50 protein-coding genes, 1 tRNA gene and 7 pseudogenes (2 of these 58 cut by a window edge) are annotated in these 57,671 nt (G+C 38.9%); 29 read left to right on the top strand and 29 right to left on the bottom strand.

All coding sequences use genetic code 11. The features are described 5' to 3' along the window. The 6 genes and pseudogenes from E4O00_RS01280 to E4O00_RS01250 form a co-directional block, all read right to left on the bottom strand. On the bottom strand, window positions 1-859 hold the start of the coding sequence (locus E4O00_RS01280) for a hypothetical protein (protein WP_253678201.1). It extends 923 nt beyond the left edge of the window; only the first 859 of its 1,782 coding nucleotides appear in the window; it begins with the start codon at window positions 857-859; the stop codon falls past the left edge of the window. Next, complete coding sequence (locus tag E4O00_RS01275; RefSeq protein WP_253678200.1) at window positions 852-1,772, bottom strand: hypothetical protein; 921 nt, start codon at window positions 1,770-1,772, stop codon at window positions 852-854. The genes E4O00_RS01280 and E4O00_RS01275 overlap by 8 nt, the downstream gene beginning before the upstream one ends. A 93-nt stretch (window positions 1,773-1,865) precedes the next feature. After that, complete coding sequence (locus E4O00_RS01270; RefSeq protein WP_253678199.1) at window positions 1,866-2,258, bottom strand: PUR family DNA/RNA-binding protein; 393 nt, start codon at window positions 2,256-2,258, stop codon at window positions 1,866-1,868. A 36-nt stretch (window positions 2,259-2,294) separates the two neighbouring features. Further along, the gene (locus E4O00_RS01265; protein WP_371922737.1) at window positions 2,295-4,100 is read right to left on the bottom strand and encodes a phosphoglucomutase; all 1,806 of its coding nucleotides are present in this window, start codon (window positions 4,098-4,100) and stop codon (window positions 2,295-2,297) included. Window positions 4,101-4,182: 82 nt separating this feature from the next. After that, a pseudogene (locus tag E4O00_RS01260) lies at window positions 4,183-4,867 on the bottom strand (MgtC/SapB family protein). A 39-nt stretch (window positions 4,868-4,906) separates the two neighbouring features. Continuing rightward, a tRNA-Leu gene (locus E4O00_RS01250) sits at window positions 4,907-4,988 on the bottom strand. A 57-nt stretch (window positions 4,989-5,045) separates the two neighbouring features. On the opposite strand from E4O00_RS01250, the pseudogene E4O00_RS01245 reads away from it, so the two are divergent. After that, window positions 5,046-5,351: pseudogene (locus tag E4O00_RS01245) on the top strand (Rpn family recombination-promoting nuclease/putative transposase); the annotation flags it as partial. A gap of 147 nt (window positions 5,352-5,498) precedes the next feature. Continuing rightward, the gene (tyrS, locus tag E4O00_RS01240; protein WP_253678196.1) at window positions 5,499-6,719 is read left to right on the top strand and encodes a tyrosine--tRNA ligase; all 1,221 of its coding nucleotides are present in this window, start codon (window positions 5,499-5,501) and stop codon (window positions 6,717-6,719) included. Between the two features lie 31 nt (window positions 6,720-6,750). Here the strand turns inward: tyrS and E4O00_RS01235 are convergent, their stop codons facing one another. The 10 genes from E4O00_RS01235 to E4O00_RS01190 all read right to left on the bottom strand — a co-directional run bounded on the left by E4O00_RS01235 (window position 6,751) and on the right by E4O00_RS01190 (window position 13,784). Beyond that, the gene (locus E4O00_RS01235) at window positions 6,751-7,491 is read right to left on the bottom strand and encodes a 16S rRNA pseudouridine(516) synthase (protein ID WP_253678195.1); all 741 of its coding nucleotides are present in this window, start codon (window positions 7,489-7,491) and stop codon (window positions 6,751-6,753) included. Between the two features lie 18 nt (window positions 7,492-7,509). Continuing rightward, entirely contained in the window at window positions 7,510-8,370 is an 861-nt protein-coding gene (locus E4O00_RS01230) for an alpha-hydroxy-acid oxidizing protein (RefSeq protein ID WP_253678194.1), read from the bottom strand. Between the two features lie 9 nt (window positions 8,371-8,379). Continuing rightward, window positions 8,380-8,952: a hypothetical protein gene (locus E4O00_RS01225; RefSeq protein ID WP_253678193.1), complete on the bottom strand. Its 573-nt coding sequence runs from the start codon at window positions 8,950-8,952 to the stop codon at window positions 8,380-8,382. After that, window positions 8,952-10,157, bottom strand: coding sequence for an LIC_12708 family protein (locus E4O00_RS01220; RefSeq protein ID WP_253678192.1), 1,206 nt, complete (start codon window positions 10,155-10,157; stop codon window positions 8,952-8,954). The genes E4O00_RS01225 and E4O00_RS01220 overlap by 1 nt, the downstream gene beginning before the upstream one ends. Before the next feature lie 15 nt (window positions 10,158-10,172). Next, window positions 10,173-11,360 (bottom strand): class II aldolase/adducin family protein, encoded by a 1,188-nt coding sequence (locus E4O00_RS01215; protein ID WP_253678191.1) that lies wholly within the window; start codon window positions 11,358-11,360, stop codon window positions 10,173-10,175. A gap of 5 nt (window positions 11,361-11,365) precedes the next feature. Continuing rightward, window positions 11,366-11,935: a response regulator gene (locus E4O00_RS01210; protein WP_253678190.1), complete on the bottom strand. Its 570-nt coding sequence runs from the start codon at window positions 11,933-11,935 to the stop codon at window positions 11,366-11,368. 54 nt (window positions 11,936-11,989) lie between these two features. Then, window positions 11,990-12,685: a regulatory protein RecX gene (locus tag E4O00_RS01205; protein ID WP_253678189.1), complete on the bottom strand. Its 696-nt coding sequence runs from the start codon at window positions 12,683-12,685 to the stop codon at window positions 11,990-11,992. Then, the gene (rpsI, locus tag E4O00_RS01200) at window positions 12,624-13,013 is read right to left on the bottom strand and encodes a 30S ribosomal protein S9 (RefSeq protein WP_253678188.1); all 390 of its coding nucleotides are present in this window, start codon (window positions 13,011-13,013) and stop codon (window positions 12,624-12,626) included. Before rpsI ends, E4O00_RS01205 begins: the two co-directional genes overlap by 62 nt. A gap of 10 nt (window positions 13,014-13,023) precedes the next feature. Then, window positions 13,024-13,452 carry a 50S ribosomal protein L13 gene (gene rplM, locus E4O00_RS01195; RefSeq protein ID WP_002672109.1) on the bottom strand — a complete coding sequence of 143 codons (429 nt, stop codon included), beginning with the start codon at window positions 13,450-13,452 and terminating at the stop codon, window positions 13,024-13,026. Window positions 13,453-13,550: 98 nt separating this feature from the next. Beyond that, window positions 13,551-13,784, bottom strand: coding sequence for a hypothetical protein (locus E4O00_RS01190; protein WP_002670146.1), 234 nt, complete (start codon window positions 13,782-13,784; stop codon window positions 13,551-13,553). Between the two features lie 450 nt (window positions 13,785-14,234). Between E4O00_RS01190 and E4O00_RS01185 the strand changes: the two are divergent. From E4O00_RS01185 to E4O00_RS01170, 4 genes and pseudogenes are all read left to right on the top strand, one after another. After that, window positions 14,235-15,752, top strand: a pseudogene (locus E4O00_RS01185) (methyl-accepting chemotaxis protein); the annotation flags it as partial. A 99-nt stretch (window positions 15,753-15,851) separates the two neighbouring features. Next, window positions 15,852-17,645, top strand: a complete 1,794-nt coding sequence (locus tag E4O00_RS01180) for a methyl-accepting chemotaxis protein (RefSeq protein WP_253678186.1) — start codon at window positions 15,852-15,854, stop codon at window positions 17,643-17,645. Next, the gene (locus E4O00_RS01175; RefSeq protein WP_253678183.1) at window positions 17,614-17,997 is read left to right on the top strand and encodes a methyl-accepting chemotaxis domain-containing protein; all 384 of its coding nucleotides are present in this window, start codon (window positions 17,614-17,616) and stop codon (window positions 17,995-17,997) included. The genes E4O00_RS01180 and E4O00_RS01175 overlap by 32 nt, the downstream gene beginning before the upstream one ends. 164 nt (window positions 17,998-18,161) lie before the next feature. Then, on the top strand, window positions 18,162-20,327 hold the full coding sequence (locus E4O00_RS01170; RefSeq protein WP_253678182.1) for a methyl-accepting chemotaxis protein: 2,166 nt from the start codon (window positions 18,162-18,164) through the stop codon (window positions 20,325-20,327). An 80-nt stretch (window positions 20,328-20,407) separates the two neighbouring features. Here the strand turns inward: E4O00_RS01170 and E4O00_RS01165 are convergent, their stop codons facing one another. The 7 genes and pseudogenes from E4O00_RS01165 to cfpA all read right to left on the bottom strand — a co-directional run bounded on the left by E4O00_RS01165 (window position 20,408) and on the right by cfpA (window position 30,776). Further along, window positions 20,408-21,121, bottom strand: coding sequence for a queuosine precursor transporter (locus tag E4O00_RS01165; RefSeq protein WP_253678180.1), 714 nt, complete (start codon window positions 21,119-21,121; stop codon window positions 20,408-20,410). 49 nt (window positions 21,122-21,170) lie between these two features. Next, complete coding sequence (locus E4O00_RS01160; protein WP_253678178.1) at window positions 21,171-21,857, bottom strand: YkgJ family cysteine cluster protein; 687 nt, start codon at window positions 21,855-21,857, stop codon at window positions 21,171-21,173. Between the two features lie 6 nt (window positions 21,858-21,863). Next, entirely contained in the window at window positions 21,864-24,035 is a 2,172-nt protein-coding gene (locus tag E4O00_RS01155) for a DUF4954 family protein (RefSeq protein ID WP_253678176.1), read from the bottom strand. Window positions 24,036-24,055: 20 nt separating this feature from the next. Beyond that, the gene (locus E4O00_RS01150; RefSeq protein ID WP_253678174.1) at window positions 24,056-24,733 is read right to left on the bottom strand and encodes a TIGR00266 family protein; all 678 of its coding nucleotides are present in this window, start codon (window positions 24,731-24,733) and stop codon (window positions 24,056-24,058) included. A gap of 57 nt (window positions 24,734-24,790) precedes the next feature. Beyond that, window positions 24,791-27,605: pseudogene (locus tag E4O00_RS01145) on the bottom strand (putative PEP-binding protein). Window positions 27,606-27,615: 10 nt separating this feature from the next. Continuing rightward, the gene (locus E4O00_RS01140; protein ID WP_253678172.1) at window positions 27,616-28,644 is read right to left on the bottom strand and encodes a hypothetical protein; all 1,029 of its coding nucleotides are present in this window, start codon (window positions 28,642-28,644) and stop codon (window positions 27,616-27,618) included. A gap of 86 nt (window positions 28,645-28,730) precedes the next feature. Continuing rightward, window positions 28,731-30,776, bottom strand: a complete 2,046-nt coding sequence (gene cfpA / locus E4O00_RS01135; RefSeq protein ID WP_253678170.1) for a cytoplasmic filament protein CfpA — start codon at window positions 30,774-30,776, stop codon at window positions 28,731-28,733. A 167-nt stretch (window positions 30,777-30,943) separates the two neighbouring features. On the opposite strand from cfpA, the gene E4O00_RS01130 reads away from it, so the two are divergent. From E4O00_RS01130 to E4O00_RS01070, 13 genes and pseudogenes are all read left to right on the top strand, one after another. Further along, entirely contained in the window at window positions 30,944-31,600 is a 657-nt protein-coding gene (locus tag E4O00_RS01130) for a vWA domain-containing protein (protein WP_253678169.1), read from the top strand. A 38-nt stretch (window positions 31,601-31,638) separates the two neighbouring features. After that, entirely contained in the window at window positions 31,639-33,117 is a 1,479-nt protein-coding gene (locus tag E4O00_RS01125; protein WP_253678167.1) for a pallilysin-related adhesin, read from the top strand. A 75-nt stretch (window positions 33,118-33,192) separates the two neighbouring features. Continuing rightward, a complete protein-coding gene (locus E4O00_RS01120; protein WP_253678166.1) occupies window positions 33,193-33,879 on the top strand; it encodes a rhodanese-like domain-containing protein in 687 nt (228 codons plus the stop codon). Between the two features lie 62 nt (window positions 33,880-33,941). Continuing rightward, a complete protein-coding gene (rsxC, locus tag E4O00_RS01115) occupies window positions 33,942-35,375 on the top strand; it encodes an electron transport complex subunit RsxC (protein ID WP_253678164.1) in 1,434 nt (477 codons plus the stop codon). Next, entirely contained in the window at window positions 35,375-36,391 is a 1,017-nt protein-coding gene (locus E4O00_RS01110) for an RnfABCDGE type electron transport complex subunit D (RefSeq protein WP_253678162.1), read from the top strand. The genes rsxC and E4O00_RS01110 overlap by 1 nt, the downstream gene beginning before the upstream one ends. Beyond that, the gene (locus tag E4O00_RS01105) at window positions 36,388-36,957 is read left to right on the top strand and encodes an RnfABCDGE type electron transport complex subunit G (RefSeq protein WP_253678160.1); all 570 of its coding nucleotides are present in this window, start codon (window positions 36,388-36,390) and stop codon (window positions 36,955-36,957) included. The genes E4O00_RS01110 and E4O00_RS01105 overlap by 4 nt, the downstream gene beginning before the upstream one ends. Then, window positions 36,958-37,617, top strand: coding sequence for an electron transport complex subunit RsxE (gene rsxE / locus E4O00_RS01100; RefSeq protein WP_253678159.1), 660 nt, complete (start codon window positions 36,958-36,960; stop codon window positions 37,615-37,617). A 4-nt stretch (window positions 37,618-37,621) separates the two neighbouring features. Beyond that, window positions 37,622-38,195 (top strand): annotated as a pseudogene (locus tag E4O00_RS01095) (electron transport complex protein RnfA). A gap of 195 nt (window positions 38,196-38,390) precedes the next feature. Next, window positions 38,391-40,415: a lipoprotein 17-related variable surface protein gene (locus E4O00_RS01090; RefSeq protein ID WP_253678157.1), complete on the top strand. Its 2,025-nt coding sequence runs from the start codon at window positions 38,391-38,393 to the stop codon at window positions 40,413-40,415. Window positions 40,416-40,495: 80 nt separating this feature from the next. Continuing rightward, window positions 40,496-41,788, top strand: coding sequence for a M18 family aminopeptidase (locus E4O00_RS01085; protein ID WP_253678155.1), 1,293 nt, complete (start codon window positions 40,496-40,498; stop codon window positions 41,786-41,788). 30 nt (window positions 41,789-41,818) lie between these two features. Continuing rightward, on the top strand, window positions 41,819-43,705 hold the full coding sequence (gene mnmG, locus E4O00_RS01080) for a tRNA uridine-5-carboxymethylaminomethyl(34) synthesis enzyme MnmG (protein ID WP_253678148.1): 1,887 nt from the start codon (window positions 41,819-41,821) through the stop codon (window positions 43,703-43,705). Between the two features lie 265 nt (window positions 43,706-43,970). Beyond that, window positions 43,971-44,900: an Hsp33 family molecular chaperone HslO gene (locus tag E4O00_RS01075; protein WP_253678147.1), complete on the top strand. Its 930-nt coding sequence runs from the start codon at window positions 43,971-43,973 to the stop codon at window positions 44,898-44,900. Next, window positions 44,890-45,513: a precorrin-8X methylmutase gene (locus tag E4O00_RS01070; protein ID WP_253678146.1), complete on the top strand. Its 624-nt coding sequence runs from the start codon at window positions 44,890-44,892 to the stop codon at window positions 45,511-45,513. Before E4O00_RS01075 ends, E4O00_RS01070 begins: the two co-directional genes overlap by 11 nt. A gap of 42 nt (window positions 45,514-45,555) precedes the next feature. On the opposite strand, the gene E4O00_RS01065 is transcribed toward E4O00_RS01070, so the two are convergent. Beyond that, window positions 45,556-46,395 (bottom strand): Rpn family recombination-promoting nuclease/putative transposase, encoded by an 840-nt coding sequence (locus tag E4O00_RS01065; protein ID WP_253678145.1) that lies wholly within the window; start codon window positions 46,393-46,395, stop codon window positions 45,556-45,558. 245 nt (window positions 46,396-46,640) lie between these two features. Here E4O00_RS01065 and E4O00_RS01060 point away from each other — a divergent pair, with 245 nt between their 5' ends. From E4O00_RS01060 to E4O00_RS01050, 3 genes are all read left to right on the top strand, one after another. Then, the gene (locus E4O00_RS01060) at window positions 46,641-47,477 is read left to right on the top strand and encodes a hypothetical protein (protein WP_253678144.1); all 837 of its coding nucleotides are present in this window, start codon (window positions 46,641-46,643) and stop codon (window positions 47,475-47,477) included. Between the two features lie 152 nt (window positions 47,478-47,629). Next, window positions 47,630-47,869: a hypothetical protein gene (locus tag E4O00_RS01055; protein WP_253678143.1), complete on the top strand. Its 240-nt coding sequence runs from the start codon at window positions 47,630-47,632 to the stop codon at window positions 47,867-47,869. Beyond that, the gene (locus tag E4O00_RS01050) at window positions 47,856-48,197 is read left to right on the top strand and encodes a type II toxin-antitoxin system PemK/MazF family toxin (RefSeq protein ID WP_253678142.1); all 342 of its coding nucleotides are present in this window, start codon (window positions 47,856-47,858) and stop codon (window positions 48,195-48,197) included. Before E4O00_RS01055 ends, E4O00_RS01050 begins: the two co-directional genes overlap by 14 nt. 50 nt (window positions 48,198-48,247) lie before the next feature. Here E4O00_RS01050 and E4O00_RS01045 read toward each other — a convergent pair whose 3' ends face one another. The 3 genes and pseudogenes from E4O00_RS01045 to E4O00_RS01035 form a co-directional block, all read right to left on the bottom strand. After that, on the bottom strand, window positions 48,248-49,867 hold the full coding sequence (locus tag E4O00_RS01045; protein ID WP_253678141.1) for an ATP-binding protein: 1,620 nt from the start codon (window positions 49,865-49,867) through the stop codon (window positions 48,248-48,250). Window positions 49,868-49,947: 80 nt separating this feature from the next. After that, a complete protein-coding gene (locus E4O00_RS01040; protein WP_253678140.1) occupies window positions 49,948-51,606 on the bottom strand; it encodes an ABC transporter ATP-binding protein in 1,659 nt (552 codons plus the stop codon). Further along, window positions 51,603-53,391 (bottom strand): annotated as a pseudogene (locus E4O00_RS01035) (ABC transporter ATP-binding protein/permease). Before E4O00_RS01035 ends, E4O00_RS01040 begins: the two are co-directional and overlap by 4 nt. A gap of 144 nt (window positions 53,392-53,535) precedes the next feature. Here E4O00_RS01035 and E4O00_RS01030 point away from each other — a divergent pair. The 7 genes and pseudogenes from E4O00_RS01030 (at window position 53,536) to E4O00_RS01000 (ending at window position 56,432) form a co-directional block, all read left to right on the top strand. Beyond that, window positions 53,536-53,847: a nucleotidyltransferase family protein gene (locus E4O00_RS01030; protein WP_253678139.1), complete on the top strand. Its 312-nt coding sequence runs from the start codon at window positions 53,536-53,538 to the stop codon at window positions 53,845-53,847. Next, window positions 53,840-54,007 carry a HEPN domain-containing protein gene (locus tag E4O00_RS01025; RefSeq protein WP_253678138.1) on the top strand — a complete coding sequence of 56 codons (168 nt, stop codon included), beginning with the start codon at window positions 53,840-53,842 and terminating at the stop codon, window positions 54,005-54,007. Before E4O00_RS01030 ends, E4O00_RS01025 begins: the two co-directional genes overlap by 8 nt. After that, window positions 53,988-54,230 (top strand): HEPN domain-containing protein, encoded by a 243-nt coding sequence (locus E4O00_RS01020; RefSeq protein WP_253678137.1) that lies wholly within the window; start codon window positions 53,988-53,990, stop codon window positions 54,228-54,230. Before E4O00_RS01025 ends, E4O00_RS01020 begins: the two co-directional genes overlap by 20 nt. A 67-nt stretch (window positions 54,231-54,297) precedes the next feature. Continuing rightward, window positions 54,298-54,982: pseudogene (locus tag E4O00_RS01015) on the top strand (metal ABC transporter ATP-binding protein). Window positions 54,983-55,011: 29 nt separating this feature from the next. Next, window positions 55,012-55,836 carry a metal ABC transporter permease gene (locus tag E4O00_RS01010; protein ID WP_253678136.1) on the top strand — a complete coding sequence of 275 codons (825 nt, stop codon included), beginning with the start codon at window positions 55,012-55,014 and terminating at the stop codon, window positions 55,834-55,836. Between the two features lie 72 nt (window positions 55,837-55,908). Continuing rightward, window positions 55,909-56,166 carry a type II toxin-antitoxin system RelB/DinJ family antitoxin gene (locus tag E4O00_RS01005; RefSeq protein WP_253678135.1) on the top strand — a complete coding sequence of 86 codons (258 nt, stop codon included), beginning with the start codon at window positions 55,909-55,911 and terminating at the stop codon, window positions 56,164-56,166. Window positions 56,167-56,168: 2 nt separating this feature from the next. Then, window positions 56,169-56,432: a Txe/YoeB family addiction module toxin gene (locus E4O00_RS01000; RefSeq protein WP_253678134.1), complete on the top strand. Its 264-nt coding sequence runs from the start codon at window positions 56,169-56,171 to the stop codon at window positions 56,430-56,432. Window positions 56,433-56,436: 4 nt separating this feature from the next. Here E4O00_RS01000 and E4O00_RS00995 read toward each other — a convergent pair whose 3' ends face one another. Together E4O00_RS00995 and E4O00_RS00990 are read right to left on the bottom strand one after the other, a co-directional pair. Continuing rightward, complete coding sequence (locus E4O00_RS00995) at window positions 56,437-57,321, bottom strand: hypothetical protein (RefSeq protein ID WP_253678133.1); 885 nt, start codon at window positions 57,319-57,321, stop codon at window positions 56,437-56,439. Between the two features lie 63 nt (window positions 57,322-57,384). Continuing rightward, window positions 57,385-57,671, bottom strand: partial view of a hypothetical protein gene (locus E4O00_RS00990; RefSeq protein WP_253678132.1) — the final stretch only. 2,992 nt of this gene lie beyond the right edge of the window; only the last 287 of its 3,279 coding nucleotides appear in the window; the start codon falls outside the window, past its right edge; the stop codon is at window positions 57,385-57,387.

The raw sequence follows: 57,671 nt of genomic DNA, 5'->3' as shown, positions 1-57,671 counted from the left end.
TATAATCCCCTCTTTGTAAGGCTTCATAGGCTGCTTTTTTACTTTTATATACGGCAATGGACGGAGCATCCTTATATGCTGCCATTCCTTTTTCAACCTCGGCCCAGGCCCTAACTGCAAGGTTTTCTGCATCAGCCCGTAAAGGAGTTTCTTCATGGAAGGTTTGAAGAGCCAACTTTGCATAATAATGGGCAGTATAAAAATCAAAGGATATAGCTGCCCTTTCTGCTCTTTGCAAGGCAGCCTCGGCAGTCATACGGCTTACATTATCTTCTTCCGGAATATTTATTCCCAAAACGGAATCCGCCTTATCAAGAGAAAGTTTTTCTTTGGCAATCTTAATATTTTCATCCCGCTGCATTGCCTGTTCAGATTGAGGCCATATGCTTAAAGCCCTCTCGATATGCTCGCCTGCTTGAAGATAATCATTTCTGGCATATGCCTCTTCAGCCAGCTTATTATATTCTTTATAAGTAAGAGTTTGAGAAACGGAGCGGGATTGGTATTCTATCAATATGGGCTTAACAACTTCAGCTAAAACAACATATAATGATAAAACGGCAAGAGAAAAAATAAAAAAATGCTGAAGGAAGCGGATCATATTAGGCGACCGCCTCTCCATTTGTACCGGTCCGAATTTTCCGAAAATAATAGGATAAGCAAAAATCAATGCAGATGTATAAATAAAAGGAAAATAAAAAATAAACAGCAATATTGATTCGCGAATCTTCCATGAAAATAAAAATACAGGAAGCACAATTTCTTTTATGGGCCAAAAAAATATGTAAGCAAAGGAAGCCAAAATACCGATTAAAAAATGAACAAAAAGATAAGAAAAAAATCTTGAAATTTTATGCATCTATATCCCCCTCGTTAAAGTCTCCTAAGGAATCGGGAATAAATGTTTCAAATTCTTCCTGTATTTCATCCGCTTTTTTAGGCTTAATAGGCTTTGGACCCTTAACCCTAGGTTTCTTAACTTTAGGACTCTTTATCTTTTCTTTTTTTATTTTTTTCGGAAGTTTTTTTGCACGCCTTACAAGGAGCAATACGGTTGTATAAAAATAGAACAAGAATCCTGCAAGGCAAAACAAAGCAGGCAGTATCCAAAATCTCGGAATTTCAATAGGAATTATATCCTCTACACTTACAATAAAATCCTCGGTTCTGATATATGTGTAAGCATATAGAATTAAAATCAGCAAAAAAGGCAGAAGAGTAAAATTAACAATTTTCCATTCCGTGAATGTTGTAAAAATCCAAAGAGAAAATATAAGAAAAAAAATCGAGCCGGAAAAAATAAGATAAGATGTATAAGAAATTTTATACTGCTCATATATATCGTAAATAAATGGGCGTAATATGTTACCTAAGGCAAGCACAAAGGCAGGCTGCTCTATAAAGGCTTCTAAGTGCCTATCATCAATTACAATCTTTTCTTTAGAGTGAAAGGCCAGGTTTATTTTTTCCCCTTGAGAATAAACAAACGGAATAATTACGGCAAAAAATAAAGCAAACGATATAATCAGAGTCAAAAAAGACAGACCGTATTTTTCCGGGTGCCGCATCATAAAAACATATACTGCAAATATCGAAATAATACAGGCTATCGGGAGTATGAGATAAAGGCAATGCAAAAAGGCAGGAACAAATAAGCCTGTTACATCACCGAACATCAAAGACTGCCAGATTCCAACCGATACAGAAAAAGCCAAAACCGCTAAAACAAAATTTGAGATAAACACTAAAGGTACAAGCAGCCAATTTTTCATATAAGATTTATTTTACCATAAAATCGGCGATATAACAAGGTGGAGATCACTCAAATAAAAAGTTACAGAAAAACTTTCCGTAGGCTAGCAGCCTCATCGGCTTTTCTTTTTGATTACTTTTTTTACCCTTGAGTTTTCTCCGTCTTTTTTCTCGGTACTTCGGCTTCGCGGAACACGGGGTTTTACAGGCTTATCGCTTTTTTCGGCGGGCTTTTTTGCATCAATAGTCTTTTTTACCTTAGACTTTGCTTTTTCTTTTCTGTTTTTTTCGATAAATTCTATGCACTTATCCAACCCCTGTAAAAAAGAACGCATTTCATCTTCAAAAACTACAACGGCATGGCGGTCAAAACCTAGGCCCTCAGAAGCCTTGCTTTCAACAACCTGTAAAAAAACATCGCCCTTTGTATTTTCTTTAACATTAAAAAAATAGGTACGGTTTTCTGCCGACACCTGAGTAGTAAAAAGTTCACCTCTAATTCCCATAACAAATCTCCAATAAAATAAAAAATTCTTTTTAAGCTATGCACCCAAATCGGCACGCCTTACCATTTCGCCCTGCCATTCAACCAGATATTTTTCGTCTTCGGGGGAAGGACCCTTTATATCCGCCATTATTCTGAATATGGGCTCCGTCCCCGAACCGCGCATCCAGATAAATCCTATAGGCTCATCTTTCGAGTTGTAAAACTGAATTTTAAGACCGCCCCTGCCCGATGCGGAAAAATCTTTTAAGTCTTGAGTCTGCTTTGTTCCGTTATTAGAAAAACTGCGGTAGCTTACAATTCCGAATTTTTCTTTAAGCTCTTCTTTCTTTTTATTCCATTCTTCTTCAAATATTTTCTGATACCGGCCCTTTAGAACGGCATGATCCTCGGTATGTATTTTTAAAATAGCCCTTTCTTCCCCGGTAGGAGTTGTCGTATATTGAGGCAAGGTTTTTAAAATATCGGCCAAGGTAAAGTCGGGCTTGTACTTATCCATTTGTTTTGATTTTTCACACCAAATATGAAAAAGCCCTTTTTTCATAAGTTCAGTTTTTATTAAAAGAAGTTTTAAAATTGCGAAAATGGTATTTATAGGATCCCGTACCTTTGCAGGGTGAGTTATGTTTCCTCCGTTTGAGCCTTCTCCCAAGATTCGGACATTATATTTTTTTTCACGCAATTCTGCAGCCAAGTTTACAACATTTGCCTCACCTACCTCTGCTCTAAAAACCTCGGCACCGAAACAAGCGGCAGCTTCTTCGACACGCAATGAGGTCGGCCCATTGACCGCAACAGCCTGCTTTTTATTTCCTCTTTTAGAATAGAAAGAATCTGCCAATTCTGCAATTACCGAAAGAGTAAAAACTTCTTGAGCTTCAAGCGGGATTGCCTTGTTAAGCTCTTCATTCCAATATATAATATTTCCTCTGTCGCCGTCGCAATCAGGCATATAACCCAAAAAGCTGTTTTTATATAGAGGGCTTGAATCAGGATCGGAATGGAGGTAGTCCATTTTTTTTGCACAAAAGCCTAGGTTAGCACCTTCAGGCAAGATGCCGTGCAAAATATTTCCCGGTTCTTCGTTCACTCCTATTAATTCGAATTCGCTGTCTTTAAAAAAATGTCTATCAATGGAGGCGGCTCTTGCACTTCCGTTAAAGTCGGCAACTATCGAAAGCGGATGGCCTTCTTTTTTTGCGGCAATAACGGCTTTTCGCAGCTTATCAAAAAATTTATCTTGTACCTTGGGATCAGACGAATTTGTAATTACAGCCTTCGAATAATTATAATAAGCATCCAAGGCTTCTTTTTTTACATAGACAGTCTGCATCCTTATATCTTGTAATTTTTTCAAATTATAATCATGAAGAAATTTTAAAGCTGCATCTTCAGCATTATCGGCATTAAGCCTTTCTTTAAACATTTTAATTAAGGTCTTAGCTTGTTCCCCGTCAAGGACTCCGCCTGAGTCCACCCCGAATTTAAGACCGTTATGCCCGATTGGGTTGTGGCTTGCAGAAATATAAGCAAAGGCAGCACCGATAGTTTTTGAATAAGCCATTATTTCGGGAGCTGCCGTGCAGCCCACAACTTTTAAATTATAAGAAGTCAAAATAAGAGTTTTAATAAACACATCTTCGATGGCTGCACCTGTAGGACGGCTATCCCTGCCTATTACTATAGTTTTTATTTTAGGAAAATTTAATCTTAAAAATTCTGCAAAGGCCATGGCCGCGTGGCATAGTATTATTGAGTCTGCATATTTTATTCCGGTTGTTCTATCTTCTTCTTTGCCTGACTCGGCAAAAACCTTCCTCCAACCTGAAGCAGATAATATCATTTTTGATAGTTCATTATTTATACTTATACTGTCTTTTGTATCTCTCAATTAACAATACCTCTTGTTTTACCTTAAGAATTTTTTAAGTTATTTTTTCTCTTAATACTATTGTATCAACCTCTTCGATTGCTTGAAAGTCTTTGGTCATCTTAGAAAGATCCATTTTTTTAGGAACATTTATAAAAAGAACAACCTTAGAATGTTCTTTGGATGACTTTGATGATCGGACATTTGTAGATACAATGGATGCGGAATATTCAGATAAAACATTGATTATCGCCGTCATTGGAGGAATGTTTCCGTGAAAATACACTTCTAAAAATTTATTTTGCCTTACAGGAAAAATTTTAAGTTCAAGCCTGTTTACAAGGGATAGGGTAAGCAAGGAAATAACAGTCATAACGATTCCGGCAGTATATAAGCCGCTTCCTATGGCCAAGCCTATTCCGGCAATTACCCATATCGAGGCAGCAGTTGTTAGCCCCTTTACATTGGCACCTATCTTTAGGATGGCCCCTGCACCCAAAAAAGCCCATGCCTGAAACAACTTGAGCCGCGACTCTTGCCGTGTCTCCCTTACCGCTGACTTGCGGCAGCCAGATGGATATGATCATCATACCGCAGGCACCTACGCAGATCAAAATATGAGTACGCAAACCGGCAACCTGCCTCTTGCCCGAACGCTCCATACCTATACAACAACCGGCTAAAAAGCTTAAAAGCAAACGGATAATAATGATTTTGTCTGTTAAAGCTCCGGTATCCATAAAAAATCCTTATGACGGTCATTGTAGGTTTTGAAGTTTTGCCCTGAGGGGGACTTGAACCCCCATGCCGTGAAGCACTAGTACCTGAAACTAGCGTGTCTACCAATTCCACCATCGGGGCAAACAACAGTTTATTATAGCATAAAAAGGAGGGAGTGTCAATTATGCGGAAAATTGTGTCATACTATCAGACACAATAGGTAAAATTATCTATATTTCTGTTCAGCATAATATTAAAACCTATGAACAGGCAAAGTCAGTAAGGTTTGATGTTTTGGTGCAGGCAGAAAACGGTAAATTTTATGATGTGGAAATGCAGGTAAGCAATGAAAGGAATATACCAAAAAGAATGAGGTTTTATCAAGCTGCTATTGATATTTCTTTTTTAGATAAGGGGAATTCTTATAACGCTTTAAACGACAGCTTTATAATTTTTATCTGCACCTTTGATGCCATAGGTAAAAATATACCTGTTTATATCTTTAATTAAGAAGATAACAGGTCTTTCAGAATCGGAAATCGAAAAACTGTAGTTTTGATCAAACGACAAATTGTAAGCGGCATTTGTACTTCAACACTCACATTTCGCATATCTGTTGACCCAAGCTGAAAATTATTGTATAGTCAAAACATGAACAAAGCATTAAAAAGATTACAAGAGAGGGGCTTTTTTCAGCAATGTACCGACTTGCAAGCCCTATCAGACAGGATGGATAAGGGGCCGATCAGCTTTTACATAGGGGCAGATCCCACCGGGCCCAGCTTACATATAGGACACATGGTTCCGATGTTTGCCTTAAAGCATTTATGCCGTGAAGGTCATAAGGGTATTGTTTTGGTTGGGGGAGGCACAGCCCGCATAGGCGATCCTTCAGGCAAGACCGAAATGCGTAAAATGCTTTCATACGATGAACTCGATAAAAACGCAATTTTGATTCAACGCCAGCTTGAAAAATTTTTAGCCGAAGACTCGGCTCAAGTCCGGTTTGCTAATAATAGGGATTGGATCGCAGACTTAAACTACATCGATTTTTTACGCGATATAGGCTCTCATTTTTCGGTAAACAGAATGCTCAGCTTTGAAGCATACAAAAAAAGAATGGAAACAGGGCTTTCCTTTTTGGAATTTAACTATCAGCTCTTACAAAGCTACGACTTTTTAATGCTTAATCAAAACTACAATGTGGAATTACAAATAGGAGGGGATGATCAATGGGGCAATATGGTTGCAGGAAGCGACCTTATCCGCAGAAAATCATCAAAAGAAGTCTTTGCCCTAACCTTCCCCCTCATTACAAGAGCCGACGGCCAAAAAATGGGAAAGAGTGAAAAAGGAGCCCTCTTCTTGGATCCGGATATGGTTTCTCCCTACGATTTCTTCCAATACTGGAGGAATGTAGCCGATGCCGATGTCGAAAGATTTATGCTTCTTTTTACATTCTTATCTATAGAAGAAATAAAGACTATCTGTGCAGGAGACATAAACAAGGCTAAGGAAAGACTGGCACTTGAAGTTACAGCCGTCATTCACGGGAAAGAAGAAGCGGAAAAAGCCTTAGAAGGCGCAAGGGCTGCTTTTTCGGGCGGCGGAAATAAGGAAGCCATGCCCACGGCAAATTTCACTCTTGCAAAATTAAACGAAGGAATCGGAGTGCTTGACCTCTTTGCCGAAGCAGGACTTGCCTCAACCAAGAGCGAGGCCCGCCGACTTGTCGAGCAGGGAGGCGCCTTTATAAACGAAGAAAAAATCTCTGACATCAAGGCCGTAATCGGAAAAGACAAACTCGACAAAGACAACGAGATGATTCTGCGTGCCGGTAAAAAACGCTTTATGAGGATAATCTTCAGCTAAAGCAAAAGTAAGAGGCTTAAAATAAGGCTCATCAAAAATAATCTCTCAGCGAATCTATTTCTTCGGTAGAAAGCTCACGGTATTCCCCGCCTTTTAGGCTTTCGTCCAAAATGATTGAGCCGACTGCAATGCGGCGTAGGTAACAAAGTTCGTTGCCTACGCTCAAGCACATTTTTTTTACCTGATGAAATTTCCCCTCGGTTATATGCACTAAAAAACCGCTCCTACCGGAACCTGTTTTGTTTTCACATTGTTCGAATTTTGCGGGAAGGCACTTATAGCCGTTTTTTAGAACAATTCCTTTTTCAAATTCTTCGCAGTAATTTTTAAATTCCTCGGCGGAAGGTTCGCTGCTCAATTCGAGATAATAAGTTTTTACCGTTCCCGACTTGGGCGAAGTAATCTTATGGGTTATTTCCCCGTCATCGGTGATAATCAAAAGGCCTTCGGTATCTATATCAAGCCGCCCAATGGGGAAAAGCTTCATCTTGTCAAAGGGAGCTTTTATATAATCCATTACGGTCTTATGCACGGGATCGCTTGTCGAGGTTACGCAGCCTTGCGGTTTATTAAGCATAAGATAAACATTTGTTCTAAGCACAAGAGGTTCGCCGTCTATGGTAATTTTATTTAGATCGGTGTCTAAAATAAAAGAAGGAGAAACAATACGAACCCCGTCTACACAGCAGTTTTTTTTGCGTATCATTTTTTTTACATCGTTTCTGGAGCCGAGGCCGCTCAAGGCCAATATTCTGTCTAAACGGGTTTTCACTACTTTTCTCAAAGCTCCTTATTTTAAAATCGAATCGATAAAATTTTTTATGCCGTTTTCCTTATCCCTAAGAAGGGCGGTAATGCAGGGGCGGCCTATTAAAACCTCTTCAATCCCTAAAGATGAGGCCGCTATAAAATCTTCTTTCTTGCGTAAGCCGCCGTCCGCCCAAACCTCGCCTGTATATTTTTTTATTTCCTTTAAATGCTTACCGGCAAAGGCTGCAACGCTTCCCCTATCCGTTTCAATACGCCCTCCGTGATTTGAAATTATAGCAATGTCGGGCTTTAGCTCTTTTATGACTTCAATATCATACGAGGTAAACACACCCTTAACGGCAAAGGGGAGCTTGGCATATTTTTTTAAGGCAGCCAAGTCCCTTGCAGTCTTTTTTTCAAGATGAACAAGGTTTCTCATAGTTACTATGTTATAAGCATCCGTATCTACCCCGATAATTTCAGCAACATCCTTTGCGGCTTCAATCCTTTCAAAAAGCTTCATCTGGGGATAGGGTTTTAAAAAGACAGCAGCTTTTTTTTTCTCATATCTTAAGGCCTCAATTCCCGAAAAAAGTTTTAAGTCGGGATAACCGTCCCCTATACTCAAAGCCAAACCGGCCTTAACCGAGGCCCTTATAATGTCAAAGTAAAATTGCCTTTCATCCTCGTACCCGATATTTTCTACAGCTCCCGTAATCGGAGCCAGGCGGAGCCGTGGAAGCGGATAGGCTTCAGAGGTATAATAGTTTTTCCAATCGGCACAGTTTAAAATAAAATTAGAGCTTTCAAAGACTCCGCCCATTCCCGGAAGCTCCCCTATGCAGGCTTTGCCGTCACAGATCTTGCATAATCGGCACTTATATTTTTTGTTTATACTCATTTTATTTTCTCATTTTACTTTTGCAGATAGTACCAAAAGTTTTTCTTTGATATAAATTTCGGCTTGTACTTTTTTTGCATTGCCTGATTCGTGTTGAGCAGAAAACCTCAGCTCGCCTCCGGTATAAATTCCTGTTTGCAAAGAAGACGATAATTTACTTCCTTCATCATCCAAAAAGATAAAATTTATTCTTACCAAGGATCCCTCTTTTTCAGAATCATCTTTTAAGTTTTCTAAAAATTTAGGATTTTCCTTCAAAAGCAAATTTGCCAAAACCCTGTCTTGATAAATAATAGATTTTAACTCCGTTTTTATTCCGTAAACCTTGCCCTTGTTTTTATCGGAAAGGGTAACAAAGAAAAAGATGTTGACTCCCACCAAAACCAAAATTGCAAAAAAAATAGAACGCAGCCCGGGATTTTCGGTAACGCTTTTTATAAAACTTCTTCTCCTGATAAAATCCGGATCATGTAATTGCCTTACCTTTTCGGAAGCATTTTTAATTCTATCTTCTCTATTGTATCGTGTAAAAACTTCGCGTGAAGAATAATCCCTTGTTTCAAATATTTCATTATCACTCATTATTTATCGCCGATAATCTTATCGGCCCTCCACCATACAATTAAGGCCTTATCATCTCTCGCAAGAAGAGCCGAAATAATTCCTTTGGAAGAAACATGGAAGGTATTATAAAACATTTCCCCGCTTGAAACAATCAAATCTTTTTTATATTTTTTTTGGGATTTTAAATTCATAATTTCAAGAGCATAACCTTTACTTGTAGGAGTTAATAAGTAGCACCAATTATTTTCGGTAATGCCTATCAGATCATAAACTTTTTTAAAAGTAATATTTTCGTTTCCTGCCGCCTCGGTTCCCTCATAAGCATCTATATCCGTTTTTTTATCATACTTACCTGTTTTAATATTTAAAAAATACAAACAGCTTTTATCGTAAGTTACTCCAAGGTTTGCCTTAGTTGCAGCATCCCTTTCTTCAAGATAGTAATCAATCTTTATATATAAATAAAGATCATCAAAATCCGGAATTATCTTATCTATTGAAGAAAATATTTTATCGGAACCTTCATAGGGATTAGGTATCGCATTAAAAAAGATAGGTATCTTATATAAGAGATCGCCTTTTTTGTTGTACCAATAAATTTTTAAACTCGTCTGCGTGCGGCAAACAACTATTATATCGTTAAAAGAATTTGTATGAATCCCTTCGATAGAAGGAAACGGAGTTCCTCCGAAACCTTCCTGCCCCAAATAATCGATAAAGTTTCCGTTTTCGTCAAAGTACAGAATTATATCCCTTAAGGCCAAATTCTCCTCATGATCATACTCGATTCTTTCATCCAAAACCGAATCGACTACAAATAAGCCTTTTGATGAATTTACTGTCAAAAGAGCCGGATGATTAAAAGGATATTTTATAGCAGCCCTTGTTGCCGCCTTAACATCCTGCGGATCCTTTTTCATAAAAGAAGGCTCCATATTTGTATCCGGATTATAAAAAAAGGTAAGCAAATCCCCGAATGAAGAAAGTTTTAAAATTTTTTGTCCGCCGGAATTTACTATATAGAACATACCTTCCTTCATCAATATCTGAGTATCGGGGCGGGAATATGTGCTGTTCAAATTAAAAAGATTAAGCTCATTTTCAAAAAGCCCGTAATCCAGACTAAACTTTTCTTCTCTTTCAAGCTCTAAAGGAGTTTCGCGTCTGCATCCGAAGATAAGAACTATAAAAACAGTAAGCAATATTTTTTTTAGATTTTTCATCTTAAATTTTAACCTCTAAATTTGTGAACTCATTTTAGAATATTCTCCGACATAACCGCTCCTCATTCTTTTAGCACTTCTGCGGCTGATCGGAAAATAATTTTTAAATTTCCATGACAGGACAAAGGCCAAAAGATTTTTTTCTAAAATTTCGCTTAAGGCCATAAGATCATCTTTATCGGAAACGCAGCAAAGGGCTCCGCTTTCATTTATCAAAACGGAAGATCTGTTTTTTAAGCCCTCAACAATTTCAGCACTCATCTCTTCCGCACGGCTTTCAAAAAATGGAAAAAGGAAAATATTTTCTCCAGCAATCTGAGCAAAATCATCCAAAAAGGCCGGAATACAATTATCGATGTTCATTTTTCTTGAAACAAAAAAAGCTGCCGGCAAATAACTTTGTTCTATAAAATTAATTTCGGGATAGGTATCGTATATACGCCTATGTAAATCGGCTTGAAAATCAAAAAGGCCCTCGGTTATATTTCCGGATTTTATATCCATCTTGCAAATGGTAATATTTGTATTTTTATCGTAAACCGTACAGGTTTCGCCTTCACGGCAGCTTGCATAAAAATTAATCAAGGGCTGCAAGGTCTTTTTTTCATGTCGGCGGTAAGCAAGGGCCAAAGCCGGAACTTCGGCAAAAATCAAATTACGGCAAAGATTTTCCAAGGCTTCCGCCTGAACAAAAGCCTCATCGGCATCCTTGCCAAAACAAACAGCACCATGCTGGGCCATAATAATTACTCCGGCCGGCCTTGTTAAGCACTTTACGGCATTGCGTGCAATCCTCTTTGTCCCTGAAGCAGCATACCTTGCAACGGGCACAGAATCACCCAAAATAGCGCTTAAGTCCTTATCTTCGACAGGTACGGAAGAAAAGCATCCCGAAACGGCAGAAGCAAATTTTTGATGTGTGTGAATTATAAATTTGATATTTCGATCGGCCTTGTAAAGGCCTGCATGAACATAGCGTTCCGAAGAAGGTTTGACAGGCCCGGAGCTTTCAGGCCTGCTTATTTTAAGAACAACTATATGTTCCGGCTTTAAATATTCATAACCATACCCTGAAGGAGTGATAGCAAAAGTATCTTCATTTATACGGACACTAACATTTCCCCATGTCCGCACCGTCAAGCCGGAAGTTAAAAGCCTTTTTCCCGTCTCTATTATAACACTTTTTGCTTCATCAAGGGTCATAAGCTCTAGCTTACAACCTCATTTATTTCACTCAATAAGGCATTAAAATCTATCGGTTTTCTAAAGAAAGCATCAGCACCCAAATCTTTCATCTGCTTTTCTAAACTTTCATCATCCAATCCGGTAATAACTATTATATAAGGCTGACCAAAAAAAGGATCTGTCTTTATTTTTTTGCATATTTCCTTACCGTTGACTCCAGGAAGATCTATGTCCAAAATTACAAATCCGGGCTTATGCTTTACGAGTTTGGTACCGGCATCAAAACCGTCGAAAGATTTATACACGATTAAATTAGGCAGGTTTTTAACAAAAAATGAAGCGATAGCCTCATTTAAAACAATATCATCATCTATAACTATGATGGAATTCCAATGAGCATCATCCAATGAATCTTGCAGCTCAGGCGGAACTTTCATGCCTCTTTCTTTTATAAAAAGGAGCAAGTCTTCATAATATACCCTATATTGCCCCCCCGGCGTATTAAAAGCTTTTAAATAACCGTTTCTAATCCAGTTAATGGCAGTCTGATTTACAACTCCGCATATATTAGCAACCTCAAGGGCGGAGTACATTTTAACTCGTCTTCTACTTTCGCTTTTACCCATAGTGTAAGAATGAAACAAAACTCAAAAAGAATCGGTGTTGTTTTCAATTCCCTCCAAACATATATTAACAGTGCCAGAGGAAAAACCCAGTCTATACATTTTTCGCAGCAACTTAGGCTTATCCAATCCATTTACCAAGTGTTTTTCCAAGGCCATTCGGCAAATATTTTCTTCCGAATGTTCCAAAAAAAACTCATTAAGCACATCTTCCACAATTTTAAAGCTTACACCTCTTAGGGCAAGCTCGGAGGCCAATCTGTTTCGGCCTTCTTTTTTACTTATGACTCTGGTGTTAAGCCATGCTCCGGCGAAACGCCTGTCATCAAGAAGCCCCTTATCTTCAAGATAATCCAAAGCCGGACTAATCTCTGAAGCAAGGAAACCTTTTTTTTTGAGCTTCATGTCCAATTGAAACCTTGAATGCTCAGCTCGATATAAATAGGCTGCAGCGGTACACTCAGCCTCATAAATTTTTACCGCACTCAGCAGAGACTCAAGCGATTCATCGCTTATAGGGCCGCCGCATCCGTCTACAAGGCCGTCAAAATCATCATCTTCAAAATAAATACGCCTTGTTATAAAAGACACTCCTTCAGAATTGATGATTTTCACCAAATCTGAAGAAGTGCTGCATATATCCGCAATAGAAAAAGGATTAACGCTTGCTGAACTGGAATCTTCGTCTTGCACCGCGCTGACCGAATTTTTTTCGTTCAACCATTCGTGAGTCACGAGTGAGCAGTCCGTTAGCCTTTAAGGATGCATGATTTGATGCATCTACCTGAGCTAAGGCTCTTGCAATTCCGTGAGAGCACGCACCGGCTTGGCCTGTAAGACCTCCGCCTCGTACAGTGATTATAATATCATACTTAGATTCACCTGCAGTAACCATTAAGGGTTCTTTTGCTTTTTGGACTTGTTCCGGAGTAGCAAAATATTCGTTAATGTCTTTATCATTGACCATTAACTTACCTTTACCATCCCGAATGTATACTCGCGCCACTGAAGTTTTTCGTCGGCCTGTTCCCATTCCAATATTTTTCACTTTACGCTCCTTATACTTCAACCGCTATAGGGTTCTGTGCTTGGTGAGGATGTTCAGGGCCTGCATAGACCTTAACATTCGTTAAAAGCTTTCTTCCAAGGGGACCCTTAGGAAGCATACCTTTAATTGCAATCATCAAGGGTTCGGCCGGTTTTTTTGCAATTAAACCGTTAAAGTTGATTGACTTTAAACCGCCTACATAACCGGAGTGAGTATAGTACATCTTATCCTTAGCCTTATTTCCTGTTACGGCTACTTTTTCGGCATTAATAATAACGACATAATCACCGATTTCCTGATGAGGTGCAAAACCAACCTTGTGCTTTCCTCTCAGCATAGCTGCAGTCTTAGCAGCAACGCGTCCAAGCGGCTTCCCGGCGGCATCAATAACATACCAAGAGCGAGGCGCTTCATGTTCTTTTAAAAAAATAGTTTTCATTTAATGTATACCTTCTACAAACAATATATGCAGATAATGTGGGTTCTGACATTATAACTAAATATAGAATAAGTGTCAATAACTTAAAAAGATGACAATTACTCGGCTTTATTTTCGGCAGCCTTCATAGCTGCTTCTTCTTTTCTTGCGTCCTGTTTATCTTTGATATCGGCAATGCCTATAAATACGGAAATAAGACCGACAAAGGCTGCAAAAATAGGTAAGCCGCCTCTTAAAAATAAGAGAATATCCTGTCCCCACGCCAAGCCCATGGGAAGGGCTGCAATAACCGTAAAAGCGATTAAAACAATACCAATAATAAGTGCTAGCATCTAAAGCCTCCTAGTGTGAATTTATTATTACATATTTACGCACTTTCGTCAACTAGCAAAAAAATGGGAATAAATAAACTTGACATATTGGTTGTACGGAGTTAAAATATATATTAAGCATCGAAAAAGGAGAAAAAAATGTCAAATTCTACAAAATCAATAGGTTCCAAAAAGAGAAGCCTCATTCTCAAAATAGGAGGAATTTTCTTTATATCACTGCTTTTTGCTATAGGAATTTTAACGGGAATAAGTGTGTATGCAGTCAAATCCACATCTCAAAGTGCTGTTTACAGCAGTGTAATTCATCAGCTTGACGGAGATTTAGCAATAATAGAAACGTATCTTGAAACCGTTTACGGTAATTTGAGTATCAGGGATTCTGTTTTGACGGGAACAAAAAAGGCAGTCGATCCCGAAACAATAGACATGCTTTCAAAAAAACTTGGAGTAGAAATCACGGTTTTTGCCCGCCAAAACAATGAGTTTCAGCGTATCATTACTACAATTTTTGATGAAAACGGAAAAAGGGCTCTGGGCACAAATCTCAGCCGTTCGAAAACCTATGATGCAATATCTCAAAACAAAGACTACAGCGGGCATGCACTAATTTTAAAAAAAGATTTTATAACAAAATACAAGCCTATAGTCCGAGATGGGGAAGTACAGTTTGTACTTTTTGCCGGAACAGAAATGACCGAAATAAATGAAGAAATCAGCTCAAAAGTTTATTATGCAGTTATATATACTTTGATAGGTTCAGGAAGCATTTTGGTTGTAGTAATTCTGATAACAGTAAGCCTCCTTCAAGGCTTAATAGTAAAACCTATTTTAAAGGTAGTTTCGGTATTTCAACAGGTAGGAGAGGGAGACCTAACCGTATCTCTTCCTTTAATAGGTAATGATGAAATAACGGCTATGTCTTCTCACTTTAACCAGACAATAGGAAAGATGAGCTCGGCTCTACGCTCAGTGCATAATAGTGCCGAAACGATGGTTCAAACAGGAAGCGAACTTGCAGGCAACATGACCGAAACGGCAAGTGCCATCCATCAAATAAGTGCAAACATTGACGGCGTTAAGCAGCAAACCATAAATCAATCCGCCAGCGTTAACGAAAGCGTTTCAACCGTGGAGCAAATTATCAATACAATCAAACAATTAAACGAAAGCATTGAGCATCAAGCGGCAAGCGTAAGCGAATCTTCAGCATCTATCGAAGAAATGGCAGCAAATATTTCTTCGATAACAAAAACACTCGCCAAAACGGATGAAATAATCAAGAATCTTGCAGAGGCTACCGCCAACGGAAAAGAAACCGTTATAAAATCCAATTCTCTTTCTCAAAAAATAATAGAAGAATCCGGAAGCCTTTTTGAAGCATCCAGCGTTATACAGCATATTGCAAGCCAAACAAACCTCTTGGCAATGAATGCGGCAATAGAAGCCGCCCACGCAGGCGAGTCAGGAAAGGGCTTTGCCGTTGTTGCAGATGAAATAAGAAAATTAGCGGAAGAATCAAGCTCTCAGGGTAAGGCAATAACCTCAACCCTAAAAGATTTATCCAACGAAATAGATATGCTTTCCGCCTCATCAAAAACCGTAGAAGAGAAATTCAATGTCATCTTTGACCTTGCAGAAAATGTAAAAGAAATGAGTAACAATATAATGAGTGCGATGCTTGAACAGGAAAACGGAAGCAAGGAAATTCTAACTGCAATCCGGGATATTAATTCCGTAACGGAAAAGGTTAAGGGCGGCTCAGCCGAAATGATTTTGGGCGGAGAAGGCATCGCCAAAGAAATGAAAAAACTTGAAGATATGACAAGGATGATAAATGACAGTATAAATGAGATGGCCTCAGGAGCGACCCAAATAAGTAAGGCCGTAGAGGAAGTAAACTGCATAACTCAAAAAAATAAGCAAAATATACAAATATTGGCAGGAGAAGTCAGTAAATTCAAAATATAAATTATAAAAAACAATAAATACCGATATAACAGCTTGAATAAATCCTAATATAAGCATAGAATATCTAATTCAATAACACAAGGAAATTAGGAGAATCTCATGAAAACTAATAACCAAAAAAAAGGTTTATCGATCCGGACAAAATTTATTATAGCTTTTACCTCTGCAATTATTGCAATCATCCTTTCAATTTGTACAATAATAGGGATCCAGGTATATAGGTCAAGCGTAAACCAATTCAATCAGATTATAGTACAACAAGTTTCCATTGCTGAACAAATGTTTAAACTGTTCACAAAAAATAATAAGAACATAGTTACAACCTTGAGTGAAAATGCCGAGATAAAGAATGTAGGAGACTCATTGAGGAAATATCATCTTAGCAAAACACAAAAACCCGATCCCGAAAGCTATGATAATGTTTCTCAAAAAAAACTGAATCTGATCTTAAAAAATGCCGCAAATAATTTTCCGGAATTTGATGCGGTTTATCTGGGTACAAAATGGGGAGGAGATGCCTCATCCGGAGCAGACGAAGCACCCGGCTATGATCCCAGAACCAGATCATGGTATATCAAGGCTAAAGAAAATGCCGAAAATGTAATCATCACACCTGTCTATATTTCTACCAATGGGAAGGCTGTAATCGCCTTTGCAAAAGCCGTTCACTCTCCTAAAAATGATTTTGTCGGAGTACTCGGAATCGATATAAGCCTTGATGAACTGACAGGTTTTATAAATAATATAAAAATAGGGAATACAGGTTACGCAATGCTGATTCAAGATGACGGTATAATAATTGCTGATCCGGCTCATCCCGAAATAAATAATAAGAATATAGATCAATCTGGGATTGAGGCTTTTTCTGAACTAAAAAACATAAATAAAGGCTCACATAAATTAAAAATAGACGGAAAAAATTGGCAGGTCAAGGTTTTTCCGATACAAGAACTTAACTGGAAACTGGTAACACTTGTTGAAAACTATGAAATAGTTTCCATGTTCGATAACATTATCCAAAATATGATACTTATAGGTGTAGGGCTAATTATTCTTTGCTTAATCGGTGTTTTTATTTTTTCAAACAGACTTTTAGCTTTTTTTAAGAAGGTAAGTGAAGTACTTGAAAAAATTTCTAAGGGTGAACTCACAGATAGACTCACATATAAAAAGAAAGATGAGCTAGGGCAACTGGTAAACTATTTTAACTCCTCACTGGATAACATCAGTCACATGATCAGCTCTCTCAGAAAAGAAGTTGATTCAATGAATCAAATAGGAGCTGTCCTTTCTACAAACATGACAGAAACGGCAAGTGCAGTAAACGAAATCAGCAGCAATGTAGAAAATGTCCGTGAACAAATTCATACTCAGTCTGAAAGCCGGGCAAAAACAGCAGAGACTATCGAACAAATCATCAAAACAATAAAAGTTTTAAACGAAAGCATTGAAGTTCAAAACGCCAGCATAGGCCGCTCATCTTCATCAATCGAAGAGATGGTCGCAAACATACATTCAATCAGCCAAATTCTTGATAAAAACAACGACTTAATCAAAGATCTTCATGAAAAGACCTTAAAAGGAAAAGAAGGTGCAAGAACAGCCAACTCGGTTGTTACAAAAATTGCAGAAAAATCCGACTCCCTTGTCGAAGCCAGCTTAGTTATTCAAAACATAGCAAGCCAGACAAATCTTTTGGCTATGAATGCAGCCATAGAAGCAGCCCATGCAGGAGAAAGCGGAAAAGGATTTGCTGTTGTTGCCGACGAAATAAGAAAATTAGCTGAAGAATCTAATGCCCAAGGTAAACAAATTGGTACGGTTCTAAAAGAATCTATAGAAATAATAAACAATCTTATAATTGCAGGCAGCGGGGCCGAGAAAAAATTTTGATGAGGTATATGAGCTTACAACAAACATTTCCAACCAAGAAGATGTTATCAATCAGGCAATGAAGGAACAGTCTGTAGGAAGCACCGAAATTCTTGAAGCTATCCGCGACATAACTGATGTTACCGAAAAAGTTAAAAACGGATCAATAGAAATGCTCGCAGGAAGTGAAAATGTTGCAAACGAAATGTCCACACTTGAAAAATTAGGTAAAACTATCACTAATAGTATAAACGAAATGGCAGCAGGTTCAACACAGATAAACGATGCAGTCCAAGAAGTCAACCTGATTACACAAAAAAATAAAAACAGCATTCAAAATCTTGTAGACGAAGTAAAGAAATTTAAAATTTAACAAAGGGGCAAACAGCTAAGATTTGCCCTTATATATTTAATATTCTCCTCAAACCTAAATCAAATAAAATATTATACAATCTCGGCAAATTTAACTTGCATTATTCACAATATGGGTGTAAAATATTTATAAGAAATAATCTACAGTGTGTTTTAGGAGGAAAAATGAACGATAGAGAATTAGTTGTTGCACAATCTACTACAAAAAAAGAACTAGCTATGCGAAACGGTGTATCGGAAGACAAAATATTTTCAATGGGAAAAAAGCTCCTTATTCTTTTTGCTTTAATCGTTGTTATTTCCGTATCCACCCAAGGGATTATAGGTGCCCTTATGGCAAGAAAGGCAATTCTTCAAAAAATAGAACTCCATTTAACCGATAAAGCTGCCGACACGGCAGGTATCATAGATGCGATGGTATATTCTTTTTTGAATTTTGTCTCAAGTGCATCCCGTGCATCGGAATTAAGAAATACAGATACTCCATACTCCGAGAAAATAGCTTATTTAAAAAAGGAAGCCGCTTTTAACCCTAGAATATCCGAATTTGCAATAACGGATATAGACGGAACTTGCCATACCCTCGACGGAAAAATATTTAATGTGAGTGACCGCGAATGGTTTAAAAAGGCTTTGGCTGGAAAGCCGTTTGTATCTGAACCTTATATTTCAAGATCCGACGGAAGTCTTGTAAATACTCTTTCAGTACCTGTCTACGATTACAATAATAAGATAATAGGAGTACTTGCAGCCGATACCCCCGGTACAGAGCTTTCTGACGATATAGATCATATTACGGTCGGAAGAAACGGTTATTGTTTTATCTTGGGAAGAAGCGGCAATGCCATTGCCCACCGTAACAGGGACTTGGTTTTACATCAGGATAATTTTCAAGAAAACGCAAAAACAAATCCGTCATTAATATCGATTGCAAATTTTGCAAAACAAGCTATGCAGTCAAACAAAACATCGATCGGTTATTACACTTTTAACGGAGAAGAAAATATCGGTTCGTATGCCACTATGCAGTCAACAGGTTGGATAGTCGTAATAAGGGCACCTGTTAACGAGTTTTTGGATACGGTAAAAAGTCTTCAATATCTGATGGTTGTAACAGGTGTAACCCTCTTGGGTGCAGCTTTAATATCAACATTTATTGTAACACGCAGAATGATCTTACCTCTGCAAAAAGTTGTGTTGGCCTTAAAAGACATCGCTCAAGGTGAAGGAGATTTAACGGTCAGACTGCCTGTAACAAGAAATGATGAAGTTACCCTTCTTTCAAAATATTTTAATCAGACAATCGAAAAGATAGGCAATTCCATTAAATCGGTTGAATCAAATACAAATAATATGCAGTTTATAGGGGATGAGCTTGCAAGCAATATGACGCAAACGGCAAGTGCTGTTGAAGAGATTAACTCAAATATAGACAACATTAAGGAGCAGACTCTAACTCAGGCAGCAAGCGTTACCGAAACAGCTGCAACCGTAGAACAAATTATCAGAACAATAAAGCAGCTGAACAGCAGTATCGAAACTCAAGCTGCAAGCGTTGCCGAGTCATCTTCATCTATAGAGCAAATGGTTGCAAACATTGCTTCAATCACACAAACCTTAGGTAAGAGTAACGATATTATCAGGGAATTAGCGAGTGCCACAGCAGAAGGTAAGGACAATGTTTCTAATGCAACCACAGTAACACAAAAAATATCCGAAGAATCGGGAAGTTTAATGGAAGCCTCAAATGTTATACAGCACATTGCAAGCCAAACAAACCTGCTGGCTATGAATGCCGCAATTGAGGCTGCCCATGCAGGCGAGGCCGGAAAAGGCTTTGCCGTAGTAGCCGATGAAATAAGGAAGCTCGCAGAAGAATCCAGTGCTCAAGGAAAAACCATTACCTCGACACTCAAAAATCTTTCGGGAGAAATAGACATATTGGCTGAATCAGCCAGAGCTGTTGAAGGGAAATTTAACTCAATCTTTGCACTTGCAGAAAATGTAAAAGATATGAGTAACAGCATTATGGAAGCCATGAGCGAGCAAGAAAACGGCAGCAAAGAAGTGCTAATTGCTATCCGAAACATTAACACTGTAACACAGGAGGTTAAGCAAGGCTCGTCAGAGATGCTTAAAGGCGGAGAAGGAATCGCTCAAGAGATGGGAAAACTTGATGAGCTTACCCGCACAATTACAAACAGAATGAATGAAATGGCATCGGGTGCCCTACAAATAAATAATGCAGTTCAGGAAGTGCAAGGGATTACCCAAAAGAACAAAAAAAGTATTGAAGGCCTGGCTGATGAAGTTATGAAATTTAAAGTTTAGTATAAATTAAAAATCATCAAGTAAGAAAGTTATGAGTTTGACCCATCCTTAAATTTTTAAGGATGGGTATTTTTTTAAGCCTATTTTCCCGGCAGGGGATTATAACTTACATTGTAGTCATAAACATCAAGCTGCTCATATTTTTTTACAAAGGCTATTATTTTATAAGTAAAAGGCGTAAAAATAACTTCAATAAAAGTTTTAAAAATATAATTTGAAAGAACCATTACAATAAGAACATCTATACTATAAAGGCCTAAAAAAGCAACAGCAACAAAAACGATACTGTCCAAAAATTGACCTACCAATGTAGAACTGATTGTTCTAAGCCACAAATGCCTGCCCTTTGTTATAACCTTTAACTTAGATAAAACAACCGAGTTTGAATATTCTCCGATAAAATAACCGCACAGGCTGCCTGCAGAAATTCTGGGCATCTGTAAAAGAATGTTCTCAAAATCTTTTTGGAATATCCATTCCGATTCGGCAGGAAGAACACTTATAAGCCAAACATTCAGGCTCATAATAAGAAGCATCAAGAAGCCGGTCCAAATAACTTTTCGTGAAGCCCTATAACCGTAGACCTCAGCTAAAACATCTCCAAAAATATACGAAAAAGGAAAAAGAAGGGTACCTCCGTCAAAAACGAAGGGGCCAAGCTGTACCATCTTTGCCGCAAGAATATTCGACAAAACCAAAACGCCTACAAAGAGTCCGGAAATTACCGGCAAGAAATTCGTTTTCTTAATGGGGTCATTTTCATTTACCCCTTGAGTTAGTTGTGTATTTTCCATGGCCGCGATACTAACACAAAGATAAAAAAAAGTGAATAAGCCCAATTTACTACGATGCAAGAGGAGGCGTTTCAGGATCCGTATCGGGTTCAAATTCAGGATTATGAGAATATTTTTCAAGCATAAGAATTTTAGAAATTGCAGCCGGTAAGGCTTCCCGCATCGGAAGAGGATGGGAAGAACCCTCAGTCATAAAGCATAAAATTCTTGAAGTAAAATCGCTCATTACCGGGGGCAAAGTACCGAATGTATCAATCAAATCATTTTGAGAATATTGCTTAATCTTAGATGCAGAAAGATTCTTATCCATTGAAACAAGATATTTACATGGCCGCCAGCGGACAGAAAAATCTTTGCCTCTATCTCCGGAATAACCGAAAAGACGGCATATCAAACAACGCCCTCCATACACGGTGCAATGATAAGGATTATCAATATCAAAAAGAAGACACCCGTTTTCTTTATCCATAACATTTTCATTAAATTTCCCTTCAAGTATTTGTAAGGCTCTTTCTCTTTGATGAAAAACAAGCCATGACGCAAGATAAAGAGCTTCGACTTCATAAATTTCCGGTTCAAAATGAATACAGCAGGCTCCGCAGCCGTCAATGCATTTGATTGGACACCTAGCCATCCACTCCGCTTCGGCTTCTTCAATTTCCTTATATACCCTATCCAAAAGCAAAATCATTTCGGCAGCCTTTGTGTGTTTAAAACTTTCCGTTTCTTTTTCCATAATAATTTAAGCCTTACATTTTTCAAAAAGGCTCAGATAATACTCCGTGTCTTTTTTTGATTCAATAATTAGGGCATTATCTTCAACAGTTCCCAAAACAGCCTTTCTTTCTTCAGCATTTCGGTATGTTATATCCCTAAAATGATTATTATAATCCTTATTCTTTGTGTAGAATATTTGTTCTTCAATATATTTTCTTATTGCAGCAGCTTTATCTAAGAGAGTATTCCAAAGGATTCTATCTAAACTATTTACCTTCATAATTTTACATAGAACAGCATAAGCATTTTCCGCCTTATCACGGCAATAAGCATCATGGGCTTCATCATAGGATTTGTGGATATCCTGCCATGTATTAAGGTTACCGGCCTTTATATCTTCTTTAATCGAGTCGAGTTTTTTTTCGGGGATTAGCTGCCCCCCAATGTTCACCCAATTAAAATCAAATTCTTCCTGAATCTTAAAGTCCTCAATATTTGTTTTAGCTTTTTCTAAATCTTTATCAAAATATTCGGCAAAGGTTGTAACTCCGTACCATATAAGCATATCCCGATAGGCCTCATAAGATTCGATAGCCTTGATGATTTTTACAGTGCGTTTGGATCTTTCAATATTCTCGCCTTTTACAAAAAGTTTTTTTGCTTCTTCTTTTTTTTCTTTAAGAATTTCATCTATACTTAAAGGAGGTTTTCCGGCTGCAATCCAAGCGGCAGTTATCCATTTTTCAAGAAGAGAGCGGGCATTTAAAATTTCGGCAACAGTGTCGGGGGCAAGATAGTTAGTTTCAATGTGCTGAGTTTTTGTTATCCTTTTATCCCTTTTTAAAAATTTTTTATTATTGCGTTCGATGGCGTACATATTGTACATCCAATAATATGCCGGCATAATTTCAAGTCTGTCTTCATGTGCATCATTTAAAACTAAACTAAACGGAAAAGGAATATCAAGTTCGGCTGGATAATTAGCCTTTGCCAAAATAACAAAGGAAGCAAATCGGCTGTTATGTTTTAGGGTTGTAGACAACCCCGGCCAAAATCCTCGGCCTGCGATAATCTCGCCGTCATTTCCTCTTGTGTTATGATTGGAACCGACAGTCGCTCCTGCAGCCATATTGGACTGTCCCTGAATCATAGCGGCAACCAAAAAAGAATTATTGTGATGCTGTTCGTGATAAGGGAAGATAAGAGCATTTAGAACCTCGCAGCATGAAATTGTAGAGTTATCTCCGACAATCGAATGTATCAGTCTTGTTCCGTATTTAAGTTCACAGTTATTGCCGATTACAAAGCGGACAGCCTTTACCCCATAAAATACTCTTGAACCAAGACCTATTATACCGTTTACAAGCTCTACGCCCTCCCCTATCTGAGAGGGTTCTTCGGCCGTCGATTTTACGGTCAAGTTTTTAAGTTTATTTGCTCCTTTAACGTATACTGAAGAACCGAAATTAACATCTTTTATAATGCGGCAGCTTTTTATTGCAGAATCGGAACCGACCTCACCGTAATAACCTCTGCTAGAGTCTTTAGAATTTTGGGTTATTTCTTCAAACCTTTTTATGAGCTTTGTTTCATCCCTGTACCTTGCCCATAAAAATGCATCAGCCGTAATCATATCATAAAACGGATAAACCTCTCTTCCGCCGGCCTCATTGAGAGTGTCTATAGTTACACGGACCTTTTCGTTTTCACCGTCTTTTACAAGACCTTCGCCGAATTTTGAGTGATTGGTTGTACACATCTCATCAATCCGGCTCAAAATAACTCTGTCGCCTATTATATAATGGGAAAGGTAGGCACAATAGTGAATTGCACAGTTTTCGCCTATATCGCAGGCAATAATCTTGCTGTTTGTTATGCCTACCGGGACCGTAAAATCGTGGTATTTTAAATAGAAATTTTGGATTGACCCGATTCGGACTAAACCGGCAAATAAACTGTTCGTTATCAAATCGGTATCAAAAGGATCTTCTACAAGAACCTTTGTCCAGTCGGTGCTGGAATTTCCGTTTTTGATCAGGCGTTCTATTTCATCCGAATTTAATCTGCGGTAATTATGTTCGCTTTTATTTGTCTGTTTAAACCTGAGATAATATTCGTCTTTACCGGCCGGTAAATAATTATCATAAATAAAGTCATAGCCGAAATCTTCCGATTTTACGATCTGCATTTTCGCCATAAAATTCTCCAATTAAGTTTTTAGGACTTTGTTCCTGCAAAGAAAGGACTTAAAATTTGTGCAACGGCATAGATCGGCATGGTCTGAATAATGATTTTTCCCGGGCCTGTAACCTTAGTATTAAACAAGCCTTCTCCGCCGAAAAGCATATTTTTAACTCCCTTTATCATCTGAATCTCCATAGAACAGGTATCTTCCATAGCTGCAAGATAGCCTGTATCCAGAATCATAGACTGTCCGGGAGCTAATGTATACTCCACTGCGGATCCGTCAATCTCGATAAATGCAGTTCCATTTCCTGAAAGCCTTTGCATAATAAAACCTTCTCCGCCGAAAAATCCTGCTCCTAATTTTTTTTGAAAATGAATTGAAAGCTCGACTCCTTCTGTCGAAGCCAAAAAGGCTGATTTTTGAACGATTAAAGAAGAGTTTGAGTTTATCTCAAAAGCTCTAATTGTACCGGGAAACCTTGATGCAAAAGAAATTTCGCCTTCAGAATCTGCCGTATACTTATTTAAAAATAAGCTCTCACCGGAAAACATTCTTCCCAAGACCTTTCCTAAACCGCCTGCAGATGTTGCCATAGAAATGCCTGAACTCATCCAAGCCATTCCGCCGGACTGACTTACCATTGTTTCACCGGCTCTAAGTTTACATATTACAGCCGGAAAAGATTCTCCTACTATTTTATATTCCATATATAACTCCTAAAGATAAAATGAATTTAAAACGGCTCCAAAAGGAGCCGTATAAAATTATTTAGATTTTTTTGTGCCTGAAGCTTTTTTTGAAGCAGCCTTTTTTTTAGCCTCTACGGGCTTTTTTTCGGCCGTTGCTTTTTTAGCAGGGGCCGCCTTTTTTCCGGCAGATTTAGTTTTTGCCGAAGAAACCTTCCGTATGGTAATAGCCTTAGGCTCAAGTTTTATTCCGGCCTTTTCAGCATTTTCAAGCTCAACCTGTGCAATAGAAAGCAGGGCAATCGGTACGGAATAAGATGAACATGAAACGTAGTTTAATCCCGCTTCCATACAGAAGCGTACGTTTTCGGGACGGGCTCCGTGTTCTCCGCAAAGACCTAGGTGCAAATCAGGGCGGGTAAGTTTTCCGCGCTGAATAGCTATTTCGATTAAGTCCCTTACACGGCTGTCAAGCACTGCAAACGGGTTTCCGTCGATAAGGTCATACATGGTGTAGTCGGGCATAAAGCTGTTAAAGTCATCCCTCGAAAGACCCAAGGTAGTCTGAGTCAGGTCATTTGTTCCGAAAGAGAAGAACTCTGCATATTTTGCAATCTCGTCGGCACTGAGGGCTGAAGCAGGAAGCTCAATCATTGTTCCGACCTTATATTCAAGGTCTCCGCCCTTTACGGCTGCCTTTACCTCATCGGCAATAGAAGCTATACCGGCATAGGCATGACCTTCTATCTTTTTGCCGTAAATGATTTGCTTAAGCTCTCTAAAGTTCATGATAAGAGGAATCATAATTTCGGGGCGTACATCAACATTTTCTTTTTTAAGCTTGTATGCAGCTTCAAAAATAGCCCTTATCTGCATAGCATAAATTTCGGGATAGGTAATTGCAATTCGGCAGCCTCTGTGTCCAAGCATGGGGTTGATTTCGGAAAGTTTTTCAATTTTCGCAGCCAATTCTTTTTTGCTTACCTTTTTCTTTTGAGCTGTCAAGTACTTTACAAAGGCATCAAGCTCAACATCATTATGAGGCAGGAATTCGTGCAAGGGAGCATCCAACAAGCGGATAGTAACCTCTTTACCGTCCATAGCCTTAAAGATACCGTAGAAATCTTCCGTTTGTACTTTTTGAAGTTTATCAAGCACCTTTTTTCTTTCAGCTTCGCTTGGAGCTAAAATCATTTCTCGGAAAGCATTTATTCTCTTCTCATTAAAGAACATATGTTCGGTTCGGCAAAGACCTATACCTTCAGCACCGAAGTCCAAGGCAAGCTGTGCATCACGGGGACTGTCGGCATTGGCTCTTACATGGAAGCTGGATAAGAAGCCCTTTGCAAGGCTTATAAAATCCAAAAGGCCTGAGGTTTCGGGATCCGGCTCAATGAGCTTAGCCTCACCGAAATAAACAGTAGAGTCGCCGTAATAAGGAACATTTAGAGTAATATAGTCGCCTTCGTTGATTGTAACACCCTCAATCACGGCTTTTTTTCCGCTTATCTTCATATCGGGGCGTACCAAAGATATTTTACCGTACTGCCGGGCAACAACTGAAGCGTGTGCAGAATAGCCGCCTTCATTCGATATAACGCCTGTAGAAACTTCAATACCCTTTACATCCCCTGCGTAGGTTGCAGGCATACAGAGAATACATCTTGTATCCATGCCCTGAAGCTTGGCAGCCCTCTGAGCTTCGATAAGGGAGTCGGCCGTAAAGTAGACCCTTCCTACGGCAGCACCGGGAGCTCCCGCAATACCGCCCTTTGAAGACTTCATCCCCTTTGTACTCATAATATCGATTACGGGGTGCAAAATCTCGTTTAACTGACCGGGCTTAACGGCACGGACAACATATTCGGCATCTACAATCTTTCTGTTGTATAAGTCAAGCAAGATTTGAACCATTGAGATTGTGCTCTTAGCCTCAACGGATTTTTTGCTCGATAAGCCAGAGTCTTCCGGCTTCGATAGTAAAGCGGATATTTCGTATATCCTTTGTATAATCTTCAAGCTGCCATGCAATCTGCTGGAGGTGCTTTAGGTATTCGGGCTTTATGGAGTTAATATCCTTGCCTTCAGCATTTACCTCATTGAATTTTTCGGCAAAGAACTGACCCTGCAATTTTTTCTCGCCGTTTACAATATTGCGGCTGAAAAAAGAACCGGAATATGAATCCTTGCCGTAGTTGCCGTAAACCATGGGCTGAATCAAAAGAGCAACATCATGATCGGTATCTTCTTCAAGGGTTAAAAGACGGCCGATAAGGCGGATAGATTCTTCAAGCTGAACCTTATAATCATCAAAGAAATGATCCGGTAAAAACTTAGCGTACCTGTCCATGATGGCACAAGGTTTAACACTCATCTTACCTGAGCTCATAGAAGCCTTAATTTCCTGTAAGGCTTTTTCCAAATCTGCAACTTTCTTTTCGTTTTTTTCCAATTCTTCTATTTTAAGGACAACGGTTAAAATACCGTTAAGCAAAAACAGAACTTCGTTTGCAGCAAAATCCTCACCTACATTTTCTTGGAAGCCTATTACCGTATCCTTGGTAAGACCGAAGTTATGAAGGGTGGGATAGCTTGTAATAAGCATATTGGGCGAAATAACCAATTTTAAAAGCATTGGCGATTCATCATCTCCGTATGTTTTCTTTACTTCTGCACCGAATTTGCTTAAATAGGGAGCTATTTCGGAGTATATATTTGCATCCCCTATATCCTGTACAACCGAAGCATCGATTATGATACCAGGCAAAATGGGGAGCTTTAGCTCTGCAAACTCATTTGCCTGTCTTCCTCTAATACCCAATAAGTTTTTGTCAACTTTTTTGCCTACTGTTTCTTTACTGTTAAAAAAATGTATATTATTAGCTATTTTCACTTTTTACTCCTTAAAATAGATTTAAAACCGTATCAGGCGAGCCGCGCAAAAAAGCTTCAAACATGGGACTGGCACCCTGCCTAAAATATTTTGATAACTTTGAAAGGTCATTAAGCTCCTGTGCAGAAACGGCAAATTGGATGGAGCTTCCGTGTTTAACCTTTCCCCATTTAAATAAGGTATTTATATCTACAATACGCTCTCCGTCATAATATATCATAACTTCGGCATCTTGATATTTTGCAGTATAACTTCGTATAATCCTCTTCCATGCTTCAACATTTCCGTTATGGAATAGCTCGTTTGAAACAGGAACTGAAAGAAGCTGAGACATTTTTTTTGGACCTGTCGAAATGGCAGAAGGGCGTTCCAAATGAGACGGAACGGAACTAGCCTGTACTTTTGCAGCAGGAGCGGATGGAGCCTGAACTTTTTTACCGGGCCTTTTTGCAGCAGCTTTTTTCACTTTTACGGGAGCAGCCTTTTTAGGCTCAACATATATAAACGGGCCTGATTTTACTGATGCAGGCACCGAGCAGGCTTTCTTTTCAAATAGTTTATGGATGGCAGAAATAACGGAATCGGCCAGAGCTGCATCAACAGCACCCCTATCCTGTTTTCCGACAAAAATGAGCAAAAGCTCATTCTTTCTAAACCCTTGAATAACTTGGGCTGCAGCAGGGTTTTTAGGGTTTATAACGATAAAACCCAAATCGGGATGATCATATCCCAAAACAATATCGACACCTGTCCACTTAGCTGCCTCAGCAACAAAGGCTGATGCGTCATCCAATATAAACTTCAAATTTTCAGATACAACTTTATAATTCCATTTATCAAGAAGAGAAACAGAAAGGATGGATCTAACCTGTTCGGGCTTGATCGTCTGTTCTCTTATCATCATATTTATCCTGTCCGCAATGTTTTCCTTGGGATCGCAATCCTCTAAAATTTCTATAACAGACTGAATATGTTTAACCGAAACATTAAAATCAGTCTTTTTGGCAAGCGGAACAAAAAAATTAGTCATGTTAACCATAATTACTCCTTTTTTAAGCGAAAGCCCCCGAAACGGGGTTGTTCCAGGGGCTTAATTTTTAATCAGTTAAGCTCTAAAATTACAAATTAAATTTCTTTAATTCCAGACTTAGCCTTTCGTCGGCCTCGTCCTGCATCAACAGAGCCTGTTTTTGCTGACTTAACAGCACCCTTTTTGGGTCCTCGGCGTTTTGCAGGAGCACTTACGGCCTCGGCTGCGGGAGCTTCAAGGGCAGGAGTGCTGTTCAGCATATCGATAAACTGAGAGCGGCCTGCAACCTCACCTGCCTTAGGATCATCCTCGGCACCGGCAAAGCTCTGTGCGATATCGGCTCGAACTGTGGATCGTCTGCGGCTGAACGAAGCAAATGCTGCGTCGGCAAAGCCCTTTGATACACCGTGCAAGAATTCGTTAAGCACGTTGGCCATTCCGTCCAAGGTTGCCTTCTTTCTCTTGATAGATGTGATGTCGATATCAAGCAAGAGTCCCGGCTGTAGGTGGAAGGGGTTGATTAAATAATCGAATTTGTTGAATTCGGCTTCTAAGAACGAAAGTCTGTCTTCAATAACGCGTCTTTCGATAGGATACTGATAATCATATAGATCCTTCATTCTCTTGCGCATGATGATAAGCTTCTTGCGGAGCTTTTCTTTTTCGTAGACATAGGTTCTGTTCATTTTTTCAACTTCAGTTTCGGGAGCCTTAACAAAGGAGATTTCATCCCAAACCTTAGCTGTGTCTTCATATACGGGTTCACCTGACTGATCCTTGTACTTTCGTTTAATGAATTTCTTGTATCTGTTTGCCAAATCATCAAAGTCTGTGAGCTTTGTCATAAACTTGGATTTGTCGTAAGTGGCTCTTACTACATCCCACAAGTGCTGAATTTCTGTTTCGAAAGAGCTCATCATTACTTCATAAGCCTGTCTTTCTGCAATTAATTGAGCATTGTCATAGTACTTGAGTCTGATCTGATATCTTTCATCAGGAAGATTAGCGATATCTGTGTCATCATATTCACGCAAAATAAGTTCACGGGCATTCTTCAAGTTTTCAATGTACTGATATCCCATCTTTGAAGTATCAAGGATTGAGGTAATCGAGTTGATGGCTGTGTTGAATCCGCGGTTTCTGATGTTTTCAAGGTCGATAATCTTTTTGATATTTTCCCTGATATTAAGCTGATCAAATGTTTCGGGATCGATTTCAGCTCTCAAGTTGTTAATTCTTTCCATAAGCTGCTTGGATACTACATCATATCTCTTGCTCTTGGGATTTTCAACATCATCATCCGTAATACCGGGAACCTTTTCGATCTTTGTAAATACGATTTCGCCGTCCGATAGCTCATCCAAGCCCTGGTCGATTCTCTGATCTTTAACTTTTTCGATTTCCTTATCGATAGCATCCATATAATGATTCGACAAGAGATCCTTGATAAGATATTCAACAGTTGCCTGATACTGGAAGATCGGGCTGATTAACTCGGAATCAAGAATGTTTACTGAAAGTTTTACATCAGTTACAGTCTTAGGCTTGTAAAGGCTGTCCTTAAATGCACATTTTACGATTGAGTAGGCATTTTCACCTCGAACGAAGGCACCTACGTCCGTTTTTTGTCTTAACAATGAGTTTGTCAAGGTTTCCAAATCGTTAACACCGCGCTGTACATGTCCCTGTAAGTGTCCGTACATATTTACAATCGATTTTTCGATTTCGCCTGTGTTAAACTTATCGGCTCCGCCGACTGCATCAAGAAGGGTAGCGATTTCTTTCGGAGTATAGCGGTCTAAAACCTTCATTTCTTCCCGATCGATAAATCCGCGAACCTTTTTGAGCATTTCATCTTCAGCCGTTACCATGTATCGGTTGAACATGTTCTGGTAGTTCTGGTTAAAGTAGTTATACAATTTTTCCTTAACACCGCCCATAACGTCTAATCTTTCAAGAACCTCTTTGGGAAGTTTTGTGGTCAAATGGTGTAACACTTTATTTGTTTCTTCTTCAATCAGCTGATTTACTTCTTTCTGCTGATCACGATAGTCTTGAGCCAATGAGTTTCTTGAACCGACAGCACTGGGCTTTTCGGGATGGAACACATTAGGGCTCTGCGGTAGATCTAAATTTGCCATTCTTATCTCTCCTTAGTCTTAGCAATTTTGTTACATTACAATATACATCACTATTATATAATTATAAACATATTTTGCAGAATGTAAAGAGTTTTTATTTAAAGTTGATGATTTTTTTATGAATATGTTATATAATACTGTATATAAGTGATTAAAAAGGAGTATTTATGAAAATTAAAAAGCTTATTTTTATATTTTTACTTTTAACGGGAGTTTTATTTAACTTAAATGCAGGTGAAAGAACGATGCCTGTCGATATGATTATTATGATTGATAAGTCCTTATCTATGCAGGATCCCGGAAAATTTGACAGTCTTAAGCAGTGGGTTCTTGATGAACTTATAGGAGAAATTATTATCAATGGAGATTGGATAAGCCTCTATCAGTTTTATGAAAGTCCGGAACATTTGGTTTCGATTGATGTAAAAGGCAAGGAAGATACAGACAAGATTATACAAACGGTAAGTAAAATTCGTCCTAACGGAAGATTTACTGATGTAGGAAAAGCTCTTGATAAAATACAGGAAGCAATAACCGAAAGAGGCGAAAACGGAAGGTATAAGGTTCTTTTTATGCTCACCGATCTTGAACAAGATGCTCCTTTAACTTCAAAATACCGCGGTAAACAAAAAAAGTTTTCAAGCCCCTATTTAGTGGAATCAAGAATTATCAAGCACGACAACTGGTATGAAATTACTGTTGATATGGGACTTCAAGAAAGAGTAGTTAAAAACAGCAAGGCTCTTTTTTCCGATTTATTAAACAATGACGGCAAAGAAAGACTCCGTTCAGATGAAAACACAGTCTTAATAAAAAAAAGATAATCCGTAACCATAATCAAGAATAAGGATTTTAACAAAGTATGTTCAAAAAAATAGTGTATATTATTGCAGCTCTTATTATTTTGATTGTATTAAGCTCTTTAATTTATTTAAAGTTTATACATTCAAATAAAAAAGAGGAAGAAAAGATTGTAACGCAAACGATAATTCCCATAGTTTCTTCACAAATAGATAATCAAGATAAAAAAAACGAAAATGATTCTCCAAATACAGATACAAAAATATTTTTGGAACTATTAAATGACGAAGCCTTTGTTGATGCTATTTCGGATGATTTAAATGAAGACGGTGTAGAAGACCAAATTATTGCCGTAAAAAAACTATTAGATCCTTTTTTATATCTGCTTATTTCAATTCAAAACCCGATAACTCAAAAATGGGATAGGGTTGAAGAAATACGGACAACAATCACACAGCCTAAGTCTCTTACATTCTACATTATGAATTTGACTGAAGATCCTAAATCCCTTATTTATTCCGGAATGACATCGGACAATAGGCAGGTCTTATCAATCCAAACCATTACAAAAAATAATAACGGAAGTGTTCAGCTTGCTCAAATAGCCGATTTACATGCGGATATGCAGATTCAGATTAAGGAAATTGAAACTCAAGAAGAAACCGTATCAAGCCTATCTTCATATAGGGTATACACTTACAACTCCGATCCTTCGGCACCGAATACTTTAAACCAAATTGAAACAGAATATACATGGAACGCTAAAACAAAAAAATATGAAGAAGGCCTACAAAAAACAATACCGGGCGAAAAAATAGAGGTTCAGCTTTTACGAAAACTTCAAAGCGGAAACATGGAATCCTTTATCGACTTTTTATCGGGATTGTGGTTCCAAGAGGAGGGAAATAAAGAAACCGGCAGAAGTGTTTATTTTGACAAAAACGACAGTCATATTATTTTTAACTTGGATAATGTTGAAGAAATATATGAAATAAAAACTACTCTTCCGCGAAGATACGGTTTATTTTTTACAACAAACAATAAATCAATTCCGAATATTATAAGACGAGTCGAAATAGAAATAAAAGGACTTGATGAAATACAGGTACGGGTAATAGAAGATGTTTTAAGAATTAAATTCGGAACAGCATCCCTTTGGAACGGAAACTACAAAAAAAACACCAATTTACTTTTAAATAATACAGCCCAAAGAGAAAATAATGCGGAAAAAACAAAAAAAAATTTATCTAAATCTTCAAATCAATGGAAATCGATAAACAATACCTTTTTAGAACTTTCAGGTAATTTATATATGTTTACCCGCTCTGAAGATATTGAAAAAGGTTATTTTAATCTTCTTGAAATCAATGACAAGATAATAATACAAATGAAGCCCGAAAAAGGTACAAATAAATTTTATATGCTTGAATTAAGTGAAAAGAAAAATGTACAGCGGATGGTTTGGACAAAAATTAAGTTAAGCATAAATGATGCAACACCTACGGGAGATGAACCAATAATATTTGAAAGAGAAATGTAAGAACAAACCTTTTGACACTAAGTTTAAAAGTCATTATAATAAACTCGGATTATTTAAGTTTTGGGAGATTAAATTATGAAGATAAAATTTTTTCTTTTTATTGTTTTAATTATAAATATATCGCTAATTTCATGCGGTATAGAAGTAGAAGTTGAGGATGTTAAGGGCTCAAGACTTGAATATTTAAATTCCGATTCCAACAAAGATTCTATTTTGGTAATAGATGTAAGAACATATGATCAATATAAAAAAGGACATATTGTACATTCCATAAACATTCCGGTAAACGAAATCAAATACCGTTTAAAAGAAATAGAAGATTGGAAAAATAAGCCTATCTACATATATTCCGAAACCAATGATGAAAGCTTTAAAGCAGCCCAAATCTTGGTCGAGAATAGGTTTACCCAAATTTACAATGCTGACGGAATCAACCAGTACAATTACAACACCATTAATTATACCTCTGTAAGGGGCGTAGTGTTTGAAAAAATGCTAAAAGATCCTAATGTTTTAATACTGGACTGTAGAAATAAGTCATCATATGATGTAGGACATATAGAAGGAGCCTTATTGTTCCCCATGGCCGAAATAGAAAGTAATCTAAATAAAATACCCGATAAGAATAAAAAGCTGCTTTTATATTGTAATTTAGGTACAGCATCATCAAGAACAGCCCAAGAGTTGTCAGAATTGGGTTACACCGAAATTTATAACTCGATTGACGGAGTTTCAGAATATCCTTTTAAGCTTGTAAAATAAACAAAAACTAAAATTAATGTTATCCTCTTGAAAGTTTCATTACTTATGTATAAAATGGCAGTATGGGTATAAAATCATTTAAAGGCGGAGTACATCCGCCCGAGCGAAAGGCGGTCTTACCGAGCGAAAGCGTTATCGAGGTATTACCGTCAAATAAGTCAGTTTGGATTCCTGTTACGCAGGGAGGAATGCCTAATACTCCTCTTGTAAAGGTTGGAGATCAAGTAGCACGCGGACAAAAGATAGCAGAAACAGATAAATTTATGTCTGCACCCGTTCATTCTTCCGTTTCAGGAAAGGTAAAAAAAATTGAACCGCATCTGGTAACCGGCAATACGGAAAATCTTTGTTTTTTAATCGAGATAGATGAAGAAAACAGGGAAGAATTTATGCCGCCCCTGGATCCTTTTACATGTACAAAGGAAGAAGCTCTTCAAAGGGTTAGAGATGCAGGAATTACCGGTATGGGAGGAGCCTCATTTCCTACTCATGTAAAGCTAAGCCCTCCGCCTAATGCAAAAATCGACTATGTAATTGCAAACGGAGCCGAATGCGAGCCCTACCTTTGCACGGATGCCGCCGCAATCTATACCGATTCGGACGGAATTGTAGACGGCCTAGCCATAACGATGCGTATAGTGGGTGCAAAACAAGGAATTATAGCCCTTGAAGACAATAAAAAAGACCTTGTTCCCATATTGGAAAAGGCTATCGCTAAAATAAAATCAAATCCGATTGCGGCAGGAGCTTACGACATAAGCGTTCAGCTTTGTAAGACAAAATATCCTCAGGGAGGAGAAAAAACTCTTACGGATGCCGTTGTTAATAGAGAAATCCCCTCAGGAGGTCTTCCTTTCCAAATAGGCTGCGTTATTCAAAACGTAGGAACCTTAAAAGCAATTTCAGAAGCCTTCCGTTTGGGTAAACCCCTTATCGACAGGGCCTTAACAATAGGCGGCGGAGCTTGCGAAAAGCCCTTAAACCTAATAGCACCCATAGGAACCTGCGTCGGAGACCTAATCCCCGATGTAGTTTCCCTTAAGCCGGGAGTCGTAAAAATAGTTTCAGGCGGCCCGATGATGGGCTTTGCCATGAAAAACGCCGATTTCCCCATTCAAAAGAATACCTCTGGTGTACTATTTTTAACAAGGGAAGAGGTTTCCTTGGAAGAAGAAAGCCCCTGTATAGGCTGCGGTAAGTGCATTGACGTATGCAGCTGCCGCCTTTCGCCGGTTTTAATCATAAGGGCCTTAAATGCAGGAAACACGGAAGAAGCTATACGCTGCGGCCTACTAGACTGCGTTGAATGCGGAACCTGTGCTTACACCTGCCCTGCCCGCATCAAACTTGTTCAAAGATTTAAGGTCGGCAAGCAGATAGCCAGAGAAGAAAAGCAAAAAAAAGAAGCTAAGGCAGCCGCAAAGGCCGCTGCAGAAGCAGAAAAACAGGCTGCAGAAAAGCAAGCCGCCCAAACAACAGAAGAAGGAGGCAAATAATGGCAGAATCGGATAAAAACGAAATATTTATGTCTCCGGCTCCGCATGTTGTAACACCGGTTAAGACACAAACATTAATGCTGGATGTAATCATCGCCCTCTTACCCCTTACAGCCTACGGTATCTACCTTTTTTCGATACCTGCGTTAATTAGAATTATAGTTGCAGTTCTTTGCTGCGTAGGTTTTGAAACTTTTTTTAGACTTATGTGCAATCTTGATGTGAGAGTAAAGGATCTTTCGGCCGTAATAACAGGCCTTTTACTGGTTCTTGTAATTCCGCCCAATCTTCCTATATGGATGCTTATTTTAGGCTGCTTTTTTGCAGTAGTTGTAGGTAAGGAATTTTTCGGAGGCCTTGGAGCTAATGTATTTAATCCGGCTTTGGTAGGAAGAGCCTTTATGTTTGCAAGCTTTTCGGGAGCGATGACCAGCTGGATCCAGCCGGGGAATTCTTTCTTTGATGCAATGAGTACTGCAACGCCTTTAAAGCTAATAAATGCAAAAGAAGGTATTGCAATGAGTGCTTCCGAAATAGCAAAAACCTTAAATTTAAGCTCAAGCACAGACCTTTATACCCGGCTTATTTTGGGAAACCATGCAGGCTGTATAGGCGAAACGAGTATTTTGTTAATCCTTTTAGGCTTTGCATACCTCCTCTTTAAAAAGGTTATTGACTGGAGAACCCCGGTAACTATGATGGCAACAGCCGTTGCAATTACTGCGATAGGCGGAATCGACCCGATTTTAACTCTTACATCGGGAGGTTTAGCCTTCGGAGCAGTCTTTATGGCAACCGATTATGTAACAAGCCCTGTAACACCCAAGGGTAAGCTCCTTTTCGGTGCAGGCTGCGGTCTTATAACAGGCCTTATCCGATTATTCTCAGGTATGCCTGAAGGCGTTATGTACAGTATTCTTATAATGAATGCCGTAGTGCCGTTTTTAAACAAACTTATACCCGTAAAATACGGCTATGTAAAACCGCCTAAAAAGAACAAGGAGGCTGCAAAATGAAACAGATGATAAAATTGGCTGTAACTCTTGCAGTTTATGCAGTTGTAGCGTGTTTGGCCCTTGCGGCAGTTTACAGCTTTACGGCTCCGCGGATTGCAGAAGTAAAGGCAGAAAAAACAAACAGGGCTCTAAAGGCCGTTTTTCCTGAAGCTGAAGACTTTAAGGAGATAAGTGAAGAGATTCCTGAAGGCTTAAATAAGACCAAATTTTTAAATGCATATACAGCAATAAAAGACGGCAAAACAATAGGTCTTACCGTAACCGCTAAGGGTCCCACATATGCGAGTGCAACCATATTGATAGCCGTAGACCTAAACAAAAAAATACGCAAGATAGAATTCCTTGAGCTTACCGACACTCCCAGCTTAGGAAGTAAGGCTGCGGAAGAACCATTCGCAGGACAGTTTAATGGGAAAGCCCTGGATTCGCCTTTTGAAGTTAAGAACGATATAAATGCAATCGGAGGAGCTACAATAACATCAAAGGGTGTTGCTGCCATCGTAAAAGATGCCTCCGTTACGGCAACAGAATATATGACCAAAAATAACTTGGGGGAGGGGAAATAAATGAATAATTTAAATATTTTCACAAACGGAATTATAAAAAGCAACCCTCTTTTGGTGTTGATGATAGGTCTTTGTTCAGCCCTTGCCGTTACTACCAATGTTTTAAACGGCCTCGGAATGGGACTTGCAATGACATTTGTTATCGTTATGAGCGAGTTAATTATAAGTATTTTTAGAAAATTAATTCCTCAGGACATAAGAATTCCGGTTTTCATTATCGTAATCGCCTCTTTTACAACAATTGTAGACCTTTTGATGCAGGCCTACACTCCTGCTCTTTCGGATGCAATGGGCCTTTTTATTAAGCTCATCGTTGTAAACTGCATTATCATGGGCCGAGTCGAGTCCTTTGCTTCAAAAGAAAGCCCCGGAAAATCAGTTTTGGATGCTCTGGGAATGGGTGTCGGCTATACGATAGTTTTGGTGCTTATTTCGGCTGTGAGAGAAATTTTAGGTTCGGGAGCCTTGGCAGGAAATGTCTTTATCCCCGAAGCCTATCATATCCGCTTTTTTGCAAATGCACCCGGAGGCTTTTTTGTATTCGGTATTATGATTTCGATAAACCTCTTTGCAAAAATGCTTTTAGAAAGACCTAAGAAAAAGATTCAAAGCTCGCCCGCTCCTAAAGCCGAGCCGGAAAACCAAAAAGAGGAGGAGTAAAAAAATGCCCGAAGCACTTAGTATTTTTCTTTCTGCAATCCTTGTAAAAAACGTAGTTTTAATGCGCTTTTTAGCCCTTTGTCCCTTTATAGGAATGTCATCCGACGTAAAAAAAATCTGTAGGCATGGGCTGGGCTGTACTCTTCGTTACCCTTTTGGCTACAGCAGTAACCTATCCCATATACAATTATGTCTTGATAGGAAACCTCGAATTCCTTCAAACCCTTATATTTATCTTGGTAATTGCAAGTTTGGTTCAGCTGGTAGAATTCTACCTAAAAAAAGCAGCACCGGCTCTTTACAGCTCGATGGGGGTATACTTGGCCCTTATTACTACAAACTGTGCAATCCTTGCAGTTACAATCGACGCAATAGATGAAGGCTACACCTTTGTACAGGCCCTCATTCATGCTGCAGGTTCGGCCTTCGGCTTTATGATTTCGCTCTTGCTTTTAGCAGGATTAAGACAGAGAATAGACAATGCCCCTGTTCCGAAATTCTTAAAAGGAACCCCCATTCTCTTTATCGCCGCAGCCCTTCTATCCATGGCCTTTGAAGGCTTTGCAGGACTGATCTAAACCGTCAAAGCTTAAATTTTAAACTCGAGTGCCGAGGTGCAAAGTAGAATTTGCACCTCGGCATTTTTAATTACTTGATCATCCTCATTCAATTTCCCCATAAAAAGTAACCTTTTCTCCGCATAAATTGTTATATTTGTTATCTTGTAGTGTATTTTTTTGCCGAATATCTTAATTGTATTTAGGAGCTGCCGTATGAAAAAAGTAATAAAAGTAATAACTTTGATAATTTTAACAGCCTTTTTGATTTTAACTAATTGTGATCATAAAACGGTTTCCAAAAAAGAAGATATAAATGAGGAGCTAAAAAAAGTTATACTTGAAGTACGGGAAAAAGAAAAGATAACGGCGGGAGAACTAAGACAAGATGACATAAGGGCTTACGGCTTTAATGCAAATATTTATGCCGTACATTATGAAAAAATCGAAGCCGACAGCAATAAACAAGAAGCTCTTATTACGGTATCATTAAAAAAAGCAGGAACGGAATCGGTATCGAAGGTTTTTACCATAGGCGGATTTAAGATTGCAGAACAGCACATGAGTAATCTTGAACTTATCAATATTGAAGCAGATAAGGTTGTTTTACAAATTCCAAATATTGAAAACATCACATTCGATGAACTTACAACAGACAAGGTTATTGCATCAGGACATAAAAAAGATTATACAATCGAATACAGTGCAAAAAAATATGACCCTCAAACAAAAGAAGCCGAAATAAGTTTTTATCTGGAAAAGGATAATCTGCGGTCTAAAATTACCACATTTAAATTAAGCGGCTTTAAAGAAGCCGTTTTACCGGAAGGCTCTGCAGATATAAAAGAAGGAGATCTTTTTGCAGCCCTTTCTTTAACCGAAACTAAGATTACCGCCTCAGCTGCCGCAAAAAAAATTAAAGCAGCTTCAAATAAAACTATAGGCGATTTTATTTTTGAAGAAAATACAATCCTTAACTATGACGATAAAAAGGGAATCTTTACTATTTATATAAAGGGAACATACCAAGAAAAACCTTTCAGCAAAAAAATGAGAATAAGCGGCTTTTATCATCCCTATATAAATCAGCCGGAATCCGTTTATAAAAAAAATCCCGATTTTACAATCGCCATTGAAGAGAATCTTTTGATCGAAGACTATATTAAAAAAGCAAATGCAGATATTGAAAATTTTTTTAAAGAAGGTTTATCTTTTATGCTTCATAAAGGAAACAGACTGGTAAACGAGATAATAGTTTTAGGCGAACATGATTCGTACAGCATGACAGCCGAACTCGAAAAGATAGATAGCACTACTTTAAAAATTATACCTATTTTTAATATAAAATATAAATTTAAAAACGATGTATCGGAAACTGAAAAAGAAGAAATAGAAACTTTCAGTCTGGCCAGATTTTTAAATCCCATAAAATATTTTACAGAAAAAGAAGTTTACGATCACATATTAAGCCGATTAAACAATCCTGAAGCCTTTATAAAAATAAACCCTCGGCGTTTTGCTTCCGAATTTTATGCAAAGGCCATGGTGATGAATATTACCCCCGGAGACTTATTTAATGAATCGGCAATAGAAAAATACCGTAAAGTGTATACCGAAAATTCGCCTAAAGCTTATTTAAATTTTCCGGATCTTCATATTGCTCTTTACAATATCCGCAACGGCGGCATTGAACCTGATGATTATGCCGGCAGCTTAACGCTAAGCTATTATGTAGCCTCAAGCGATTTAATAAGTGATCCGGATCAGACGAATTTTGCCTTAAACAGAAAAACATTAAAAGTCACAGGTTTTAGAAAGGCCGATGAAGAAACAATAAAAGACTTATTTTCATTTGTTGTTATAAGAGGTCAGGATAAAAAAGGAGCTCCCGGAACTCTTGAATCTTGGAGAAGAAAAAACATTCCCGAAAATACCTATCTTCTTAGACAAGGTAATGGAATTCAACAGGGCGACTGGTATATGCTCTCAAGTGAAACATTAAACCGTGGAAACTCAAGCGGTTTCTATATGGCATTAAACGGTGTTGAAGATTTAACGGAACACTTAGCAAACATAGAAAAATTCTTTTTATCGGTTGGCCGAAGCGGAGAATTGGTTCTCATTACAAACATTTCTTTAAAAAAACCGGCTAAAAGTGACTACCTTGATATTACCATGCATTTTATGGGGAACGGGGATCCTATTACCTTAACCACAAATCCCTATATTCCTAGGAATTAGGTTAAAATTTAAGTACGATATTGCCTTGAATTATATATTTTGATATAATCCTCAATATATTAGAAATAAGGAGCTATAATATGAAAAAAGCAGAAGCATTGATGAAATTCATCGACAAGAGCCCCTCGGTTTACCATGCAATAAAAAATGCAGGTGAATTTTTAGAAGCAAAGGGATTTGTTCATTTAAACAGAGAAGATACCTTTGAGCTAAAGCCTCAAGGAAGATATTTTGTAACAACTAACGGAAGTGCCCTAATAGCATGGCAAATGCCCAAGTCAGGAAATGCAGAAAACGGTTTTAGGATTGTAGGAAGCCACAGCGATTCTCCCACATTCCGAATAAAGCCGAACCCTGAAATTAAGGTAAACAATCACTACTTAAAACTCAACACCGAAGGCTACGGAGGAGTTATAGTTTCAACATGGTTTGACAGGCCCCTTTCCGCAGCTGGAAGGGTTGTAATAAAAACGGACGATCTTTTAAAGCCCGAAGTTAAGCTTATCAATTTCGATAAAAACCTTTTGACAATTCCGAGCCTCGCCATTCATATGAATAGGGAGGTAAACGACGGCTATAAATTCAATAAGCAAAAGGATACCCTCCCCCTCATCACATTGCTAAACGAAAAGCTTGAAGAAAAGGGCTTTTTGATGAACCTTATCGCCGAAGAAGCCGGCGTAACTGTAGATAAAATTTTGGACTTTGACCTCTACCTTTACGACAGGCAGCCCGGCTGCTTTGTAGGAGCAAACAACGAGTTCTTCTCGGTAGGAAGAATCGACAACCTCGGAATGGCCTGTGCATCCATCGATGCCCTAGGCGATGCCCTTCCTTCAAATTTTGTTCAGGTTGCAGCCATCTTCGATAACGAAGAGGTAGGCTCAAGGACAGCTCAGGGAGCAGGCAGCCCCTTCCTCCACGACACATTGCAAAGAATAATAGTTGCAACCTCAAAGGGAAATGCTTTTGAAGAATTGCAAAAGGCCTTGGCTAAGTCATTTTTAATCTCTGCGGATCAGGCCCATGCCCTTCATCCCAACTACACCGAGAAAAACGATATTACAAACTTCCCCCTGATGAATAAGGGCCCGGCCGTTAAAGTAGCAGCTTCTATGAGCTACACAACAGACGGAATATCGGGCGGAATCTTTAAAGATATCTGTGCAAGGGCAGGAGTTCCCTGTCAAAACTATGTAAACCGATCCGACATTGTAGGAGGCTCGACCATAGGCCCGATTTCTCTTTCTAACCTTAACATAAAGAGCGTAGATATCGGAAACCCCATCCTCGGTATGCATTCCGTGCGCGAACTTGGAGGCACCGAAGATCAAGAATACATTACAAATGCCTTTGCAGAGTTTTATAAATAGAGTTTTTAAAAATAAGAGATGTACAAGTAAATGTATAGATTTTCCGATTATGATGTAATCGTTGTAGGAGCAGGACACGCAGGCATTGAGGCCGCATTAGCTTCCGCCAGAATAGGGGAAGCTACCCTGCTCATTACCCAAACCCTTGACAGTGCAGGCCGCCTTTCATGCAATCCATCGATAGGCGGCATCTCCAAGGGGAATATAGTCCGCGAGATTGATGCCCTTGGCGGCGAAATGGGAAAGCTAGCCGATGCCTCGATGATTCAGTACAGGCTTTTAAACAAGAGCCGGGGCCCTGCAGTTCAGGCACCGCGAGTTCAAGCCGATAAATTCCTCTATTCTCAACTTGCAAAGCACGCGATTGAGCTTGAAAAGAACCTCCATGTTTTTCAGGACACCGTTATCGACATAGTTTCTTCAAACACAAATGAGGCGGGCTATGTAGAAAGGGGGAGCGTTCAGTGTGTAAGGACAGAAAGAGGAAGGGAGTTTTCAGGTAAGGCTGTAGTCCTTGCTACAGGCACCTTTATGGAAGGGAAGATTTACATAGGCGAGTACGAATCCCCTGACGGAAGGCTCGGAGAAAGGGCAGCCCTCGGCCTCGGCCCAGCCTTGACAAAAAAAGGTTTTACCGTCGGGAGACTTAAAACGGGAACGCCCATGCGTATTCTCCGCCGCTCCTTTGACCCTTCCCTTACCGAAGAACAGGATGCCGATGAGATTATGCGGCCATTTTCTTTTGCAAATGCCGAAATCCACAGACCCTATGCCAAGTGCTACATCACCCACACAAACAGCGAAACTCACGATATAATAAGGGAGAACCTTCACAGGGCAGCCCTTTTTTCAGGGCGAATAACGGGTACTGGAGCCCGATACTGCCCTTCCATCGAAGATAAGATTAAAAAATTCCCCGAACGCGACCGCCACCATGTCTACATAGAACCGGAGGGCCTAAACACGGAAGAGCTTTATATAAACGGGCTTTCTTCTTCCCTCCCTGAAGATGTGCAAGACAGGATGATAAGAACCATTCCCTGCTTTAAGGACGTAATAATTACGCGCCCTGCCTATGCCGTAGACTATGCCTATGTTTCGCCCATTCAGCTTTCATCGGACCTTCAAACCCGCCGTATCGAAGGCCTTTTTTTGGCAGGGCAGATTAACGGAACCTCAGGCTATGAAGAGGCCGGAGGACAGGGCATTATAGCCGGAATAAACGCGGCCCTTTTTTCGCGTTCTCTAAAATTTAAGGATGAAAAATATGTTCCCTTTGTGTTAAAGAGGGATGAAGCCTATATAGGCGTTATGATAGATGACCTTGTAACCCAAGGTGTGGATGAACCTTACCGGATGTTTACCGCCCGAGCGGAGTACAGGCTTAACCTCAGGCACGACACAGCCGATGAAAGGCTCACCGAAAAGGCCTACCAAATAGGCCTTCAAACCAAGGAAGCCTCTAACCGTCTAAAGGAAAAACTTTTAAAGAGAGAAAAAATAATCTCCATCTGGCAGGATATAAAAATTACTAGGGAGCTTGTATCGGAGCACCCTGAGCTTAAAAACCATATAGGAAAGAGTCTTGCCGATGCCCTCCATGACCCTCAAGTGTCCCTTGAATGTATCAGTGAAATAGATAAGAGCTCTCATACTTACAGTGCAGAACTTTTAGAATCGGCCGAGCTTGAAATAAGGTACGAGCACTACATAGCCGTTCAAAACAGGAAGATAGCCAAGGTTAAGCGTATGGAAAACACCAAGATTCCTCCCGATTTTGACTATGACGCAATCTCAGGCCTTTCTACCGAATCAAGAAGCCGACTAAAAGAAGTCCGCCCCGAAACAATAGGGCAAGCAAGCAGAATTAGAGGAATTAGGCCTTCGGATATAATGCTGCTGTCTATACTCTTGTAAATATGCGGGCCATCTTCTGCGTTACTTCACAAAAAACAGTCCTCGACGTGCAAAAACTGATTAAAAACCGCAGCGGACATACTGTTCGCCCGTGCTGCAAATAGTTAAGTTAGAAAACAAATGGAAAAGCTGGATATAGGGTTAATTAAAAAGATAACTGGGCTTTCCGAATCAGAAATAGAAAAATTGTAGGTGAATAAGGGGCTAGCAGTATACAATTTGAATAATCTTGCAAAAAAGGCGAATCTTTGGTATAATCCGGGCTATGATAGATAAACCGATTACCGATCCCGTCTTAATCGAAAAATTTAAAACCATGCACGAAGACGGAATGACGGTCTTTATGCTCGGCGAAGACCAAATCCGCGGAGCTTTTTTTCACGGAACCCGCTTTGTAAATAAGATGAGGGTGCAGCACAATTTGGGGCTTTTGGAAAGCCTCGCCCTGGGACACGCATCCCTTTGCGGAGCCCTCTTAATTCCGACAATGAAGGGAAGGGATAGAATCATCTTTAGATGCGATACCCAAGGCCCCCTTGTAGGCTTTAGCGTCGAAGCCTTCAGCGAGGGCTTTGTAAGGGGCTATCTTTTGGAAGACCCGATAAGGCCCGATGTTCCGTTAGAAACATGGGACTTAAAACCCCTCTTCGGCGAAGGAAAGATTTCGGTTATCCGCTTCCCCGAAGGAGCAAAGGAACCCTTAACGGGAATCATCGAGATAAAGCACAAAAACATAGCCCTTGACCTTTCCGAATATTTTTTGCAATCGGAACAGACCGTAACGGGCTTTAACACAGGAGTCCAATTCGACAAGGAAGGAAGAATCATCGGAGCGGGAGGCATATACATTCAGGTCATGCCGGGAGCCGAAGAAGCCTTGATAGAAAAGGTAGAAAGAGCCTTTGCGGCCTGCCCCTCGATAGGCCAATGGTTTGCGGAAGGCGGAGACAGGGAAGATGTCATCTTCGGGCTTTTCCGTGACTGCAATCCGAAAGTTCTAATAGAAAGAAAGATAGACTTTTATTGCCCCTGCTCGGAAGACAATTTCCGAAATAAGCTTTTTACTTTACCCGAAAAAGAACTTGCAGATATGTACGAAAACGGGCCCGAACAAATCGAGCTTTATTGCCATAACTGCGGCTCTGTCTATAAATATCCCAAAACCATCTTAAAGGAAAAAATCGATGTACATTAAAAAACCCATGGAAATAGAAAATAAGAGCATGGATATAATTGAAGAGAGCATGAAGGATGTTGCGTTCACGGAAGAAGAAAAAATTATAGCCAAGAGGATGATTCACACTACAGGCGATGTCGAGTACCGTAAGATAATTGTATTTCAAAATAATTTTATAGAAGCCGCTAAAAAGGCTCTTCAAAAGGGTATAACTATTTTTACCGATACCAAGATGGTGATGACGGGCATCAACAAACCTGCCCTTTCAAAAACCGAAAATAAACTTTTATGCCTGATCGATGACGAGAGGGTTTTTAAGATGTCCAAGGAAGGAGGAATTACACGCTCTTCGGCAGCCGTAGACCTTGCAGTCCAAGAAGGAGCAACAGCCTTTGTAATAGGAAACGCCCCTACAGCCCTCTTCCGCCTTTTAGAGCTATGTGAAGAAAAAAAAGTATCCCCCGATTTTATAATCGGAGTCCCCGTAGGCTTTGTAGGAGCGGCCGAATCTAAGGAAGCCCTGCGTTCCGTCTCCCTGCCCCAAATCTCTACCGTAGGCACCAAGGGCGGAAGCAATGTCGCCGCCTCCATTATAAACGCCTTACTTTACATGATGGTCAAAAGGGAGTAAGCTGAGAAAATTTAAGCTAAGACAGCTTTTAAACTCTTAAAATTATTTTATTTCTTGAGGAGCAAGACCTGTAATTTTACAAATATCATCTAGGGAGTAATTCATATTTTTCATCAATTTTGCCATATTCAGTTTTGCCTGATACTCACCATCAGCAAACCCCTCCGCACGGCCCTCCCTTCTGGCATCACCTCTTTCAGCTTCTAAGAGCATCTGATATTTCTCCCTAGACAGTTCTCTAGCCATACGTCTTTCTTCTTCAGTTACCCTAAGGATCGTTTTTTCTGCCATCCTGATGCCCTCCTCCAATTCGCATAATTTTTTCAGCATACCGCTCTTTTTATCTTCTTCATAAGTAGTCAAAAACCTTATCCAAAAATCTTTTAAGGTGTAGTCTTCTAAACTCTTTTTTATAGTATAACTTATTAACTCATTTAATTCAATGTAAATGTATTGAATTACGGAATTTTTCGACATTCTTACAAGCTTTGCATTTTTGGGAACATTGCAGCCAAAAACCGAAATACAGACAGCATAAAACGGATCATCTTTTTTTGATTCCAACTTCAAAAAACGAGAAGCTAAACGCAAAAGATACATTTGGCTGCGTCTGGGATAGTTGCTTTTCCAAAACTGCTGCATCTCAAGGTCTATAATAAGGCCTGTGTCCGTCTTAATTAAAAAATCAAGATGATAAGTTTCTCCATTGGGAGCCTCACGTATAAGCTCGGTATTTAAGATATCCGCTTTTTTGATTTTACCATAAGAATCTTCCAAAAAAGCATTTAAAAAGCTTATAAGAGCCTTGTTTCCTGTTTTACCCTTAGAAAACATCAACTTAAAGACCCAATCCGTCTTGGGATTTAAAAATTCTTCTTTCATGATAAATTTTTCTCCTTTCATAATTATTGTATTATTTAGTTGTATTTAATTGTAAAATTTATAAAAATATTTTGTAAAAATTATTATCATGCAAACGTGCCGGTCGAAAGGGAGTAAGCTGAAAGTTACAAAGGACTTGACAGATAGTATAGTATAGTATAGTATAGTCCCAGGGCGCTTGTACGGCTTTCGGGATATGCGGAGTTCTTCTCTAAAGCTAATCAACAGCCTCAAAGGAGAACATAATGAAAAATAAAAGTTTTTTTGCAGCTTTGCTGATCTTTGCAGCAGCTGTTTTTTTGTTTATTGCCTGCGGTCAAATAGGCGGCAGTAGTAGCGACTCAAGCACCACCTCAGACAATGGAAGTAACACCGGCGTTGACACAATTCAGTTATCTTCTCTTCAAAAGGTATGGAAAGTTAACTCTGTCACAATGGATGAAGATACTAAAACATTTCCCTTGACGAATAATGAAGGAGGTGTTCAAGTCACAATTCAACTGTACATATATTTCTCTCCGGACTCTAAACTATATTTTACAACGGAAGCACAACCTCAAGGACAAGGAAAAAGTTTTGTTCAAACCCAAGCCCCTGCTTCATATACAGTAAAAGATCAAACAATCTCAGGAAACATACCTAAAGAAGGAGGAGGGGAAGTCGTTTACTCAAGTACCTACACAATAAATGGAGACAACCTTAATATCAACGGGCCTAAGTTATCTTTAAATGCAGTAATTACCGATGACTATAAACCTCAACAAATAATAAATGCATCTCTTATCAATAATATTAGTACTGTTGGAGAACCTCACAAGCGCATACTAAGCTTTATTTCATTTCCTACCGAAAGCAACGAATATGGCCGCTACACAATCATAGGTACTAATTATAAACAAGAAGGTAAGTTTGAACTTATTCTATCATATGAGGGTGAATTCATTATGAAACTAAAAGATACTATATTAAACGATGAACCCAACCCAAATATGGATAAAGGATATCCTATAAATGAAAAAAAAGAGGTAACGATAAATGAAGAAACATTTATTCTTCCCTTTTCATCACCATCACAACCTTAATTAAAACAACTTTTACCCCATCGGAAGACTCCGCCCCTCCGATGGGGCTTTTTTTATTTTCACCGCCTGCACTTGCTTGTTTTATCTTAGAAGTCGTATATTATCATAAATCAAGTCTTGATTTATAGAAAAAATGCTGTTATACTAAAGATATGAAAACAGCAGTTTCAATATCGGATTCCTTATTTTTAAGAGCTCAAAAATTTCAAACAAATTGTAATATTTCAAGAAGTAAACTGTACTCTGATGCACTGGATGAATATCTTTCAAAAAGAGAAAAACAAGATATCACTGCACAATTAAACTCTGTTTACGAACAAATTGAAACGGAAGATGAGCTTGATATCGGACTTTTAGCCTTAAGGGAGCTTACAAAAAATGATGCGTGGTGAACTATGGTTCGCTGATTTAGGAATACCATTTGGAAGCGAAACAGGTTACCGAAGACCTGTAATAATTATGCAAAACGACTTATTTAATGTCAGTAAAATAAGAACAATTGAAGTTGTTCCGCTAACCACAAATCTTATTCTAGGAGAAGCTCCCGGAAATGTTATAATCAATAAAAAAAACTCAAAGTTACCTAAAGATTCGGTAGCGGTAGTTTCTCAGCTTACGGCTATCGATAAAACCAGATTTATTGAAAAAATCGGAAAAATAAATAAAAATCTTATAAAAGAAATTGAAAGCGGTATAAGGCTGGTTTTAGATATTGAATAAGGAGAATCTTTTAATATCTTGTTTAGCTTGCGAGCCCGGCGCCATATACTTTAAACAAGCTCTTCTGTCCGCCAATCCTTGATGGTGCGTTTTTCTTCGTCAAAGCTTGCACCTACGGCAAGGATTGTTTTTTTGATTCCGCCTGAACTTGCTTCTTTGTAGGGAGCTGCGTAATTCTTTTCTTTTATCTGCTTTATAGCATCTTCTGCCGTTCCCCTTCCTTCAAGCTTAAATTCAAAGATGTAGATTCTATCTTGGGTATGGACTATACAATCAGCCCGTCCTGTCGCACAATGAATTTCGGTTTGCACAAATTGGTTCATCAGGGCAAAGATGAGGTAAACAGCGGCCTGATAGTTTTGCTCCCTCAAGGCGAGGTCTTTTTCTGCGAGATTATCGTATGGGATGCCTGAAATAAGAGCCTGCATTTTTTTCATAAAGGCATCGATATCCCCGGCCTTGACGGCCTTGGTAAATTCCATTACCGAAACGCCTGTCTTTTCGGCCCCTATAGGGGTAAAGGCCGGCATTAGGTTGTGCAAAAAGCCGTATCGCACCTCATCGTTCGGGAAGCCCAAACGGTAAAGCCCGTACTCCTTGTCATAATCCTTTATCGTCAAATAGCCCGCCTGAAAAAGTATCGGGATGGGGAGAATAGGATCGGCCCTGTAAGCATTTAAGCCGTATTCGTCAATCTGGATATCCCCGTCCAATTCGGGGATGTAGTAATGCCCTTCTTTTAGGTACTTAACCAAGAAGGTCGGGGTGCCGGTGGCGTACCAAAAATCCCTAAAGACCTTGCCTGCAAAAACATTTAAAAGACTAAAAGGATTATACACACTTGTTCCTCTTTCAGAAAAACAGTAGCCGTCATATTTTTGCTTTAGCCTTAAAAAGGCATCTTCTTCCGATAAATGATTTGCCTCAGCCAAAGCCTTAATCTCAGATTGAAAACTGCTTTTTAACTCTTTTTCGGTAATACCGCAAATAGCGGAAAAATCGGGGAGCATACTTATATCCCGCAAGTTGTTTAAATCGCTAAAAATACTTACCTTGCTGAACTTGGTAACTCCGGTTAAAAAGGCAAAGCGGAGGGAAGCATCTGAGCTTTTAATTACTCCGTAAAAGCCCTTTAAAATTGTACGGTAGGTTTCATTGAGGCTTAAGTTTTCCATGGAGCTTAAAAGAGGTTTATCGTATTCGTCTATGAGGATGACTACCTGCCTGCCCGTTTTTTCGTGGGCGGCTCTTATCAGTTTCTTAAAACGGTCGGTAATATCGAGCCCCGTGCTTCCGTAAACGGCTTCATATTGTGCTAAAAATGAGGAGAGGATATTTATCAAATCCTCCCTTGATTCATAAACGGCCGTATTAAAGTCCAAATAAAGAACAGGGTATTCCTGCCAAATTTCTCTTTTGTCCTTTTCGCTCTCTTCAAGTTTTTCAAGAGCCAAGCCCTTAAAAAGCTCCTTCTGTCCGAGAAAGTAGGCCTTTAAGGTCGAAAGAAAAAGGCTCTTCCCGAATCTCCGCGGCCGGCTTAAAAAATAAGGAGTCTTATTGTTTATTAAATCCCATATATATTTTGTTTTATCAATATACAAAAAATCCGCTTCAATAAGCTTTTCAAAACTTTGAACACCTATGGGTAAACTGCGCTTTACTTCTGTCATCTAAAAGCCTCCCTATCTTGCAAAACATCACTCTTGCAATTATACCACAGGAGGCCTAAATTTACAATTGCTTGAGAAAGCTACCTCACCCTTCCATTTTCAATGTAAACAACCTTATCGGCGGCGTTTACGGTTGATTTGCGGTGGCTTACGATTAAAACGCCCTTGTCTTTTTTTTCTTGGTAAATCGAATTTAAAATGAGGGCTTCGTTTAAGCTGTCCAAGTTTCCGGTCGGCTCGTCGAGCAGCAAAAGAGGAGCCTTGTGCAAAAAGGCTCGGGCAAGGCCTAGTCGCTGTTTTTCGCCGCTCGAAAGGTTTCCGCCGAGTTCGGTAATCTTTGTATCATAGCCTTCAGGAAGGCTCATGATAAAATCGTGGATGGCGGCTTTTTTCGCGGCTTCGATAACTTCCTCTTTTGAAGCACTCCTGTTTGCAAGGAGGATGTTTTCATAAATGGATTTTTTAAAAATATAGGTTTGCTGGGTAATGTACGAAACAGCCTCTCTTAAACTCGCAGTGTTTATTTTTTTAACATCGATGCCGTTCATCCTTACCTCTCCCGAAAGGGGATCGAAAAAGCGCATGATGAGGCGGAGCAGGGTACTCTTACCGCTTCCGCTTTTACCGCAAAGACCGACTATCTCATCTTTTTTAACCGAGATGCTTACATCCTTTAAAACTTCCATATCGTCGTATCTAAAATTGATATTATCGGCATCAACTTTTTCGAAGCTGACGTTTTCGCCGTCTTCAACTTCATCGAGTTCAGGCTTTTCTTCAAGCAGGGAAAAAACTCTCTCTGCGGAAGCGAAGGTTTGCTGCAAGTTTACGGCCAAGCCTGAAACAGCTATTATCGGACCGTATCCTGAAAGAAGCATCAGGTTGGAAATCAAAAGGTGAGCAAAGTCTATTTTTCCGTTTACCAAGAGGAAGGCCGAAATGCCCAACATTAAAAAATTGCAAAGGGTGAGAGCCGCCTCCGTAATAGCAAAGGTGTTCCCTTCAAAATCCTTTAAAAGCTTAAAGGTTCCGCTTATAGCCTCCCCTCTTTTTTCTATATTTTCTTTTCGCTCCCTTATCTTGTCAAAAAAGATAATTTCCTTTATTCCGAGGAGGGAGTCCAAAAAGTAGGAATTAAGGGAGCTCATTTTTTTTCGGTATTCTACGCCGGAGCCGTCATCCATCTTACCGAAAAGGAGCGGAAGAAAGAAGCCTATTATTATATAGATGAGGGCAACCGTAAGTGCCAAGACAATGTGTATTTTTGCAAAGACAATCAGGGCAAAAATAAAGTAGAGGACGGCAGAAGCTGCCGGAGCTATTGTGTGGGCATAAAAAACTTCGAGGAGTTCTATGTCGGTGGTTATGATCGACAAGAGGCTCCCCGAATCTTTTTTTTGCAATTTAACAAAGGCGAGCCGTCTCATAGCCGTAAAAATCTTATCGCGTATCAGGGCCAAGAGGGTAAAGGCTATGTAGTGTCCCGAAAGCTGCTCGCCGTATCTGAAAATGCCGCGGCTTACGGCACAAACGATGAGGCCTATTATTACAAAGTTTAGGGAAAAGGAAGTGTTAAAAACTTTTAAGCCCAAGAGGGAAACAATGCCTATCCCGCCCAAAACCGGAATGGCCGCCGCAATGATAAAGCCCAAGACCCTCAAGATAACCGTTATAGTCATAACTCCTGCAAGAGGCCTTACAAATACTATCAATTTTTTTATAAGTTCGCTTTTTTTCATTTTACACCCAGCCTTATTTTTTCAAGATCTTTTTGCTGCAAATACATCCTTGCATAGATGCCGTTTTTTTCAAGGAGGCTTGAATGAGTTCCTTCTTCTTTTATCTCGCCCTTTTCAAATACATAGATATGGTCTGCATTTTCAATATTTGCAAGCCTGTGCGAAATAAAGATGATTATTTTTGTTTTGCTTAATTCGTAGAGGGTGTTTAAAATAAGCTCTTCGCTTTCGACATCGATATTGCTTACAGCCTCGTCAAAGATATAAATATCCGCATCGTGTAGAAGAGCCCGTGCAAGGGCAAAACGCTGAACCTGTCCGCCCGATAAATTCTTTCCTCCGGATTCAATATAAAAATCGAGTCCTGAGTTTTCTTCTTCTTTTGAAGAACTGCGGCTTAAAACAAACTCGTCTAAGAGAACCTTTTTTAATACGCTCATTAATTCGTCATCGCTTGCAGAGGGCTTGGCTATTAAAAGGTTTTCCCTCACCGAAGCTCCGAACAAAAAGCTTTCGGTCGAAACAAGGTTCATGTACCTAGCTCTAAATTCGTCGGGAAGCTTTTTTGCTTCTATTCCCGACAGGAGGATTTCTCCCGAATAGTTTTTTTGTAAGCCCATGAGAAGAGAGGCCGCCGTCGATTTACCCGATCCGCTTTCACCTGCTATGCCGTAAAAGCCCGGCTTTAAAAACTTCATCGATGCATTTTTTACTGCCTGCTTCGATTCGTTATAATTAAAGTTTAAATTTTTTACCTCAAGTGTAAGCTTCGATTCTTTAAATTTTTTTGCCGCAGCCTCAAGTTCGGCTTCGCTTAATATCGAAGCTGAATCGTTTTTTACATCCATCAATTCAAAGAGTCGGTTTGCGGCGGTTATCCCGTTCATCGCTATATGGAAAAAAGAGCCCAAGGCCCGCAGGGGCAAAAAGAATTCCGCACAGAGCAAAATAAAAAGAAGAGCGCCCTCTATCGAAAGATTTCCGGTTCGCAGCTGATATAGGCTTACAATTGTGCCGAGGGCAGTTCCGCCGTAAGCCACGGTGTCCATCACAAAGATGGAGTTAAGCTGCATGGTCAAAACCCTCATGGTTACCCGCCTAAAATTTTCCGCTTCGGCATTCAGCTCCTTGTGTTGAGCCTCATCATCCGAATAGGCCTTTAAAGTAATAAGACCGCGGAGGTTATCCAAAAAAGAATCTCCAAGCCCCGTATAAATTGAAAGGTATTTTTTTAAAATGCGCTTTGCAACCTTTTGAATCGCAACAATCGAAAGAGGAATCAGGGGCACGCAGATAAAAAGCACAAGGGCTGCAAAAAAGTTTATCGGTGCAAGGATTATAAAAAGAGTTACCGGAGCCGCCATACTAAAAAAAGAACTGAGGCAGGTAGGCCCCGAAATAAGAATCCAGCTGCTCTATTCCGTCCGAGCCTATTTGAGTAACCTCGGCCATGCTGATATATTGGGAATAATTTAGCTTTAAAGAAATAAATTTATCGTAGAGCATTGAGCGCAAGGTACGTTTAACCTCGGTTCCTGCCTTGTATGAAAAGTATGAACGCTTACGGACGGCAATAACTCTTATTATCAAGGCAGAGGCAGCTACGACCGCCAAAACAAAAAGCGTTTTTTTATAGTGCGAAGAATTATATAGCCCGAAAATAAAGCGCACCATTACAAACGTAATGACCACATTGCACAATAGAGAAATCCATGAAGAAAGGGCCGAAAGCAAAATCCACTTTTTACTTTTCGGCACCGACCTTGTCAGGCGTTTATGAATCATAACTAACCTCTTAAAAAGACAATTTTATAGGAAACAAATAAAAATAGCAATAGGCTAACTTTTATGCTTTCGGAAATAAATTTCAAAATAATGAATTGAAAATTTTATAATATCATGTTAAAATTATCTCAGCGGGGAAAAATTATGATAAATAAGGAAATCTTTGAAATTCGGGATAGATTTTTAGAAGCGGTTAAACCTCAAAAAATAATATTATTCGGATCATATGCTAAAGACTCATTTACTGAAGACAGTGATTATGATTTTTATCTTATAATGCCCGATGATACAAAGAATGTATTACATTCGGCGCAAAAAGCCTATTTATCTTTAATAGATATGGATGTAAAACCTGTTGATATTGTTGTTAATACTGCTGCTGTGTTCGAAAAAAGAAGTAAACAGCCTACACTTGAAAGAGTAGTTGCACGGGACGGAGTTGTAATATATGAATGATGAGGCAGTTAAAGAATGGTTTGACTTTGCTAATATGGATTTTGATTGTGCAAGACATTTATATGAAAATATGCATCCGAAACCTTTAACCATTATCTGTTATCATTGTCAGCAAGCTTCAGAAAAAATTTTTAAAAGGTTTGCTTATAAGCCTAAATGAAGAAATTCAAAAAACACATGATTTACTTGTCCTGGCAAGATTAGTAAAAAAAAGGATTGATGTACCGATTGAAATTTTGAAAATATGTGCAATTCTCAATCCTTATGGTGTAAGAAGCCGATATCCGCAAGAGGTTTATGTAGATGATAATGATACAAAATATGCCATAGATTCAACCGAAAGATTGAAGAAGTGGGCAGAAGTTGTTATTGAAACCATCTAAGATAAACAATCTTTAATATAACTACAGTCTTGCAATCTTTAAAAAAAAGAAGTAAAATGCCCCTCCTATGGTAAAGATAAATTCTCTTAAATTTAAATATCCGAACTCAAAAAAAGAAGTTTTAAAAAATATAAATTTAGAAGTTAAGCAGGGCGATTATATTTCAATTGTGGGAGAAAACGGCTGCGGGAAAAGTACGCTTCTAAAACTTATCTTAAAACTGCTTAAAATACAAAACGGCGAAATTATTATCAATGCAAAAAGAATAGGCTACCTTCCGCAAAAAAAAAGAAAACCTAAGCGACTTCCCGATTACTCTTTTTGAGCTTTTAAATTCTTATAGAAAAATATTAAAGATAAGAGAAAGGGACTGCGTTCTAAAAGCCCTGGAAAGAGTGAATTTAAGCGAATACAAAACCGGCCTTGTCGGGGAGCTTTCAGGCGGGCAGCTTCAAAAACTTTACATAGCAAGAGCTCTTATCGGGGATCCCGATCTTTTAATCTTGGATGAGCCTTCTACCGGAATCGATGTTCAGGGGCAAAAAGAAATCTATTCTTTTGTAAAAGATTTAAACACTCAAAAAGGTCTTACCGTCATTTCGGTTGACCATAACTTGGATGCCGCCGTTTTTAATTCTACAAAAATATTCCATATAAAAAACGGAGAGGGCCATTTGTGCAGCCCCAAACAGTACAGCTCCGAATTCTTTGATCCGAGCTTTGTTCAATTCAAACCCAGGGTGAACCGATAAGAGAAAAGTTTTTATAGGAGGTTAAAAAGATGCTTCAATACGGTTTTATGCAAAATGCTTTTATTGTTTCTTTTTTTATAGGAATCCTCTGCCCTGCAATAGGCTTATTTTTAGTTCTCAGGAAATACTCCCTCATAGGAGATACCCTTTCCCACAGCTCCCTTGCAGGTGTTACCCTCGCCCTTGCCTCAGGAATAAACCCGATACTTGGAGCCTTTATTTTTACTACAGCTGCCGGGGCACTAATAGAAGCCCTGAGAAACGCTTTTAAAGAATATCAAGATTTAATCCTTTCGATAGTTTTGTCTTTGAGTGTAGGAATCGCCATTACCCTCATAAGTTCAGGGGCCGTCAGGGCAAATGCCGAAACCTATTTATTCGGAAGCGTCCTAACTGTTTCATCCTCCGATTTGATTACGGTCATAGCTTTAAGCATCCTATCCCTGATTACCCTCGGCCTTATGTATCACAAGATGGTATACATAGCCCTCGATGAAGATATTGCAAAAATAATGGGCGTTAAGGTAAGGCTCATCAATTACTTATTTTCAGCCCTTACTGCGGCAACTATAGCCGTTTCATTAAAAATCGTAGGCATGCTGGTATTAAGCTCGATGATAGCCCTCCCCGTTGCAACAGCCCTTCAACTAAAAACGAGCTTTAAAAAGACCTTGATTTTTTCTATTTTTATAAGCGTGACGGATATCATGCTCGGCTTGGTTTTGTCCTATCACCTGAACGTTGCCCCGGGCGGTTTTACGGCCCTGGTTTCGGTCATTGTCTTAATCATAACGATAGGGATAAATTTCTTTTTGAAACATGTTAGAAAACCGGACGTGGTTAATACTTTATAAGCATGTAGTAAAAGAATACAAAAGTATTGTTTTTTCATAGCTTTTATGTTATATTTGTAATAAGGAGTAAATATGAAAACAGCAGTTTTACAGACGCGTTTAGACACGGCTCTAAAGAAAGATGCAGATGCTTTTTTTGAATCCATAGGAATGGATACGACTACTGCAATACGTATATTTTTAAAACAAACCTTAATACAACGTAAAATTCCATTTGAAATTGTTCAAGATAGTTCTTTTTATTCAGAAAAAAACATAAGAGCTTTGGAAAATTCCAAAACTCAAATGGAAAATGGACAACACTCAATAAGAGAGCTGGTTGAGGTATAGAATTGCACAAAGATTTTTCTGATGATGCATGGGCAGACTACACCTATTGGATAATGCAGGATAAAAAGACTCTTAAGAAAATCAATAAACTAATTGCAGATATTGAACGAAACGGTCACGACGGTATAGGTCATCCGGAACCCTTAAAAGGAAATCTTAGCGATTATTGGTCTCGTTCAATAGATGAAAAACACCGTCTTGTTTATAAAATTGAAGATGGAATGATAAAGATTATTCAGTGCAAAAATCATTATAACGATAAATGATATTTTAAAATTTTCGGTAAGGGGAACGCACCGGTTTAGAGGCATCCCGGATAGTCCAATCTTCAATAGCATCATCAGAAAGGCGGGGCATAAAGCGTTTTTCTTTTACGGTTTTCATCGTGGAGCCTGCTCCTACCGATTCGATCCACCAATCGTATAGCTGAACATTTGTCTTTACATCCCAAAAACTATGAAGTTTTTCGAGAGAGACAAAGCCGATTGGGTCATATTCGTAAAATTTTAAATTTGAGTCTGCCGTATTCGGATGAGTTTCATAAGGAAGCCATTTTTGCGGAATATAATTGTTCCCTATTATTTTTTTATAATCACTCGGCATGCCATAGGCGTAAAGGAGCTTAGTGTGGGTATCAAGGGCAAAAATTAAGTTATTAAGAGCATTTTCAAAAATCATGTCTTTTGCTGCATAGGCAGTAAATTTAAAAAAGATAAACCTTTGAAGCATTTTTGCTTCGCGAGGCTCATCATACATAGGAAGATCAAAGGGATGGGTGCCGTCAATCTTGTAATAGACAACATCGTTTATTTTATTTGTTATATTAAAAAAAATAATTGTACCCGGAACTTCAGTTTCGATGTATTTGTAAGTCTTTCCCTCCTTACCCCAGCCATCATGCGGTGCACAGGCTACCCATTTAAAATCACTTTTAAAAAGCATTTCAACAACAGGAGCTGAACCTTTTAAAGGAGATGTAATCTTCGACATATGAATAAGGCAATCACCAAGCATTGCTTTCTTGTAGATACAGTCGGGATTATCAGGATCTGCTTTGATATTTTTACTCTTGCTTGAATCTTCAGCTATGAGAAAATTTAACGAATAAACGAGGAACAAAATCTTGACAAACGAATTTAAGGCAATTTTTTTCATAAGATTTCTAAACTTGAAAAAAGCCGGAGGCTCTTCATGAGCCTTCGGCTTAGTTTTGATTATTTATTCCCATTTGAGGGTATAGGTTACTTCGGCAGAACCCGGTATCTCTCCTGTATACGAATATTTAATAACAAAATCTTTTGTTTCTCCTCTACTTAATTTAAAGGTACTATCATATTGCACATTAACATTGGGTATTGAAAAGTTATTAGATGTTATACATTCCCACATTTTTGATTGACGATTATATTCAAAAATAAGTAAACTCTGCTTGTAACCAGATAGAATAGACTCATGTGTAGGATAATATTTAGCACTGCCAGCTGAATATTTTCCACGGTAATGAA

It is taken from the genome of Treponema sp. OMZ 788 (assembly GCF_024181245.1).
In the GTDB taxonomy this organism is placed as follows: Bacteria; Spirochaetota; Spirochaetia; order Treponematales; family Treponemataceae; genus Treponema_B.
This window is presented reverse-complemented; position numbering and strand designations above follow the sequence as displayed.

Excerpts from the sequence above, each read along its gene's own strand:
- E4O00_RS01275 (WP_253678200.1), bottom strand. The coding sequence starts at position 1,772 with ATGAAAAATTGGCTGCTTGTACCTTTAGTGTTTATCTCAAATTTTGTT.
- E4O00_RS01270 (WP_253678199.1), bottom strand. The coding sequence starts at position 2,258 with ATGGGAATTAGAGGTGAACTTTTTACTACTCAGGTGTCGGCAGAAAAC.
- E4O00_RS01265 (WP_371922737.1), bottom strand. The coding sequence starts at position 4,100 with ATGATATTATCTGCTTCAGGTTGGAGGAAGGTTTTTGCCGAGTCAGGC.
- tyrS (WP_253678196.1), top strand. The coding sequence starts at position 5,499 with ATGAACAAAGCATTAAAAAGATTACAAGAGAGGGGCTTTTTTCAGCAA.
- E4O00_RS01230 (WP_253678194.1), bottom strand. The coding sequence starts at position 8,370 with ATGAGTATAAACAAAAAATATAAGTGCCGATTATGCAAGATCTGTGAC.
- E4O00_RS01225 (WP_253678193.1), bottom strand. The coding sequence starts at position 8,952 with ATGAGTGATAATGAAATATTTGAAACAAGGGATTATTCTTCACGCGAA.
- E4O00_RS01220 (WP_253678192.1), bottom strand. The coding sequence starts at position 10,157 with ATGAAAAATCTAAAAAAAATATTGCTTACTGTTTTTATAGTTCTTATC.
- E4O00_RS01215 (WP_253678191.1), bottom strand. The coding sequence starts at position 11,360 with ATGACCCTTGATGAAGCAAAAAGTGTTATAATAGAGACGGGAAAAAGG.
- E4O00_RS01210 (WP_253678190.1), bottom strand. The coding sequence starts at position 11,935 with ATGTACTCCGCCCTTGAGGTTGCTAATATATGCGGAGTTGTAAATCAG.
- rplM (WP_002672109.1), bottom strand. The coding sequence starts at position 13,452 with ATGAAAACTATTTTTTTAAAAGAACATGAAGCGCCTCGCTCTTGGTAT.
- E4O00_RS01190 (WP_002670146.1), bottom strand. The coding sequence starts at position 13,784 with ATGCTAGCACTTATTATTGGTATTGTTTTAATCGCTTTTACGGTTATT.
- E4O00_RS01180 (WP_253678186.1), top strand. The coding sequence starts at position 15,852 with ATGAAAACTAATAACCAAAAAAAAGGTTTATCGATCCGGACAAAATTT.
- E4O00_RS01170 (WP_253678182.1), top strand. The coding sequence starts at position 18,162 with ATGAACGATAGAGAATTAGTTGTTGCACAATCTACTACAAAAAAAGAA.
- E4O00_RS01165 (WP_253678180.1), bottom strand. The coding sequence starts at position 21,121 with ATGGAAAATACACAACTAACTCAAGGGGTAAATGAAAATGACCCCATT.
- E4O00_RS01160 (WP_253678178.1), bottom strand. The coding sequence starts at position 21,857 with ATGGAAAAAGAAACGGAAAGTTTTAAACACACAAAGGCTGCCGAAATG.
- E4O00_RS01155 (WP_253678176.1), bottom strand. The coding sequence starts at position 24,035 with ATGGCGAAAATGCAGATCGTAAAATCGGAAGATTTCGGCTATGACTTT.
- E4O00_RS01150 (WP_253678174.1), bottom strand. The coding sequence starts at position 24,733 with ATGGAATATAAAATAGTAGGAGAATCTTTTCCGGCTGTAATATGTAAA.
- E4O00_RS01140 (WP_253678172.1), bottom strand. The coding sequence starts at position 28,644 with ATGGTTAACATGACTAATTTTTTTGTTCCGCTTGCCAAAAAGACTGAT.
- cfpA (WP_253678170.1), bottom strand. The coding sequence starts at position 30,776 with ATGGCAAATTTAGATCTACCGCAGAGCCCTAATGTGTTCCATCCCGAA.
- E4O00_RS01130 (WP_253678169.1), top strand. The coding sequence starts at position 30,944 with ATGAAAATTAAAAAGCTTATTTTTATATTTTTACTTTTAACGGGAGTT.
- E4O00_RS01125 (WP_253678167.1), top strand. The coding sequence starts at position 31,639 with ATGTTCAAAAAAATAGTGTATATTATTGCAGCTCTTATTATTTTGATT.
- E4O00_RS01120 (WP_253678166.1), top strand. The coding sequence starts at position 33,193 with ATGAAGATAAAATTTTTTCTTTTTATTGTTTTAATTATAAATATATCG.
- rsxC (WP_253678164.1), top strand. The coding sequence starts at position 33,942 with ATGGGTATAAAATCATTTAAAGGCGGAGTACATCCGCCCGAGCGAAAG.
- E4O00_RS01110 (WP_253678162.1), top strand. The coding sequence starts at position 35,375 with ATGGCAGAATCGGATAAAAACGAAATATTTATGTCTCCGGCTCCGCAT.
- E4O00_RS01105 (WP_253678160.1), top strand. The coding sequence starts at position 36,388 with ATGAAACAGATGATAAAATTGGCTGTAACTCTTGCAGTTTATGCAGTT.
- rsxE (WP_253678159.1), top strand. The coding sequence starts at position 36,958 with ATGAATAATTTAAATATTTTCACAAACGGAATTATAAAAAGCAACCCT.
- E4O00_RS01090 (WP_253678157.1), top strand. The coding sequence starts at position 38,391 with ATGAAAAAAGTAATAAAAGTAATAACTTTGATAATTTTAACAGCCTTT.
- E4O00_RS01085 (WP_253678155.1), top strand. The coding sequence starts at position 40,496 with ATGAAAAAAGCAGAAGCATTGATGAAATTCATCGACAAGAGCCCCTCG.
- mnmG (WP_253678148.1), top strand. The coding sequence starts at position 41,819 with ATGTATAGATTTTCCGATTATGATGTAATCGTTGTAGGAGCAGGACAC.
- E4O00_RS01075 (WP_253678147.1), top strand. The coding sequence starts at position 43,971 with ATGATAGATAAACCGATTACCGATCCCGTCTTAATCGAAAAATTTAAA.
- E4O00_RS01070 (WP_253678146.1), top strand. The coding sequence starts at position 44,890 with ATGTACATTAAAAAACCCATGGAAATAGAAAATAAGAGCATGGATATA.
- E4O00_RS01065 (WP_253678145.1), bottom strand. The coding sequence starts at position 46,395 with ATGAAAGAAGAATTTTTAAATCCCAAGACGGATTGGGTCTTTAAGTTG.
- E4O00_RS01060 (WP_253678144.1), top strand. The coding sequence starts at position 46,641 with ATGAAAAATAAAAGTTTTTTTGCAGCTTTGCTGATCTTTGCAGCAGCT.
- E4O00_RS01055 (WP_253678143.1), top strand. The coding sequence starts at position 47,630 with ATGAAAACAGCAGTTTCAATATCGGATTCCTTATTTTTAAGAGCTCAA.
- E4O00_RS01050 (WP_253678142.1), top strand. The coding sequence starts at position 47,856 with ATGATGCGTGGTGAACTATGGTTCGCTGATTTAGGAATACCATTTGGA.
- E4O00_RS01045 (WP_253678141.1), bottom strand. The coding sequence starts at position 49,867 with ATGACAGAAGTAAAGCGCAGTTTACCCATAGGTGTTCAAAGTTTTGAA.
- E4O00_RS01040 (WP_253678140.1), bottom strand. The coding sequence starts at position 51,606 with ATGAAAAAAAGCGAACTTATAAAAAAATTGATAGTATTTGTAAGGCCT.
- E4O00_RS01030 (WP_253678139.1), top strand. The coding sequence starts at position 53,536 with ATGATAAATAAGGAAATCTTTGAAATTCGGGATAGATTTTTAGAAGCG.
- E4O00_RS01025 (WP_253678138.1), top strand. The coding sequence starts at position 53,840 with ATGAATGATGAGGCAGTTAAAGAATGGTTTGACTTTGCTAATATGGAT.
- E4O00_RS01010 (WP_253678136.1), top strand. The coding sequence starts at position 55,012 with ATGCTTCAATACGGTTTTATGCAAAATGCTTTTATTGTTTCTTTTTTT.
- E4O00_RS01005 (WP_253678135.1), top strand. The coding sequence starts at position 55,909 with ATGAAAACAGCAGTTTTACAGACGCGTTTAGACACGGCTCTAAAGAAA.
- E4O00_RS00995 (WP_253678133.1), bottom strand. The coding sequence starts at position 57,321 with ATGAAAAAAATTGCCTTAAATTCGTTTGTCAAGATTTTGTTCCTCGTT.